Origin of the sequence: Luteimonas sp. MJ250 (genome assembly GCF_039548455.1) — a bacterium.
In the GTDB taxonomy this organism is placed as follows: Bacteria; Pseudomonadota; Gammaproteobacteria; order Xanthomonadales; family Xanthomonadaceae; genus Luteimonas.
Genome location: NZ_JBCLVB010000014.1, coordinates 1 through 56,020, shown reverse-complemented (window position 1 = coordinate 56,020; position 56,020 = coordinate 1). Strand labels below are relative to the sequence as shown.

General features: G+C 69.9%; 49 protein-coding genes, 1 tRNA gene and 1 pseudogene. 23 read left to right on the top strand and 28 right to left on the bottom strand.

Features of this window, described 5'->3' with window-relative positions; translation table 11 throughout:
• Positions 1–83 precede the first annotated feature (83 nt).
• Entirely contained in the window at positions 84–1,640 is a 1,557-nt protein-coding gene (locus WCE37_RS11410) for a hypothetical protein (protein ID WP_343279481.1), read from the top strand.
• Here the strand turns inward: WCE37_RS11410 and WCE37_RS11405 are convergent.
• The 5 genes from WCE37_RS11405 to WCE37_RS11385 are packed head-to-tail and all read right to left on the bottom strand — an operon-like array spanning position 1,637 to position 7,761.
• The gene (locus WCE37_RS11405; RefSeq protein WP_343279480.1) at positions 1,637–3,874 is read right to left on the bottom strand and encodes a hypothetical protein; all 2,238 of its coding nucleotides are present in this window, start codon (positions 3,872–3,874) and stop codon (positions 1,637–1,639) included. The genes WCE37_RS11410 and WCE37_RS11405 overlap by 4 nt on opposite strands.
• A 9-nt stretch (positions 3,875–3,883) precedes the next feature.
• Positions 3,884–5,017, bottom strand: coding sequence for a dTDP-4-amino-4,6-dideoxygalactose transaminase (gene rffA / locus WCE37_RS11400; RefSeq protein ID WP_343279479.1), 1,134 nt, complete (start codon positions 5,015–5,017; stop codon positions 3,884–3,886).
• Entirely contained in the window at positions 5,014–5,781 is a 768-nt protein-coding gene (locus tag WCE37_RS11395) for a class I SAM-dependent methyltransferase (RefSeq protein WP_343279478.1), read from the bottom strand. The genes rffA and WCE37_RS11395 overlap by 4 nt, the downstream gene beginning before the upstream one ends.
• Entirely contained in the window at positions 5,778–6,812 is a 1,035-nt protein-coding gene (locus WCE37_RS11390) for a GNAT family N-acetyltransferase (RefSeq protein WP_343279477.1), read from the bottom strand. The genes WCE37_RS11395 and WCE37_RS11390 overlap by 4 nt, the downstream gene beginning before the upstream one ends.
• Positions 6,805–7,761, bottom strand: coding sequence for a glycosyltransferase family 2 protein (locus WCE37_RS11385; RefSeq protein WP_343279476.1), 957 nt, complete (start codon positions 7,759–7,761; stop codon positions 6,805–6,807). Before WCE37_RS11385 ends, WCE37_RS11390 begins: the two co-directional genes overlap by 8 nt.
• A 95-nt stretch (positions 7,762–7,856) precedes the next feature.
• On the opposite strand from WCE37_RS11385, the gene WCE37_RS11380 reads away from it, so the two are divergent.
• The gene (locus WCE37_RS11380; protein WP_343279475.1) at positions 7,857–9,368 is read left to right on the top strand and encodes a hypothetical protein; all 1,512 of its coding nucleotides are present in this window, start codon (positions 7,857–7,859) and stop codon (positions 9,366–9,368) included.
• A gap of 2 nt (positions 9,369–9,370) precedes the next feature.
• Here the strand turns inward: WCE37_RS11380 and WCE37_RS11375 are convergent, their stop codons facing one another.
• The 5 genes from WCE37_RS11375 to WCE37_RS11355 form a co-directional block, all read right to left on the bottom strand.
• Entirely contained in the window at positions 9,371–11,032 is a 1,662-nt protein-coding gene (locus WCE37_RS11375) for an electron transfer flavoprotein-ubiquinone oxidoreductase (RefSeq protein WP_343279474.1), read from the bottom strand.
• A 76-nt stretch (positions 11,033–11,108) separates the two neighbouring features.
• On the bottom strand, positions 11,109–11,750 hold the full coding sequence (locus WCE37_RS11370) for an ABC-type transport auxiliary lipoprotein family protein (RefSeq protein ID WP_343279473.1): 642 nt from the start codon (positions 11,748–11,750) through the stop codon (positions 11,109–11,111).
• Positions 11,747–12,673, bottom strand: a complete 927-nt coding sequence (locus tag WCE37_RS11365; RefSeq protein ID WP_343279472.1) for an MlaD family protein — start codon at positions 12,671–12,673, stop codon at positions 11,747–11,749. The genes WCE37_RS11370 and WCE37_RS11365 overlap by 4 nt, the downstream gene beginning before the upstream one ends.
• Positions 12,674–12,676: 3 nt before the next feature.
• Positions 12,677–13,471 (bottom strand): ATP-binding cassette domain-containing protein, encoded by a 795-nt coding sequence (locus WCE37_RS11360; RefSeq protein WP_343279471.1) that lies wholly within the window; start codon positions 13,469–13,471, stop codon positions 12,677–12,679.
• A complete protein-coding gene (locus WCE37_RS11355) occupies positions 13,468–14,577 on the bottom strand; it encodes an ABC transporter permease (RefSeq protein ID WP_343279470.1) in 1,110 nt (369 codons plus the stop codon). Before WCE37_RS11355 ends, WCE37_RS11360 begins: the two co-directional genes overlap by 4 nt.
• An 82-nt stretch (positions 14,578–14,659) precedes the next feature.
• On the opposite strand from WCE37_RS11355, the gene WCE37_RS11350 reads away from it, so the two are divergent.
• On the top strand, positions 14,660–15,904 hold the full coding sequence (locus tag WCE37_RS11350) for a threonine/serine exporter family protein (protein ID WP_343279469.1): 1,245 nt from the start codon (positions 14,660–14,662) through the stop codon (positions 15,902–15,904).
• Positions 15,905–16,011: 107 nt separating this feature from the next.
• Here the strand turns inward: WCE37_RS11350 and WCE37_RS11345 are convergent, their stop codons facing one another.
• From WCE37_RS11345 to WCE37_RS11330, 4 genes are all read right to left on the bottom strand, one after another.
• The gene (locus tag WCE37_RS11345; protein ID WP_343255006.1) at positions 16,012–16,383 is read right to left on the bottom strand and encodes an H-NS histone family protein; all 372 of its coding nucleotides are present in this window, start codon (positions 16,381–16,383) and stop codon (positions 16,012–16,014) included.
• 158 nt (positions 16,384–16,541) lie between these two features.
• The gene (locus WCE37_RS11340; protein WP_343279468.1) at positions 16,542–18,266 is read right to left on the bottom strand and encodes a proline--tRNA ligase; all 1,725 of its coding nucleotides are present in this window, start codon (positions 18,264–18,266) and stop codon (positions 16,542–16,544) included.
• A gap of 87 nt (positions 18,267–18,353) precedes the next feature.
• Positions 18,354–18,632 carry a DUF4124 domain-containing protein gene (locus WCE37_RS11335; protein WP_343279467.1) on the bottom strand — a complete coding sequence of 93 codons (279 nt, stop codon included), beginning with the start codon at positions 18,630–18,632 and terminating at the stop codon, positions 18,354–18,356.
• A gap of 23 nt (positions 18,633–18,655) precedes the next feature.
• Complete coding sequence (locus WCE37_RS11330; RefSeq protein ID WP_343255004.1) at positions 18,656–19,042, bottom strand: DUF4124 domain-containing protein; 387 nt, start codon at positions 19,040–19,042, stop codon at positions 18,656–18,658.
• Between the two features lie 134 nt (positions 19,043–19,176).
• Here WCE37_RS11330 and pssA point away from each other — a divergent pair, with 134 nt between their 5' ends.
• From pssA to rimI, 3 genes are read left to right on the top strand one after another with little or no spacing between them, the layout of a single operon-like run.
• Entirely contained in the window at positions 19,177–19,950 is a 774-nt protein-coding gene (gene pssA, locus WCE37_RS11325; RefSeq protein WP_343279466.1) for a CDP-diacylglycerol--serine O-phosphatidyltransferase, read from the top strand.
• Positions 19,951–19,955: 5 nt separating this feature from the next.
• Complete coding sequence (locus tag WCE37_RS11320) at positions 19,956–20,222, top strand: hypothetical protein (protein WP_343255074.1); 267 nt, start codon at positions 19,956–19,958, stop codon at positions 20,220–20,222.
• The gene (gene rimI / locus WCE37_RS11315; RefSeq protein ID WP_343255002.1) at positions 20,219–20,704 is read left to right on the top strand and encodes a ribosomal protein S18-alanine N-acetyltransferase; all 486 of its coding nucleotides are present in this window, start codon (positions 20,219–20,221) and stop codon (positions 20,702–20,704) included. The genes WCE37_RS11320 and rimI overlap by 4 nt, the downstream gene beginning before the upstream one ends.
• A 609-nt stretch (positions 20,705–21,313) precedes the next feature.
• Here rimI and WCE37_RS11310 read toward each other — a convergent pair.
• The 3 genes from WCE37_RS11310 to WCE37_RS11300 all read right to left on the bottom strand — a co-directional run bounded on the left by WCE37_RS11310 (position 21,314) and on the right by WCE37_RS11300 (position 26,199).
• Positions 21,314–24,157 (bottom strand): valine--tRNA ligase, encoded by a 2,844-nt coding sequence (locus tag WCE37_RS11310; RefSeq protein WP_343279465.1) that lies wholly within the window; start codon positions 24,155–24,157, stop codon positions 21,314–21,316.
• 43 nt (positions 24,158–24,200) lie between these two features.
• On the bottom strand, positions 24,201–24,641 hold the full coding sequence (locus WCE37_RS11305; RefSeq protein WP_343279464.1) for a DNA polymerase III subunit chi: 441 nt from the start codon (positions 24,639–24,641) through the stop codon (positions 24,201–24,203).
• A gap of 73 nt (positions 24,642–24,714) precedes the next feature.
• A complete protein-coding gene (locus tag WCE37_RS11300) occupies positions 24,715–26,199 on the bottom strand; it encodes a leucyl aminopeptidase (protein WP_343279463.1) in 1,485 nt (494 codons plus the stop codon).
• Between the two features lie 142 nt (positions 26,200–26,341).
• On the opposite strand from WCE37_RS11300, the gene lptF reads away from it, so the two are divergent.
• The 5 genes from lptF to WCE37_RS11275 all read left to right on the top strand — a co-directional run bounded on the left by lptF (position 26,342) and on the right by WCE37_RS11275 (position 32,641).
• Positions 26,342–27,439, top strand: coding sequence for an LPS export ABC transporter permease LptF (lptF, locus tag WCE37_RS11295; RefSeq protein ID WP_343279462.1), 1,098 nt, complete (start codon positions 26,342–26,344; stop codon positions 27,437–27,439).
• Positions 27,436–28,545, top strand: coding sequence for an LPS export ABC transporter permease LptG (gene lptG / locus WCE37_RS11290; protein ID WP_343279461.1), 1,110 nt, complete (start codon positions 27,436–27,438; stop codon positions 28,543–28,545). Before lptF ends, lptG begins: the two co-directional genes overlap by 4 nt.
• A 106-nt stretch (positions 28,546–28,651) precedes the next feature.
• Positions 28,652–29,827 carry a phosphoglycerate kinase gene (locus WCE37_RS11285; protein WP_343279460.1) on the top strand — a complete coding sequence of 392 codons (1,176 nt, stop codon included), beginning with the start codon at positions 28,652–28,654 and terminating at the stop codon, positions 29,825–29,827.
• Positions 29,828–29,947: 120 nt separating this feature from the next.
• Positions 29,948–31,414 (top strand): pyruvate kinase, encoded by a 1,467-nt coding sequence (gene pyk, locus WCE37_RS11280; RefSeq protein WP_343279459.1) that lies wholly within the window; start codon positions 29,948–29,950, stop codon positions 31,412–31,414.
• Between the two features lie 219 nt (positions 31,415–31,633).
• Complete coding sequence (locus tag WCE37_RS11275) at positions 31,634–32,641, top strand: class I fructose-bisphosphate aldolase (protein WP_343279458.1); 1,008 nt, start codon at positions 31,634–31,636, stop codon at positions 32,639–32,641.
• Positions 32,642–32,781: 140 nt separating this feature from the next.
• Here the strand turns inward: WCE37_RS11275 and cysK are convergent, their stop codons facing one another.
• Positions 32,782–33,738, bottom strand: a complete 957-nt coding sequence (gene cysK / locus WCE37_RS11270) for a cysteine synthase A (RefSeq protein WP_343279457.1) — start codon at positions 33,736–33,738, stop codon at positions 32,782–32,784.
• Positions 33,739–33,931: 193 nt separating this feature from the next.
• Here cysK and WCE37_RS11265 point away from each other — a divergent pair, with 193 nt between their 5' ends.
• The 4 genes and pseudogenes from WCE37_RS11265 to WCE37_RS11250 all read left to right on the top strand — a co-directional run.
• Positions 33,932–35,047 (top strand): efflux RND transporter periplasmic adaptor subunit, encoded by a 1,116-nt coding sequence (locus WCE37_RS11265; RefSeq protein WP_343254990.1) that lies wholly within the window; start codon positions 33,932–33,934, stop codon positions 35,045–35,047.
• Between the two features lie 3 nt (positions 35,048–35,050).
• On the top strand, positions 35,051–38,194 hold the full coding sequence (locus WCE37_RS11260) for an efflux RND transporter permease subunit (protein WP_343279456.1): 3,144 nt from the start codon (positions 35,051–35,053) through the stop codon (positions 38,192–38,194).
• A 120-nt stretch (positions 38,195–38,314) separates the two neighbouring features.
• Complete coding sequence (locus WCE37_RS11255; RefSeq protein WP_343279455.1) at positions 38,315–39,754, top strand: alanine/glycine:cation symporter family protein; 1,440 nt, start codon at positions 38,315–38,317, stop codon at positions 39,752–39,754.
• Positions 39,755–39,779: 25 nt separating this feature from the next.
• Positions 39,780–40,499, top strand: a pseudogene (locus tag WCE37_RS11250) (TrmH family RNA methyltransferase); the annotation flags it as partial.
• A 27-nt stretch (positions 40,500–40,526) separates the two neighbouring features.
• On the opposite strand, the gene WCE37_RS11245 reads toward WCE37_RS11250, so the two are convergent.
• The 4 genes from WCE37_RS11245 to WCE37_RS11230 form a co-directional block, all read right to left on the bottom strand.
• Complete coding sequence (locus WCE37_RS11245; protein WP_343279657.1) at positions 40,527–41,951, bottom strand: M28 family peptidase; 1,425 nt, start codon at positions 41,949–41,951, stop codon at positions 40,527–40,529.
• A 137-nt stretch (positions 41,952–42,088) separates the two neighbouring features.
• Positions 42,089–42,499 (bottom strand): large-conductance mechanosensitive channel protein MscL, encoded by a 411-nt coding sequence (mscL, locus tag WCE37_RS11240; RefSeq protein ID WP_343256123.1) that lies wholly within the window; start codon positions 42,497–42,499, stop codon positions 42,089–42,091.
• A 34-nt stretch (positions 42,500–42,533) separates the two neighbouring features.
• Positions 42,534–43,250, bottom strand: a complete 717-nt coding sequence (locus WCE37_RS11235; RefSeq protein WP_343256122.1) for a fumarylacetoacetate hydrolase family protein — start codon at positions 43,248–43,250, stop codon at positions 42,534–42,536.
• 31 nt (positions 43,251–43,281) lie between these two features.
• A complete protein-coding gene (locus tag WCE37_RS11230) occupies positions 43,282–43,578 on the bottom strand; it encodes a hypothetical protein (RefSeq protein WP_343279454.1) in 297 nt (98 codons plus the stop codon).
• 50 nt (positions 43,579–43,628) lie between these two features.
• Here WCE37_RS11230 and WCE37_RS11225 point away from each other — a divergent pair, with 50 nt between their 5' ends.
• Positions 43,629–44,009 (top strand): Rieske 2Fe-2S domain-containing protein, encoded by a 381-nt coding sequence (locus WCE37_RS11225; protein ID WP_343279453.1) that lies wholly within the window; start codon positions 43,629–43,631, stop codon positions 44,007–44,009.
• Positions 44,010–44,020: 11 nt separating this feature from the next.
• On the opposite strand, the gene WCE37_RS11220 is transcribed toward WCE37_RS11225, so the two are convergent.
• From WCE37_RS11220 to thiS, 4 genes are all read right to left on the bottom strand, one after another.
• Positions 44,021–45,862: an SLC13 family permease gene (locus WCE37_RS11220; protein WP_343256119.1), complete on the bottom strand. Its 1,842-nt coding sequence runs from the start codon at positions 45,860–45,862 to the stop codon at positions 44,021–44,023.
• Positions 45,863–45,871: 9 nt separating this feature from the next.
• Positions 45,872–46,657: a tRNA (guanosine(46)-N7)-methyltransferase TrmB gene (trmB, locus tag WCE37_RS11215; RefSeq protein ID WP_343279452.1), complete on the bottom strand. Its 786-nt coding sequence runs from the start codon at positions 46,655–46,657 to the stop codon at positions 45,872–45,874.
• Positions 46,658–46,784: 127 nt separating this feature from the next.
• On the bottom strand, positions 46,785–47,582 hold the full coding sequence (locus tag WCE37_RS11210; RefSeq protein WP_343279451.1) for a thiazole synthase: 798 nt from the start codon (positions 47,580–47,582) through the stop codon (positions 46,785–46,787).
• A gap of 28 nt (positions 47,583–47,610) precedes the next feature.
• Complete coding sequence (gene thiS / locus WCE37_RS11205; protein ID WP_343279450.1) at positions 47,611–47,811, bottom strand: sulfur carrier protein ThiS; 201 nt, start codon at positions 47,809–47,811, stop codon at positions 47,611–47,613.
• Between the two features lie 149 nt (positions 47,812–47,960).
• Between thiS and WCE37_RS11200 the strand changes: the two genes are divergently transcribed.
• From WCE37_RS11200 to WCE37_RS11170, 7 genes are all read left to right on the top strand, one after another.
• Positions 47,961–49,808 carry an autotransporter domain-containing protein gene (locus WCE37_RS11200; protein ID WP_343279449.1) on the top strand — a complete coding sequence of 616 codons (1,848 nt, stop codon included), beginning with the start codon at positions 47,961–47,963 and terminating at the stop codon, positions 49,806–49,808.
• Positions 49,809–49,907: 99 nt separating this feature from the next.
• Positions 49,908–49,981, top strand: a tRNA-Gly gene (locus WCE37_RS11195).
• Positions 49,982–50,089: 108 nt separating this feature from the next.
• Positions 50,090–50,467 carry a DUF6746 family protein gene (locus WCE37_RS11190; protein ID WP_343279448.1) on the top strand — a complete coding sequence of 126 codons (378 nt, stop codon included), beginning with the start codon at positions 50,090–50,092 and terminating at the stop codon, positions 50,465–50,467.
• Between the two features lie 36 nt (positions 50,468–50,503).
• Positions 50,504–51,445: a 30S ribosomal protein S6--L-glutamate ligase gene (gene rimK, locus WCE37_RS11185; protein ID WP_343279447.1), complete on the top strand. Its 942-nt coding sequence runs from the start codon at positions 50,504–50,506 to the stop codon at positions 51,443–51,445.
• 325 nt (positions 51,446–51,770) lie between these two features.
• On the top strand, positions 51,771–52,232 hold the full coding sequence (locus WCE37_RS11180) for a hypothetical protein (RefSeq protein ID WP_343279446.1): 462 nt from the start codon (positions 51,771–51,773) through the stop codon (positions 52,230–52,232).
• A gap of 9 nt (positions 52,233–52,241) precedes the next feature.
• Entirely contained in the window at positions 52,242–52,925 is a 684-nt protein-coding gene (locus tag WCE37_RS11175) for a response regulator transcription factor (protein WP_343256111.1), read from the top strand.
• On the top strand, positions 52,912–54,255 hold the full coding sequence (locus WCE37_RS11170; protein WP_343279445.1) for a HAMP domain-containing sensor histidine kinase: 1,344 nt from the start codon (positions 52,912–52,914) through the stop codon (positions 54,253–54,255). Before WCE37_RS11175 ends, WCE37_RS11170 begins: the two co-directional genes overlap by 14 nt.
• A gap of 40 nt (positions 54,256–54,295) precedes the next feature.
• Here WCE37_RS11170 and WCE37_RS11165 read toward each other — a convergent pair whose 3' ends face one another.
• Positions 54,296–55,213: a branched-chain amino acid transaminase gene (locus WCE37_RS11165; RefSeq protein ID WP_343256109.1), complete on the bottom strand. Its 918-nt coding sequence runs from the start codon at positions 55,211–55,213 to the stop codon at positions 54,296–54,298.
• Between the two features lie 59 nt (positions 55,214–55,272).
• Positions 55,273–55,848 carry a DUF4124 domain-containing protein gene (locus WCE37_RS11160; protein WP_343279444.1) on the bottom strand — a complete coding sequence of 192 codons (576 nt, stop codon included), beginning with the start codon at positions 55,846–55,848 and terminating at the stop codon, positions 55,273–55,275.
• Positions 55,849–56,020 lie beyond the last annotated feature (172 nt).

Here is a 56,020-nt window from a genome sequence, read left to right as displayed (position 1 = left end):
GATGCCCCCGGGGCCAGCACGGCCAGGGTCACGACCAGGTTGCAAGCTATGATCCGCCGGGGCCGGCCGACGGCGAGGACACGATGCGACAGGGGAAGGTGGACATCGGCACGCATGCCGCGCAGGGCCTGCACGCGGGCTGGCTGCTGCTGGTGCTGGCCGCGGCGTACTTGGCGTTCGCATTCGGACTGACGCCCAACAGCCCGTTCCCCTACTACCCCGACGACTTCTCCTTCTTGGCCGGCTCGCTTGCCGACATGGGCTGGAACTGGAAGCGCCCGGTGTCGACCAACATCATTTTCCTGGCGGCGGCCTGCGGCCAGGTGGCGAGCTACGTGATCCTTGCCGCGTCCACCGTGATGGTCGCGTGGCTGGTGCTGCTGCTCCTGCGCGAGGTGTTCGGCGTCGGCATCGGCATGCTGCCGGCAGCGGTGTGCGGCGTGGTGCTGTTCAGCCATGCCGGCGCCTTCGAGCACGGCAAGTACCTCGGGCTGATGACCAACCTCGTGTCGCACGGCTTCGGTCTGGCCAGCCTGTTGCTGCTGTGGCGCGGCTGGCGTGGCGGCAGGCTGTGGCCCTGCCTGCTCGCCGCGCTGGCCTATCTGGCCAGTGCGTTCGCCAAGGAGGACTTCCTGCTGCCTCCGCTGCTGCTGCTGGTCCTGCTGTGGACGCTGGATCGCGACGCGGGCGACGCGGGCAACGCGGGCGAGGCGGGCAACGTGCGACGGGGCCGCCTGGCAGTGCGCGCGCGGTTGGTGCTGTCGCTGCTGTTCGTCGCGATCACCTGCGGCTCGATGGCCTGGAGCGCATACGATCGCAATCCCTTCGTCGCCGGGCTGTTCTCGCCGGACACCAGCAGCGCGTCGTACGCGGTGGAGCTGGCTCCGGCGGCGCTGCTGGGTGCGCTGCGCAAGCTGTTCATCGGTTACACCGGTGTGGCCACGCTGCTGTCGGCCGCTGCGTGCGCGGCGCTGTGCCTCGTCCCGGCCCTGAGGCTGCGGGTGCTCTGGTTCGCCGCTACCGTGCTGGCGCTGGCGCTGCCGTACGCGCTGATTCCAAACAACATGCCCGGGTATCGCGCCTATGCGTGGCTGCCGTGGATGGCGGCGATGCTTGCGGTCGCGCTGGGGTATTGGCAGTGGTCGCGGGCCGGCAGACGCCGGCATGGCCGTGCCGTGCCCTTCGTGGCCGCGCTCCTGGTCGCGCTGCTGGCGGCATGGGCCCACCACGATGCACGCCTTTCGCTTGCCCAGCGCTATGCGGCGGGCGAATCCGTCAACAGGCGCATGCTCGAACTGCTCGAATCGGTTCGTGCGGAGCTCGGGGATGCGGCGCTTGTCGGGCTGCATGGCTTCGAAGGGCCTTCGCCCTGGTGCGGCAATGGCACCCTGTTCCTGCACCGCAAGCGCGGCTTCGACCAGCGCTGGGTGGTGTTCGCGCCGGGGCCCACGCCCTGCTACCAGAATCCTGTCGAGGGTGGCAGGGCGCGCCACGACCTGCGGCTTTCGGTTGCGCCGCCTCTGCAGGCCTGTGCGATGGAAGGACTGCCCGTGCTCGCGTTTGAGCCCGACGGCAACGGCCGGCTGGTGACCGCGCGCGAGATCTGCGCGGCGGCGCGCGGGCCAGGCGCCGCGCGCTAGTCCGCCGGCACGCGGCCGGCGCCTCCCAGCAGCCGCGCAGGGCGCTCGATGCGCACTGAATGAAGACCGGCGCCGGGTATGGCGATCGCGGACTGGTAGCCGTTGACGCGAAACATCGCCACCGGCCGGCCGTCGAGGGTGGCGTGCCAGCGGGCGGCGGGGTCCTCGTTGAGGATCAACAGGCCCTGGCCCGGGACCTGGACCGTCGCCTCCACCAGCGTGCGGTCGTTCCGGCTGATCGTGACTTCGCCGTCCCGTCGTCCGTTGCCGGCATGTGCATCCGCGTCGAATCCAGCGGGCAGGTCGCCGGCACGGACCATCGCGCGCAGTGGTGACGCGCTGCCCAGGCGCCGTAGCTCCGCGATCGGCGAGTCCACAACCTCGACGCCCGAGGACAGGAAAAACAGCCGCGGCAGTGCCTGCGGATCGGTACGCAGCACCAGGCCCGGGCGCAGCAATTCATCGCCCGGCCGCGCACCATCTTCCGGCCAGAGCGACCAGCGGACGCCGAACAGCGCCGACACGGCGGGATTGGCCTGTGAAAGCAGCTGGTATTTGGTGTATTCCGCGGGGCCGATGCCACCGTGGATCGAACGGAAGCCATGCACGGTCCAGGCATGCGTGAGCAGGTGGGCGTTCTCGACGCCGGAGCCCAGGAGGAAGCGGTATTGGTCCAGTCCGCCAAGCCGCGACGCGAGGGCTGCGGCATCGGCATGCGCTTGGACGCGGTCGGGATGGAACAGCATCGCGTCGTGGTACGCGAACGCGATGTTGTGCCGGAATGGTGCCCAGACGGTGGCGAAGAACAGCAGCGAGCAGGCGAACACGAACGGGACCTGGCCGCCACGGCGGCCACGCATGCACCAGGCCAGCGCGCCGAACGCCAGCAGCAGGGCCACCAAGGCGCCGAGCCGGTAGGCCGTGCCGGAGGCCACGATGGCTGCCCCCGCGGCCGCCAGGGCCAGCGCCGCGAGCCAGGCCCAGCCGTCGCGTGCGGGCGCGGGCGGGGCGCGCTCGCGCAGGGACTGCAGGCCCAGTGCCGCCACCGGCAGCAGCAGCACTACGGCCAGGCAGGACCACCAGATGAGTTCTCGCACCAGGTTGGCCAGCGGCAGCGTCGCTAGCAGTGGCGCCAGCGGCGCGAAGCAGGATGCCACCGCAAACAGGCCGCAGACGAGCATCGCGCGTGCGCAGCGGATGGCGGGCGTTGCCGGCAGGTGGCGAGCGAACACGCACAGCGCCGCCACCATCACCGCGGCGCCGAGATAGGCATTGCCGATGCCGCGCCGGTACTCGAACGACAGCAGCAGGTTGGCGTCGGAGGGGGCCAGCGCGTGGTGCCGCAGCGCGGCCACGGGTACCGGCTGGTGGCCGATGACGTGGCCCCCGGCCTCGCCCAGCCAGCGGATGGAGCGACCGTGGAAGGCCAGGATTTCGGACAGGTAGGGCCAGCTGGCGGCGAACACGACCGCCGCCGCCGCCGCGATCCAGGCGCTGGTCGCGGCCAGCGCGCGCAGCGCCCTGGCGTCGCGCGCGGCTGCCGCCTGTGCGCCCACCAGCACCCATGTCCAGCCCGAGGCCCAGGCCGCGAGCACCAGGTTCTGCGCCGGATGCGCGTACACCAGCAGGATGGCGGCCAGCGCCAGCAGCAGCGCCACCGGTGCCTGCCGGCGCCAGCCCGATCCCCGGTACAGGCGGACCTGCGCCGCCAGCAGCCAGGGGACCCACGCCATGCCGGCGATGATGTGGGGCCAGCCGGCGGCGGCGCGCACCGCCGGGAACCAGGGGATCGCCAGCGCCACCACCACGGCCGGCACCGGGCGAACGCCCAGCGCCCGGGCCAGCGCGTACGTACCTGCGCCAAGCAGCGCGAGGTGCAGCATGATGATGAAGTTGAGCCGGTCGAGGGTCGCCTCCGGCGAGGCATCCGCGCCCGCCCAGTTGAAGTACAGCGGGTAGAGCATGTGGTAGTTCGGGTTCGACCAGTTCGACTCGCCGGCACGCACACGCTCGGTATACATCGCCGCGAGCAGGCCTTCCTCCTCGATGGCGTGGCTGGCTTCGTTGAAGAACGCCAGCAGCATGTCGGCCTGGTCGGGGCCGCGGGCAAGCGTCTGGCCGGCGTAGTGCACGCGCGCGATCGCGAACACCGCCAGCGCGACCAGCGCCAGGACCAGGATTTCGCGCAGCCAAGCGCGCTTGCGGGTCGATGGGGCAACCCCGGGCGGCGCCATCACCACGGGTCAGCCCAGCATGCGCAGGGCGCGGTCGGCGGCTTCCAGCACGCGGTCCATGTGTGGATCCAGGCCGATCCACATTGGCAACCGGAAGAGCCGCGCGGCGATGTCGTCGGTGACTTCGAGCCCGCCGTGCGCCCGGCCGAGGCGCGCGCCCGCGGGAGACGAGTGCAGCGGTACGTAGTGGAACACCGAGAGCACGCCGACGGCGCGCAGCGACTCCAGGATCCGGCCGCGCGCCGCGGCGTCGGGCGCCAGCAGGTAGTACATGTGCGCGTTGTGCTCGCAGTGCTCGGGCACCACGGGGCGGCGTACGCGCCCGGCGCGCTCGTGCGAATCGGCCCAGTCGTGGTAGCGCCGCCACAGCGCGAGGCGGCCATCGGTGAGCTCGCGGGCGTGGTCGAGCTGGGCGGCAAGGAAGGCGGCGGTGACCTCGCCGGGAAGATAGGACGAACCGAGGCCGCACCAGGTGTATTTGTCGACTTCGCCACGGCGGAACCGGCCGCGGTTGGTGCCCTTCTCGCGGATGATCTCGGCGCGCGCGGCCAGCGCCGGGTCGTTGACGAGAAGCGCGCCGCCCTCGCCGCACATCACGTTCTTGGTTTCGTGGAAGCTGAAGGTACCGAGCGCCCCCAGGCTTCCCAGCGGCCGGCCGCGATAGCGCGACATCAGCGCCTGGGCTGCATCCTCCACCACCAGCAGGCCGTGGCGCGCGGCGATGTCGAGGATGGCGTCCATCTCGCAGGCCACTCCGGCGTAGTGCACCACGCAGATCGCGCGCGTGCGCGCCGTCACCGCGGCTTCGACCAGGGTTTCATCGAGGTTGAGCGTGTCTTCGCGCACGTCGACGAATACCGGCGTCGCGCCACGGAGCGCGAAGGCGTTGGCGGTGGAGACGAAGGTGTAGGACGGCATGATCACTTCGTCGCCCGGACCGACATCGGCCAGCAGCGCGGACATCTCCAGCGCGGCCGTGCAGGAATGGGTCAGCAGCGCCCGTGCCGCGCCGGTCTCGCGCTCCAGCCACGCGTGGCAGCGACGGGTGAAGGCGCCATCGCCGGACAGGTGGCCGGCGGAGTGCGCCGCGGCGATGTTGGCGAGCTCGTCGCCGGTCATGCAGGGGCGGTTGAACGGGATCATCGGGGTCCTCCGCGGCGTGCGACCACCACCCGGCTGCCGCCCGCCGGGAAGCGCAGACCGATGGCATGAAGGGCTTCTTCTGCGCGCATCACGCACTCGAAGGCGGCATCCAGCGGGCGCGGCAGGGCGAGTTCGGCCAATGCATCGTGCTCCGCGTCCGCGCGCTGCGGGCGCAGCCGGGAAAGCGCCATCAGCGGAAGCAGCAGCGCGGTGAAGCTGCTGCTCCACGCGGGTTCGAAGCCGGTCTCGCGCAGCTTGCCCTCGAGTTCGCCGCGGGCGTAACGACGCACGTGGTGCGCGGCATCGTCCTGCCTGCTCCACAGCCACGGGTGCTGCGGAACGCTGAGGACCACGATGCCGCCGGGCCGAAGCGCCTGGCGCAGGCTGCGCAGCGCAAGCAGGTCGTCGTCGATGTGTTCGAGAACGTCGTAGGCGCCGATGGCATCGAAGGCCGCGGTGAAGGGCAGGGCGCGGGCATCCAGGCGCAGCAGCCCGGCCCGCGGCACGCGCTGGCCCGCGAACTGCAGGCTGCCGGGAAGGTACTCGCTGCCCGTGACCTGCCATCCCGGGAAGCGGGCGGCCACCGCCGAGAGCACGAAGCCGGTGCCGCAGCCCACCTCCAGGTAGTCGCGCACGCTGCCACCGTGGCGGTCCAGCAGCCGCAGCAGCAGGCGGTTGCGCGCCCGGAACCAGAAGTTGCCGGCCTCAAGCGCGGCCAGCCTGGGAAAGTACGCGGTATCGAAACCACCGCCGCGTGTGCTCATCCTGCCGCGCACCAGGCCTGGGAGAACGCACAGGCGCGACCATGCTCGTCGTGCAGCCAAGCGTTCGCCCGCACGGTGCCCTCGGTCGACGGCCAGCCTGCGCGCACGGTGAGCACATGGCCGCTTGCGGGACTGATGCCTGCCAACTGCAGGGTCGACTGCGAAACCGGCACCAGCGCTGCGCCTGCGGCCTGCGACGCGAGCGCCGCGAACTCCGCCCCGGACAGCTGTCCGTCCGTAGCCGTGGCCGCCGCGCCCGGCGCATAGCGCCGCGTGGCCACGGGTCGAGCCGCGGCGCCAAGCATGGCGTTGACGTGCAGCGTGTCGAAGGCGGCATACAGGTGGAAGCCCTCGCGACCCCACACCTTCTGCACCGCGAAGTTGTCGACCTTGGTGGACATGCGCATCTCGCGGAAACCAAGCCGCTGGTAGTGGGCCTGCGTGTGGCGGATCAGGTCGGAGAACAGGCCGCCGCCGGATTCAGAGCCCAGGACCCCATAGATGCTGCCGTTCGCGATACCGGCCTGCGGGTCCGCCTCGCAGCTGGCGAATGCGATGGCGCGGCCGTCGCGACGCGCGATCCAGGTGCTGGTGCGTCCGTCGCTGCGGTGGCGCATCGCCCACTCGCGATAGCCGGCCAGCGCGAGCGGGCGCGCGAACAGCGGATTGGCGAGGTAGTGGCTGGCATAGTCGCGAAAGCTGTCCTCGACCAGGATGCCCAGGGTTTCGTCGTCATCCTCGGAGGCGAGCGAAATCGTGACGTCGCGGTTCATCACCGGCCGTGGCATGCAGCCGGTGAGGTCGAGCGTGTAATAGACCAGCACGCCGGCATCGATGACGTCGAAGCCGTGCGCCACCAGCGCGCGGACAGGGGCGGAAGTGCCCACCGGCAGGCGGTAGATGGCAACGTCGGCGGTGCTGTCGAGCAGTTCGGCAAGCGGGGCGCCGTCGAGCCGCGCGGCACGCCAGACCTCCAGGCCGAAGCGCGCGCTGTCGAGCGCCGAACGCGCGAGCGTGGACTGCTCAAGCATCGCCGGGCTGCGGCGGGTTGAGCTCGCGCTCCACCACGAACGCGGGGCGACGCTTGCCGTCCTTGAACACCTGGCCCACGTACATGCCCACCACGCCCACGCAGAACATCAGGATGCCGCACAGCAGCCAGATCGACGCGATGATGCTGGTGTAGCCGGCGACGCCGGTGCGGCCGCTGGCCCAGAAGTAGACTGCTGCCAGCACCACGCCGAACGCGAACAGCGACACCGCCATGCCCGCCTTCACCACAAGGCGCAGCGGCTTGTCCGAATGCGAGAGCGCCACGCCCAGGGCAAGTCGCGCGGCCTTGCGCAGGCTGTAGGCACTGCGCCCGTGCCCGCGTGCGGCATGGGCGACGGGAACCGATTCCGAAGGCAGGCCGGTCCAGCGCACCATCAGCGGAAAGCAGCGGTCGCTCTCGGGCATGGACAGCAGCAGCTCGACCACGCGGCGCGAATACACGCCGAAATTGGCCACGCGGTGGTCCTGGGGGACGCCGGTCAGCCACGCGAGGACACGGTAGAAGCACCATGAGCTGAGGCGTTTGCCGATTCCGTCGCGTCGCGCGCTGCGCTGGGCATGGATGACGTCGGTGCCGGCGCGCGCGCGCGCCAGCAGCGCCGGGATCTCCTCGGGCTGGTCCTGCAGGTCGCAGTCCATGACCACCACATGCGCGCCGCGCGCATGTTCAAGGCCGGCATAGATCGCGGCGTGCTGGCCGAAGTTGCGCGACAGGCGCAGGCCGCGCACTTCGGGATGCAGGCGTGCGAGTTCATCGATCCGCTGCCATGCATCGTCCGGACTGCCGTCGTCGACCAGCAGGATCTCGAGATGCTCGGATGCGGCAAACGCGCGCTTGCTGCGTTCCACCAGTTCCTCCAGGCAGCCTGCGCAACCGTAGACGGGTGAGACGATGCTGAGCGTCGGCTGGCGGAAGGGTTCGGGCATGCCTGCAATAGTGCCGCAACGCGGGAGCCTTGGACATGCCCGGGTCGTGGCGCGCCGCTATACTCCCGGGCCGAAGGACGCATGACGCGAAAATCATGGCGCCGAGTCCAGCTCCCGTTTCCCGGCCAGGCCGGATCCTGTGCGCGCTGCCCTGGATGCTCGCACTGGCGATGCTTGTAAACGCGTTCGCGTTCGCCGGCCGGATGGCGAACCCGCTGGTGTATTCGGACAACTGGACCTTCATCGACACCTTCCTGCGCGTGGCGCTGGAAGAGGGCGCGGGCTTCGGCGATTTCCTGGTCAAGCGCGCCGGCGTCGACCATGCCCAACCCCTCAACAAGCTGTTGATGCTGGCCAATGCGCGCTGGTTCGGCCTGGATTTCCGGCTCGAGTCCTGGTTCGGCCTGGCCTGCGCGGCAGGCGGCTGGCTGCTGCTGTGCGCGATCGTGCTCCGGGACCGGCGCCAGGCCGCGACGCATGCCATGGGTCCTTGCGCCGCAGCGCTGCTGCTGGCCGCCATCGTCGCCGTCCAGGTGTCGCCGGCCACGGCGGATGTCTACGTCTACCCCATGGTCACCATGGCGCACGCTTTCTATCTGCTGTGCTTCGCGACGCTCGCGGCCGCGTGGCTTGCCTACCGCGACCGCACCGCCTGGCCGATGCTGCTGGCGGCGGCGGCCGCAGGCATCGTCGGCGACGACTCGGCGGTGCTGCTGGTCGCGGCGGTCGCGCCGGCGCTGCTTTTCGCGGGTGCGCGGGAAGGGCGCATGCGCGACGCGATACGGGTCGTCGTCCTCATGGCGCTGGTGCTGCTTGTGTGCCGCGGCATCTACATGGCATTCGGCGAAATCAGGGGCACCACCAATCCTGACTTCAACGTCGGCCTGGCCGAGCGCGTGACAGGCCTGGCCGCGCAATGGCGGGATGCCTGGCAGTGGCTGGTGACTCCGCTCACCATGGGCCTGGTGCCTGCGGCAACGCTGCGCACGGCGTTCGGCGACGGATGGGAGGCGGCGCGCATCGCGCTGGCGGTGCTGGTGGCCATCGCACACGGCTGGTTCTGGTGGCGGGCGCTACGCCTGCGCCCCGGCGCCACCTGGTTCGTCGCGGTGGCGCTGATGCTGCTGTTCTACGCCATGGTTGCCGGAATACTCTACGGCCGGGTGTTCGTGCGCGGCGCGGAATTCCTGGAGCAGGGACGCTACGCGGTTTTCTACCAGCTCGGCATCGTGGCGCTGCTGCTGATGGCGCTGGCGCCCGGCGCCCTGCGCAGCGTGCGCGGTGCCGCGGTCGCCGCCTGCGTGGCGCTGCTGTTGCTCGCGGCCCAGGCGGCGCTGGCGGTCCATGCCTGGGAGCGACTGCCCGGATATCGCGCGGCCTATGTGGTGATGGCGCGCGACATGGCGGCGGTGGCCCGCGATCCCCGCACGCCGCCGGATCCATGCGCGGTCGGCATTGATATCTGCGTTCGCCCCGAGGCGACGCGCATCGCGCTGATGGCGATGCTGGTGGAGCATCGCCTGAACCTGTTTTCGCCGCGGTTCCGCGCCAGCCACCCGGACCTGGCCGAGGCCGCCGGCCCGCGCCAGGCAGAGCCAGCGCGCTGAGCTCAGAGGTTCTGGTAGTTCGGCCCCGAGCCACCCTCCGGCGTCACCCAGGTGATGATCTCGTAGGGATCCTTGATGTCGCAGGTCTTGCAGTGCACGCAGTTGGCGGCGTTGATCTGCAGCCGCTTGCCGGTGCCCGCGGGGCCGTCGGGATCGTCCACGATCTCGTACACGCCGGCCGGGCAGAAGCGAGTGCAGGGATTCCCGTACTCCACCGTGCATCGGGTCACGCAGACTTCGGTGTCGTGCACCAGCAGGTGCACCGGCTGGTCCTCGTCGTGCTCGGTGGCGGCGAAGTAGACGCCGGCCAGGCGGTCGCGCGGTGCCAGTTCGCGCTGTCCCCAGTCGCGTTCGGGCTGCACGCGGGTGCCGAGCTTGTCGAGCGATGACCAGTCCGGGGTGACCTTGAGCGTCCACGGCGTATGGCCACCGACGGCGGTCTCCAGCGCGGCGTTGGCGAGCCCGAACCAGAGCCCTTTCTTGAAGCCGGGCTTGATGTTGCGCACCGCGCGCAGCTCGCGCACGGCGTCGGAGTCGCGCAGCCTGGCGTCATAACCTTCCGGCGCCAGCTCGCCTGCGGCCAGGTGTTCGGCGGCCAGCATGCCGCTGCGGATCGCCTGGTGGGTGCCCTTGATCTTGGGCACGTTGAGGAGTCCTGCGGTGTCGCCGATCAGCAATGCGCCCGGCATCTCGACCTTCGGCAGCGACTGCCAGCCTCCGGTGACGATGGCGCGCGCGCCGGCGGAGAGGATATTGCCGCCCTCGAGCAGCGGCTTCACCGTGGGATGGTTCTTCCATTGCTGGAAGGCTTCCCATGGCTTGAAATCGGGGTCGCTGTAGTCGAGGCCGCTGACGTAGCCCAGCGCGACCTGGTCGTTGTCCAGGTGGTACAGGAAGCTGCCGCCGTAGGTCTTGCTGTCGGCAGGCCAACCGAGCGAATGCACGATCTTCCCCGGCGTCGCACGCCCGGCGGGCAGCTGCCAGAGCTCCTTGATGCCGATCGAATAGACCTGCGGATCGCTGTCGGCATCGAGCCTGAAGCGCTTCACCAGGCGCTTGGTCAGGTGGCCGCGTGCGCCCTCGGCAAGCACGGTGACCTTGGCGTGGATGTCGATGCCGGCGGTATAGCCGGGCTTCTCCGAGCCGTCGCGGGCGACGCCCATGTCGCCGATGCGGACGCCGATCACCGTGCCATCGTCGGCATGCAGGGTTTGCGCTGCGGCAAAGCCCGGGTAGATCTCCACGCCCAGGGCTTCCGCCTGCGGCGCGAGCCAGGCGCACATGGCCCCCAGGCTGACGATGAAGTTGCCGTGGTTGCGCATGCCCGGTGGCACGATCGGGAACCTGCGGCCACCATCCTTGGTCAGGTACCAGAGCTCGTCATCGGTGGCCGGAATGCAGACCGGTGGCGGGTTGTCGCGCCAGCCGGGGAGCAGTGCGTCCAGCGGGCCGGGCTCGATCACCGCGCCCGACAGGATGTGGGCGCCGATGGTGCTCGACTTCTCGATCACGCAGACCGAGATGTCCGGGTTGACCTGCTTGAGCCGGATCGCGAAGGCCAGGCCAGCGGGGCCGGCGCCGACGGTGACGACGTCGTACTCCATGACGTCGCGCTCGGGCTCGCGCACCTCGACGGTGGCGTTGGGATCTGCTTGCGGATTCATGCGGGCGGCCCGTGTGGTGATGCACGGATTGTCGCGGCTGTGCGCGCAGGCGGCAAACCCGGGCCTGTAGCTGCTCCTACCGGGGGAGCTGGTTTGCGTGGGCTTCGCCGGCTTCCAGGGTCCAGGCGGCGACGTCGCGGCCCAGGGCCTCCAGTGCGCGGGTGTAGGCTTCGGCCACGCTGGCCACGTCGGTGGCGGCGGCGGGCTCGGCAATGGTGAAGGTACGGGCTGCGGTGATGCCCTGCGCGCGCGCATGCAGCAGCTTTGCGTGCAGTTCGATGGTCGCGCTGGGAACGGCGCGGCCGGCATAGTCGGCCTCGAAGCGGCGCAGGTCCAGCAGCAGCCGGTAGTCGGGGGCGATGCCGCTGCCGCGGCGTGCGACGCCGGGGGCGTGCCCGGAATCTTCCAGCGTGCGCAGGATCACTTCCTCGACCATGTCCGAAGGCGCGCGCGCCCAGCTGGCGCCGCCGTACACCTGGAGCTCGCCCGGCGTGGGCCGCACCGCGATGCGGAAGGTGTCGACGGTGCGCGCCGCCGTTGGCGGATTGATTGAAAGCTGCCAGTCCACGCGTGGCCACGACGGGTCGGCCGCGACCCGCGGGTCGGGCGCGAAGATCGCGCCGCGTTCGCGCTCGCCGCCGCCGAGGATGGAGCAGGCGCCCAGTGCCAGCGCCGCGGCAACGATGGCGCCGCGGGCAAGGAGGGTGGTCGGCTTCATTCGGGTTCGAACTCCTTCGGTGCGTCGCGGCCAAGCAGGTAGCGCGCGGGGTTGGAATCGAAGCGGTCGCTGATCCGGCGCAGGTCGCGCACCAGCGAGCGCAGCTCGCCGAGCGTGGGTCCGAGCTGGGCCAGGCCGTCGTTGGCAAAGCTGTTGATGGCGTTGCGGTTCTCGCCCAGGATCGCGTCGGCGCTGCCGGCGGCGGAGTCGATCCGCGCCAGCGTGGACTCCAGGCGCGTGACCATCCCCGGCAGCTTCTGCACCAGCTCGCGGTCGATGCCGTTCATGGCGCGATTGGAGGTTTCCACCGCCTCGACAAGCTTCTCGCTGGCCACGCGGGTGTTGGTGATCAGCGCGGCCAGGTCTTCGCGCTGGCCGGCGACCGCGCCGGTCATGCCTTCGATGTGCTCGAGCGTGTTGGCGATGCGCTCCACGTTCTCCTCGCTCAGCACCTGGTCCAGGCGCGCCACCAGGCGGTTGGCGGTGTCGGCGATGTTCTGCAGCGCCGAGGCCTCGGTCAGGATCACCGGGACGTCATCCTTGTCCTGCGGCAACAGCCGCGGTGCTTCCGGGCTGCCGCCGGTGAGCTGGATGAAGGGCGCGCTGGTGAGCCCGGCGATCGACATCTTGGCGCGCGTGTCGACCTTCACCGGAACCTCGGCATTGACCCGGATCCGCGCCACCACGCGGCGGGGATCCTGCGGCGCCAGCGAAAGCGAGTCCACCGTGCCCACCGCGATGCCGTTGTACTGCACCGTGCCGCCTTCGGTCAGGCCCGTGACCGGCTCGTCGAACACGACGTGGTAGGCCTGCCAGTTGCGGTCGCTGGAATATTTCGCCGCCCACAGCCCGAACAGCAGCATGGCCACCGCCACCGCCAGGGTGAAGGCGCCGATGAGGACGTAGTTGGCCTTGGTTTCCATCGATCAGGGCTCCACGGCGGCGCGTTGGCCCGCCTCTCGTGCCGCGCGGCCGCGGGGGCCATTGAAGTATTCCTGCACCCAGGGGTGGTCGAGGCGTTCGATGTCCCCGATTTTGCCGGTGGCCACCACTTTGCGGTCGGCGATCACCGCGACGCGGTCGCAAATAGCGTACAGCGTGTCCAGGTCGTGGGTGATGATGAACACCGTCAGCCCGAGCGCCTGGCGCAGGGTGAGGATCAGATTGTCGAAGGCCGCGGCGCCGATCGGGTCGAGCCCCGCGGTGGGTTCATCCAGGAACAGCAGCGGCGGGTCCAGCGCCAGCGCCCGCGCCAGCCCGGCGCGCTTGCGCATGCCGCCGGAGAGCTGGGAGGGCAGCTTGTCGATCGCGTCCGCCGGCAGTCCCGAGAGCTTGACCTTGAGCAGGGCCAGCTCGCGGCGCAGGCCGTCGGCCAGCCCGGGATGGTGCTCCTTCAGCGGCACCTCGACGTTCTCGCCCACGCTCAGCGAAGAGAACAGCGCGCCATCCTGGAACAGCACGCCGGTGTTGCGTTCGATATGCAGCCGGCTGGTGGCGTTGTCGGCGCGGGCATCGACACCGAGCACTTCGATCGTGCCGGCGTTGGGCGTGCGCAGAGCGATGATCGAACGCATCAGCACCGATTTTCCGCTGCCCGAACCGCCGACCACGCCGATGATCTCGCCCTGGCGCACGTCCAGGTCGAGGCCGTCATGCACCACCTGCGCACCGAAGCGGTTGACCAGTCCGCGCACGCGGACGATGGCGTCGTCGGCGCTCACCAGCCCACCTGCATGAACCAGATCGCGGCTGCCGCATCGAGCAGGATCACCAGAGAGATCGTCTGCACCACGCTGGACGTGGTGCGCTCGCCCAGCGACTGTGCGGTGCCCTCCACCTGCAGGCCCTCGAGGCAGCCGATCAGTCCGATCACCAGCGCGAACACCGGCGCCTTCGCCATGCCGACGAAGAAGTGCCGCAGCTCGATGGTGTCCTGCAGCCGCACGATGAAGGCCTGCGGCGGGATGCCGACCTCGAACGCGGCCACCGCCATGCCGCCCAGCAGGCCGGAGACCATGGCGATGAAGGTCAGCAGCGGCAGCATCAGCAGCAGCGCGAGCAGCCGCGGGATCACCAGCAGCTCGATCGGGTCCAGGCCGAGGGCGCGGATCGCATCGACCTCCTCGCGGCTGACCATGACCCCGATCTGCGCGGTGAACGCGCTGGCGGTGCGGCCGGCCAGCAGGATCGCGGTCAGCAGCACGCCGAATTCGCGCAGGAAGGCGAAGCCGACCAGCTCCACCACGAACATCGAGGCGCCGAAGTCGGCCAGGATGGTGGCGCCGAGGAAGGCGATCACCGCGCCGACCATGAACGAGAGCAGCGCGACCAGCGGCATCGCGTCCAGCCCCACCTGCTCCATGTGGTGCACGGTGGACGTGAGGCGCAGGCGCCGCGGCTGGCGCACGATGCGCCCGATCTTGGCCAGGCTTTCGCCGAAGAAGCTCACCAGCGCCACGATCTCGCGGCCGTTGTGATGCATGGTTTCGCCCAGGCGCGCGAGCGCCGCCGCGACGCCGTACTCGCGACGCTTCTTCGGGCGGTCGTCGGCCACGTCCTCGATCGCGGCGACCAGGGCCAGGTGGTCCTCGCGGAATCCCAGCGCATCGTCCGCCAGGCCGCGCCGGTGCGCGAAGCGCAGCAGCAGCAGCACGCCCATGGTGTCGAGGCGCTCGATGCCGGTGGCATCCACGGTCACCGCGCCGTCGGGCGCGCCACCCAGTGCCGCGGATACCGCCCCGGCATTGTCGAGCGTCCAGCCGCCCGACAGGCGCAGGGTGTCGCCCTCGAGGGCGAGCGTCGGTGGGCTGGCGGTAGCGGCGGGCATCGGGCGGACAGGCTGATCGTCGGTAAGGACTGCACGCGAGGATACCGAACACGAAGCGCTGCGCGCGTGCCATCCTTTGCACATGTCACGCCCGATCCCCCAGGAAGCCTACGCTCCCCGCATCGCCTTCATGGTCGAACTGGCCGAGCACCTGCATGCCTATGGCACTACCGGCCCGCGCCTGGAAGCGTCGCTGGAGATGGTGGCGGAGAAGCTCGGCCTGGAGTGCGAGCCATGGACCAACCCCACCGGCATGGTGCTGTCCTTCAGTGACCCGATGCGTCCGCCCGGCGACAGCGACACCACGCGCGTGATCCGGATGCCGCCCGGCGAGAACGACCTCGGCCGGCTCTGCGACGTCGACTCCATCGTCGAGGACGTGGTTGCCGGCAACGTGGGCCTGGGCGAGGGGCACGCCGCGCTGCGCGCCCTGGACCGGCCGCTGAGCGGGCGCCAGAACCTGATGCAGGTGCTGGGATTCGGCATGGTCGCCACCGGCGTTGGCGGCCTGCTGCGCCTGCCGTGGCTGGATATCGCCACCACGGCGATGGTCGGCCTGGTCATCGGGCTGCTGCAGGTGGCCGCGCGCACGCGGCCTCGGCTGCGCGAAGCCGGCGATGCGATCAGCGCGATGGTGGCCGCGTCGATCACCATCCTGGTGGCGGCCTACGTGGCGCCGCTCAACCTCAATACCGTGATCATTTCAGCGCTGATCGTGCTGATGCCGGGCCTGGCGCTGACCAACGCCGTCAATGAACTGACCAGCCAGCACCTGATGTCCGGCACTGCGCGCTTTTCCGGCGCGGTGGCGACGATGCTGATGCTCACCGTGGGCACCATGGTGGCGCTGGGGGCCGCGGGCATGGTTGGCATCGAACCGCAGGTGCGCGCCTGGCGGCCGCAGCCGGACTGGGTGGAATGGTGCGCGCTGGGGCTGGCCTCGTTCGCGTTCGCGGTGCTGTTCCGCGCCAAGAGCCGCGACTACCTGCTGGTGGCCGCTGCCGCAGCCACCGGCTACCTGGTGTCGCGTTTTGCCGGGCAGGCCTGGGGCAGCGAGGTCGGGATCTTCATCTCGGCGCTGGTGATCACCGCCGCGGGCAACGGCTATGCGCACTGGGCCGGGCGCCCGGGCGCCGTGGTGCGGGTGCCGGGCATCATCCTGATGGTGCCCGGCAGCTCCAGCGTGCGCGCGCTGATCACGTCGGTGCAGCAGCAGGACCTGGTCGTCGGCCAGACCGCGGCGCTGGCGGTGGTCAACATCCTGCTGGCGATTCTGGCCGGGCTGATCTTCGGCAACCTGCTGCTGCCGGCGCGGCGGAGCCTGTAAGGGGACACTCCCGCGCGTTGCCCGCATCTGCCCTTTGGGCATCTTCCCCCGCCTGCGGGGGACGTCCCCGCGCAGCGGGGGGATCGGGGCAGCCTCGCGGGAAACCCTCACTTCGCGATCAGGAAATCCTCGCGCGTCTTCCCCTGTGCCACCTGCTCGGCCAGCCAGCGCGGCTGCTTGCCGCGGCCGGTCCAGGTCTGCTCCGGCTGGGCCGGATTGCGGTACTTCGGCGCCACCTTGATGCCGGTCTTGCGCGGCGTGCGGGTCGACTTCGCCGCGCGCGTGCCGGCGGCGGCCGCGCCGGATGCGGTTCCGAACAGTTCCTCGATCGTGTAGCCCTCGGCGGTCGCGGCAGCCTTCAGGCGCGCACGAACGGTGGTGATCGGCTTGCGCTTCTTGAGCGTGGTCTTGCGCTTCTTCGCCTTGTTGATCAGCGAGTCGAGTTCCTTCGCCGAGAGGGTGTTCAGGTCGATTGCCATGCTGTCTCCGATTATCTTGCGGGGCGGTGCCGGGATGCGGCGAATCAATGATCATAATCGGCGCGACGTCGCGCGGCCATTATTTCGCGTGGCTGTGTTGATAATCCGGGGAATGCCCGCGCGCAGGTCCGCGATGATTCTGTCGGGAGTTCGGGGCCTCAGGGTGCCAGGCGGGCCAGCAGCGCGTCGCGGTCCAGGTTTTCCGACTCCGCCGAGCTGCGCGCGCGGTATTCGAAGGTGCCGGCCTCCAGGCCGCGCGCGGAAACCACCACGCGGTGCGGGATGCCGATCAGCTCCATGTCGGCGAACATCGGGCCCGGGCGCAGGCCGCGATCGTCCAGCACCACGTCGACGCCCTTGGCCGCGAGTTCGTCGTGCAGCGCGGCGGCGGCCTCGGCCACGGCCGGGTCGTTCTTCGGATTGATGATGCACACCGCGACCGTCCACGGCGCCATCGCCGCGGGCCACAGGATCCCGGCCGCATCGTGGTTCTGCTCGATCGCCGCGGCGACGATGCGCGACACGCCGATGCCGTAGCAGCCCATCATCGGCACCGCGGCCTTGCCGGCCGCGTCAAGCACGGTGCAGCCCATGTCGCGGGCGTACCTGTCGCCGAGCTGGAAGATATGGCCGACCTCGATGCCGCGCATGATGCGCAGGGTGCCGCCGTCCTCGGCGCGATCGCCTTCAACCACGCTGCGGATGTCGGCGACAAGGTCCGGCTCGGGCAGGTCGCGGCCCCAGTTCACCCCGGCGATATGCAGGCCGGGGCGATTGGCGCCAACCACGAAGTCGGCCATCGCCGCGACCTCGACGTCGGCGACCACGCGCACGGGCTTCGCCGGCGCCACCGGGCCCAGGAAGCCGGGCTCGCAGCCGAGGTGCTCCAGGATTTCGGCTTCGGTCGCCATGCGGTAGTCGCCCAGGCCGGCGACCTTGGCCAGCTTGATCTCGTTGGCCTCATGGTCGCCGCGCACCAGCGCCAGCACGAACTGGTCCCGGCCCTCGGCATCGTGGCCCATCAGCGCGACCGACTTCACCGTGTGCGCCAGCGCGATGCCCATCAGCTCCGCCACGGCCTCGCAGGTCTTCTGCGTCGGGGTATCGATGTCGCGCATCGTCGTGGTCGCGGCGGGCCGCGGGCCGGGCGCTGATGCGCGCGCGGTCTCGACGTTGGCGGCATAGCCTGCGGCGTCGTCGCGGCCGGTGTCGGACCAGGCGATCAGGTCTTCGCCGGAATCGGCCAGCACGTGGAATTCCTGCGAGGCGTCGCCGCCGATCGCGCCGGTATCGGCCAGCACCGCGCGGAAGCGCAGTCCCAGGCGGGTGAATATGCGCGTGTAGGCCGCGTGCATCTTCGCGTACGAAGCCGCCATGCCCTCGGCGTCGACGTCGAAGGAATAGGCGTCCTTCATCAGGAACTCGCGCGCGCGCATCACCCCGAAGCGCGGGCGGATCTCGTCGCGGAACTTGGCCTGCACCTGGTAGAAGGTCACCGGCAGCTGCTTGTAGCTGGCCAGCTCCTGGCGCGCGAAATCGGTGATGACTTCCTCGTGCGTTGGGCCGTAGGCGTACTCGGCGTCCTTGCGGTCGCGGATCTTCAGAAGCTGGCCGCCGAATTTCTCCCAGCGCCCGGTTTCCTCCCACAGCTCGCGCGGCTGGATCGAGGGCATCAGCATCTCGATCGCGCCGGCGGCGTCCATTTCCTCGCGCACCACGGCCTCGACCCGGCGCAGCACGCGCAGGCCCAGCGGCGACCAGGTGTAGATGCCGGCGGCAAGCTTGCGGATCATCCCCGCCTTGAGCATCAGCCTGTGGCTGGTGAGCTCGGCTTCGGCCGGGGTTTCCTTTTCGGTGTGGAGGTGGAACTGCGACAGGCGCATCGGCGGCATCATCGGTGTGGTGGCTTGGCCGCTGATTGTGCCATGCAGCACGCGCGTCGCTGCCACCCGTGCCCGTCGCCGCCGGGCCTACTGCCTGCGGCCGTCGACCTCGATGCCGTCACGGGGCTGGATATCGACCTTCTCGTAGCGCCGGCCGCGCGGCGGCGGCTCCTGGGTCACCTGCACCACGCCGGCGTCGTCGGTCCAGCGGTACAGCACCGGGCGTGCGGCCTCGTAGCTGGCCGCCGCCGCCTGGTCGGCGCGTTCGCGTCGCGCCTCGGCGGCTTCGGGCGCCTCGCGCGCGAACCACCAGGCCACCGCGATCCCGGCGGCGAGGCCGGCGACGATGGCCCAGCGGGTCTGCATGTCCGTGCGCGCGCCCGGGAAGGTCAGGGCGTGCAGTAAGCCTTGATCGCGGCCTGGGCCAGCTCCAGCTGGCTGGCGCGCTGGTCGGCGTCGAGCACGGTGTCGGGCTTGCCGTCGCCGTCGGTGTCCTGCATGACGTTGCCTTCGCCCGCGAGTGCGCTGATGTTGGCGCGCGCCGCGGTGCAGTTGGAGTTCTCCGCCGCGGCAACCGGTTCGGACGACGCGGTCGGCGCCGCGGTGCCCGACGAGGTGATCAGGCGGTGTTCGTAGCTGCCCTTGTCCGGTGGCGTCTGCGAGTAGTGGGTGACGCCGTTGGCGTCCTTCCACTGGAAGACCTCGCCGGCGGTCTGCTGGGCGAAAACCGGGCTGGCGGCGATCACCAGGATGGCGCCGAGGACGATGCGGTGCATGTGGAACTCCTGCCTTGGGGGGCGATGACCCGCGATTGCAGCACCGGGGCGTCGCCGGCGCAAGCGTAGGCATGCGGTTGTGTGACCGGGCGGCGCGCCGCGGCAGGGGCCGTGGCGGCGGTACACTTGCGGCCATGGACCCGAAACCCCTGCCGCCGCGCCGCGCCCGCGGCATCTACCTGCTGCCGAACCTGTTCACCACGGGCGGTCTGTTCGCGGGCTTTTTCGCGATCATCGCCGCGTCGCAGGGGCGGATCGAGGCGGCCTGCATCGCGATTTTCGTGTCCGCGATCCTCGACGGCCTGGACGGCCGGGTGGCGCGCCTGACCAATACCCAGAGCGACTTCGGCATGCAGTACGACTCGCTCGCGGACCTGGTGAGCTTCGGCATGGCCCCGGCGCTGGTGATGTACCACTGGTCGCTGGTGGCGATGAAGCTCGACGGCAGCACCCTGGGCAAGGTCGGCTGGCTGGCGGCGTTCCTGTACGCGGCCTGCGCCGCATTGCGCCTGGCGCGCTTCAACAGCCAGGTGGGGACGGTCGACAAGCGCTGGTTCATCGGCCTGGCCAGCCCTGCCGCCGCGGGCATCGTGGCGAGTTCGGTGTGGACCATGCACAGCCTTGATCTGAGCGGTGAGTCGATGCGCTACGTCGCGCTGGCAGTGACGGTGCTGAGCGGCCTGTTGATGGTCAGCATGTTCCGCTACACCAGTTTCAAGGGCAGCGGCAGCGGGCCCGGTGCCGACCGGGTGCCGTTCTTCTCGACGCTGTTGATCGTGGCGGCGCTGATCGCGCTGTGGATCGACCCGCCGAAAACGCTGCTCACGGTGCTCGGCCTCTATGCGCTGTCGGGCCCGGTGATGTGGCTGTGGCGCCTGCGCGGCCGCCGCGGCGCGCGCGTGGAGTGAAGGCGGTGGCATGGGATCCCTGGCAGCGCGACGTGCTGGAGGCCCTCGGCCACCAGGTCTACGCGCGCGCGCCGCGGGCGGAAGACCTGGTGCCTGAAGATCCGCTGGCCCATGCGCTGCTGCGTGCGGCCGGGCGCGGGCCCGGTTCCGAAGGCGCCGCCGAGCTGCTGCGCAGCCTGCCGCCGCTGGCCGCCCTGCGTGCCGATCCCGCAGCCAAGCGCGCGCTGTGGCCGCGGCTGCGTGCGCTGCGCCGCGGGGCCTTGCCGGGATGAGCGCGGTGGTGGTGGCCGACGCGGTGCAGCGTCCGGTCATGCGGCCGATGCGCATCGAAGACCTCGATGCGGTGATGGTGGTCGAGCTCCGTGCCTATCCGTATCCGTGGTCGATCGGCATCTTCCGCGACTGCCTGTTTGCGGGCTATCCGGCCTGGGTGCTGCTTGAAGGCGGGGCCTTCATCGGCCACGGCGTGCTGAGCGTGGCCGCCGACGAGGCCCACGTGCTCAATATCTGCATCGACCCGGCGCGCCAGGGGCGCGGCCATGGCCGCTGGCTGCTGCGCGCGATGGTGGAGGCCGCGCGCGGGCGCGGCGCCTGCCGGGTGTTCCTGGAGGTGCGACCGTCGAATCCGGCGGCCATCGCCCTGTACGAAGACGAAGGCTTCAACGAAATCGGCCGGCGCCCGCGCTATTACCCGGCCGACAAGGGTCGGCGCGAGGATGCGATCGTGATGGCCAGGGAGTTGTTGGCGGACTGAGGGGCTTGCGCTCTGTCGGGGCTTGCGCTTCGTTGGGGCTTGCGCTCCGTTGGGGCTTGCGCCGCCCGCCGCGGACGCAGGGGGGATGCCCAGCCGGAATATGCGCATCCTGCTCCCAGTTCCGGCCGCCGGCCATCCATGGCCGGCTCTGGGCATCCCCCCTGCATCCACGGCGGGCCCGAACCTTTTGTGCGGTCGTGGACGGAGGCAATGTCAACGCAGACGTCGCGGTCGGGGACGAAGGCAACGTCGAGTCGATGTCGAAACCGGCTGGATCGTCAACGGACCAAGCGGACCCGCCATGGCCACGGCTACGCCCACGAGCACGAACACGAGTACGGGCGCGTGCGCGCCCGCTCCTGATCTCCGTCCCGAAGCAGGAAAACGCCACGGCCCGTCCCGCGTGCAGGGGGTGTGCGGAGAGCCGGCCATGGATGGCCGGCGCCCGGCCGCTGGGAGCAGGACGCGGAGACGGCCGGCGCAGCACACCCCCTGTGCGCGGGACGGGCAGCGCAGACCACAACGGAGCGCCGTCGATCCCCCACGCGTATCAATGCCCGCAGCTGCACGGCAAGCACCGGGAAAACCGCCGTGCGTGGGCGCGCCCTGTCAGAGGCGGGCGCGCTGGGCGCTGAGGGCGTCGTGCTGGGCGGTCCAGTCGGCCAGGCGGGTGCGCTCCTGTTCGACCACGGCGGCGGGGGCGTTGGCGACGAAGGTGTCGCTGGCAAGCTTGCCCTTCGATTTGGCCAGCTCGCTCGCGACGCGCTTGAGCTCCTTGTCCAGGCGCGTGCGTTCGGCGTCGAGGTCGACCAGGCCTTCCAGCGGCACGAACAGCTTCAGCTCGCCGACCAGCGCGGCGGCGGCCGGCGGCGGGTCGCCGCTGATCGACTCGATGCCTTCGATCCGGGTAAGGAAGCCGAGCTGCGAAGAGAATCGCGCGAGGCGGTCGGCGTCCGCACTGTTGCCGCCCGACACCAGCAAGCGAACCGGCTTGCCCGGCGACACGCCCAGCTCGCTGCGGATGCGGCGCAGGGCCGAGACCATGGCCTTGAGCCATTCGACGTTCGCGGCGGCTGCAGCATGGTCCTGGCCGGCGAAGTCAGACGCCCGCGGGTAGGCGCGCGTCATGATGCTGCCGCCTTCGATGCCCAGGCGCGGCGCGACCTGCTGCCACAGCTCCTCGGTGACGAAAGGCGTGAGCGGGTGCAGCAGGCTGAGCAGGCGTTCGAGCACGTGCAGCAGGGTGTGGCGGGTGCTCGCGGCCGCGGCGGCATCGCTGCCGTTGAGGGCCGGTTTGGCCAGTTCGACGAACCAGTCGCAGTACTCGTGCCAGGCGAACTCGTACAGGCACTGCGACAGCAGGTCGAAGCGGTAGCTGGCGAAGTGCGCCTCGGCCTCGGCGGAGACGGCGGCAAGGCGCGACAGGATCCACTTTTCGGGGGCGGTCACGGGCTGCGGCGCGCCCGTGGGCAGGCCGGCGTCGCCGGTGTTCATCAGCACGAAGCGGGTGGCGTTCCAGAGCTTGTTGCAGAAATTCTTGTAGCCCTCGGCGCGGGCCAGGTCGAACTTGATGTCGCGGCCGGGGCCGGCGAGCGCGGCCATGGTGAAGCGCAGCGCATCGGCGCCGAACGCGGAAATCCCTTCGGGGAATTCCTTGCGCGTGGCCCTGGCGATCTTCTCCGCCATCTTCGGCTGCATCAGCCCGGCGGTGCGCTTGGCCACCAGGTCGTCCAGCGCGATGCCGTCGATGATGTCGATCGGGTCGAGGATGTTGCCCTTCGACTTCGACATCTTCTGGCCGTCCTTGTCGCGCACCAGGCCGGTCATGTAGACGTCGTGGAAGGGCGCGCGCCCGGTCAGCCGGTCGGTCAGCATGACCATGCGCGCGACCCAGAAGAAGATGATGTCGAAGCCGGTGACCAGCACGCTCGACGGCACGAAGTCGTCGAAGCCGCGCTCGCGCATGGCCTCGGCGTCCGGCCAGCCCATGGTGCTCATCGGCCAGATGCCGGACGAGAACCAGGTCTCGAGCACGTCGTCGTCCTGGCGCAGCGCCACGTCGGCGCCGAGGCCGCTGCGCGCGCGCGCGTCGGCTTCGTCGCGACCGACGTGGGCGTTGCCGGCCTCGTCGTACCACGCCGGGATGCGGTGGCCCCACCAGAGCTGGCGGCTGATGCACCAGTCCTGGATGTTCTCCATCCAGTGGCGGTAGGTGTTGATCCAGTTGGGCGGCACGAAGCGGATGTCGGGTTCGCCGCCGTCGCGGCCCTCGAAGCGCTCGAGCCCGCGCGCGGCCAGCGTGTCCATGCGCACGAACCACTGGTCGGTGAGGTAGGGCTCGATGGCCTGGCCGGTGCGGTCGCCGCGCGGCACCTGCAGCTTGTGCGGCTTCGTCTCGAGCAGCAGGCCGAGGGCTTCGAGATCCTCGAGCACCGCCTTGCGCGCGACGTAGCGGTCCATGCCGCGGTACTTCTCCGGCGCGTTGGCATTGACCGCGGCGTCGGGCGTGAACAGGTTGATCATCGGCAGGCCGTGGCGCTGGCCGACCGCGTAGTCGTTGAAATCGTGCGCCGGCGTGACCTTGACCACGCCGGTGCCGAAGGCGCGATCCACGTACGCGTCGGCGATCACCGGCACCTTGCGCCCGGTCAGCGGCAGGGTGACCGTCTTGCCGATGAGGCCCGCGTAGCGCGCGTCATCCGGGTGCACCATCACCGCGGTGTCGCCTAGCATGGTTTCCGGGCGCGTGGTGGCGACGATCAGATAGTCGCGGCGTTCGCGCAGGGTTTCGTTGCCGTCGGCGTCGTGTTCGACGTGCTCGTAGCCGGCACCGTCGCCGAGCGGATAGGCGATCGACCACAGGAAGCCGTCTTCCTCCTCGTTGAGCACTTCAAGATCGGAGATCGCGGTCTTCAGCACCGGATCCCAGTTGACCAGGCGCTGGCCGCGATAGATGAGCCCCTGCGCGTGCAGCTGCAGGAAGGCCTCGACCACGGCCGCCGACGGCGCCGGGTCCATCGTGAACACCTTGCGCGTCCAGTCGCCCGAGGTGCCCATGCGGCGCATCTGGCGCTCGATGGTGTCGCCGGACTGGCCCTTCCACTCCCACACCTTGTCGATGAAGGCCTCGCGCCCGAGCGAATCGCGGGTGTCGCTGCTGCCGCTGGCGGCGAGGTTGCGCGACACCACCATTTCGGTGGCGATGCCGGCGTGGTCGCTGCCCATCTGCCACAGCGTGCGGAAGCCGCGCATGCGGTGGTAGCGCACCAGCGCGTCCTGCAGCGTGTGCTGGAACGCGTGCCCCATGTGCAGGGTGCCGGTGACGTTGGGCGGCGGCAGCAGGATGCTGTAGGCCGGGCCGTCGCCGGCAGGCGCGAACGCGCCGCTGGACTCCCACTGCGCATAGAGGCGGGATTCGAAGGACTTGGGGTCGTAGCCGGTGGCGAGGGTCATCGGAGGGCTCGGAGTCGGGGCAGGGCGGGGACGGGCCCCGGCGTCACATGTCGAATTTTTTCAGGTCGAAGCCGCGCGCCTTGTACTGGGTCCAGCGCGCACGCAGCGGGCCGCGCGCGGATTCGTCGGCCGGCACCACTTCCAGCACGCGCTCGAAGGCGCCCTCGACCGGCGCGTCGCGCAGGTTGAGCACCAGGGGACGCAGCGGCACGTCGGCTTCGGGCGGGGCGATGAGTACGTCCGCCTCCTCCTCGGCGCCTTCTTCCTCGTCCTCGAAGCCGGCACCGGCGATCTGGTGCGGCACGTAGGCGTCGGGGTCGAACGACCAAAGCAGGTCGTCGAGCTGCTCGGCCTGGGCCATGTCGCGGGCCAGCACCAGCATCGGCTGGCCGGCGGCCAGGGCTTTCTTGGCCAGCTCGCAGACCAGCAACAGGGGCTGGTCGCGGAAGCGGGGCTTGGCAATCAGGTAGAAGTCGGCGCGCATGCTCGGTCCCGGGTCAAAAGCCGGGCCGGGACCGGCTTTTCGCGTGCGAAAGCCGGTCCCGGCCGCGTGCGTCTTACTTGGCGGCGGCCTGGTCCAGCAGCCACTGCGACAGCAGGCCGACCGGGCGGCCGGTGGCCAGCCCGCTCTTGCCGCTGTGGCTGGCGCTGCCGGCGATGTCGAGGTGCGCCCAGCGCTGGCCCTCGGTGAAGCGCGACAGGAAGCAGCCCGCGGTCACCGCGCCGGCCCAGCGGCCGCCGATGTTGTAGACGTCGGCGAAGCTGGAATCGAGCATCGTCTGGTACTCGTCCCACAGCGGCAGGCGCCAGGCGCGATCGAACACTTCTTCGCCCGCGGCCAGCAGCTCCTGGCCGAGGTCGTCGTGCTTGGTCATGAGGCCGGTGGCGAAGCTGCCCAGGGCGACCATGCAGGCGCCGGTGAGCGTGGCCACGTCGACCAGGGCCTGCGGCTTGAAGCGCTCGGCGTAGGTCAGCGCGTCGCACAGGATCAGGCGGCCCTCCGCGTCGGTGTTGCCGACTTCGATGGTCTTGCCGGACATGCTGGTGATGACGTCCGACGGGCGGTAGGCGTTGCCGTCGATGGCGTTCTCGACCGCCGGCACCACCACGATCAGGTTCACCGCGAGGTCCATGCCGGCCGCGGCCACGAACGTGCCCAGCACCGAGCCGGCGCCAAGCATGTCGTACTTCATTTCCTCGATGCCGCCCTGGGTCTTCAGGTTGACGCCGCCGGTATCGAAGGTGATGCCCTTGCCGACCAGCACGTAGGGCCTGGCGTCGCCGCCGTTGTTCCACTTCAGGACGATCAGCCTGGGCGCGTTGGCCGAGCCGCGGGCGACCGCCAGCAGCGAGCCCATGCCGAGCTTTTCCATGTCTTCGCGCTCGAGCACCTCGCAGGAGGCCTTGTCGAACTTCGCGGCGAATTCCTGCGCCTGGCTGGCGAGGTAGGCCGGGTTGCAGATGTTCGGCGGCAGGTGGCCGAGCTCGCGGGTGAACTCGACGCCGGCAGCGATCGCCTGGCCCTGGGCCAGCGCGGCAGCGTCATTGCCTGCGATATCGAGGCGCTCGAGGCCCTTCTCGTCGCGCTTCTTGTTCTTCTCGCCCAGGGTCGCGGTATAGCGATAGGCGGCATGGCCGGCGGCGATGGCGGCCTGGCGGATGGCCCAGGCGGAGTCGCGGCCGGACACCTCGACCTCGGACAGCGTCAGCAGCGCCGAACGCACCGGACCGGTGCGGAGCGCGCGCACGGCGTCGGCCACGGCCTTCAGGTACTGCGGCACCGCGAACTTGGCCGATTCGCCCAGGCCCACCACCAGCACGCGCGGCGCAGCCACGCCGGGAACGTCGTGCAGGAGCGAGGTGCGGCCGGTGGCGCCGCTGATGTCGCCGCGGGCGGCAAGGGCCGACAGGCGGCCGCCGCTGGCCTCGTCAAGGGCGCGGGCAGCGGGCGTCAGGGTCTTGTCGGCGTAGGCGCCGACCACGATGCAGTCGACGGCGGCCGTGGCCGGGGAGGCGCTGTTCAGGGCTAGTTTGAGGGTCATGGGGTCCTGTACTGGGGTTTGGCGTGAAGTGTTCCTTACAATCCGCAGTCCAGAATGCGGCGATGCGCCGCGGCGCCAGCATGCTGGCGCGGCCTGACGGTGTATGGACGAACCCCCGATTCTAATGCAAGGCCGCATACGGATGCCGAAGCTCGACAGCTACCTGTTCCGCGAATTCGCCCAATCCACGTTCGCGGCGCTGGTGGTGCTGATGATCGTGAGCCTGGGCGGCGTGTTCGCCGACGTGCTCGGCGACATCGCCCGCGGCCGCGTCCCGGCGGGGCTGATGCTGTCCCAGCTGGGCCTGCAGGTGCTCAACTACCTGCCCCTGATCCTGCCCTTGGGGCTGATGCTGGGCCTGCTGCTGGCCGTGGGCCGGCTGTACCGGGACTCGGAAATGCCGGTGCTGGTGGCCACCGGCGTCGGCCCGCGGCGGCTGCTGCGGCCGCTGATGATGCTGGTGCTGCCGGTGGTGGCCTTCATCGGCGCCTGTTCGCTGTGGCTGGGTCCCTGGGCCAACGACTACTCCCAGCGCATGGTCGCCGAAGGCAATCGCAACCTGCTGCTGGCCGGGCTCGAGGCCGGGCGCTTCGTCGAGCTGCCCGGCGGCAGCGGCGTGGTCTACGTGGGCGCGATGTCCGGCGAGGGTTCGGCCCTGGGCCGGGTGTTCATCTACCGCCAGGACGAGGAGCGCATGGACGTCACCACCGCGCGCAACGGCCGGCTGGCCGTCGACGGTGCCGAGCGCTACCTGGACCTGGGCGAGGGATTCCGCGTCGAGGGCCCGCTGGCCGAGGGGCTGGACTTCCGGATGATGCGTTACGCGCGCAACGAGATGCGCCTGCCCGACGCTGAAACCCGGTCGGCTGACGAGGATCCCGAATACGACAGCACCATCGCCCTCCTCGGCGACCCGCGCCCAGAAGCGCGGGCCCAGCTGCATTCGCGCATCGCGCCGCCACTGCTGGCGCTGGCCTTCGCCCTGCTGGCGGTGCCGCTGGCGCGCAGCCCGCCGCGACAGGCCCGCTACGGGCGCATCGCACTCGGATTCCTGGCCTATGTGGTCGGCATCAACCTGATGTTGCTGGGCACCAAGTGGCTGGCCGACGGCAAGATCCCGCTGCAGCTGGGGCTGTGGTGGCTGGTGTTGCCGCTGCTGGGCTTCGGCACCTGGCTGTATTTCCGTGACGGCCACGTCGGCGTGCCGCGCCGCGCCCGCGGCGCGGGGGCAGCGCGATGATGCCGTTTCCGAAGATCCACGACCTCCACGTGGCCCGCGTGGTGGCGGTGACCGTGCTGCTGGTGTGGGCGGTGCTGGTCGGGCTGGACGCCGTGCTGGCGGCAGTCGACGAGATCGACAACATGGGCGAGGGCGAGTACGGCTTCGTCAGCGTGCTGACCTACGTCGCCTACAGCCTGCCCCGGCGCGCCTACACCATGTTCCCGACGGCCGCGGTGATCGGCACCTTGATGGGCCTGGGCCAGCTGGCGGCATCGTCCGAGCTCACCGCGCTGCGTGCACTGGGCGTGTCGCGGCGCCGGCTGAGCATTTCGGTGGCGGTGCCGCTGGCGCTGCTGACCGGGGTGATGATGCTCAGCGGCGAGACCCTGGGCCCCGGCGCGCAGCGCGCCGCCGATGCGATGAAAGCGGCCGCGCGTTCCAGCGACATGATCGTGGCGCAGTACTCGGGGCTGTGGGCGCGCGAAGGCAACACCTTCCTCAATGCCCGCGACGGGCGCGAGCGCAGCGAGGGCGACCAGGCCTGGCTCGAGCTCAACGACGTGCGCCTGTTCGAGTTCGACAATGACGGCCGGCTCGAGTCGGTCGCCCAGGTCGGCACCGCCGAACACCGCAGCGGCGGCTGGCTGCTGCGTGACGTGCGCCGGGTGACCTTCGAGGAGCGTGCGGTGACCGAAGTCCGCGTCGACGAGGAGCGATGGGAGTCGCAGCTGGATGCGGTGGCGCTGGCGGCCAGCGCCGGCGGTGCCTTCCGCCCGCGCTACATGTCCGCGCGTGACCTGGCCCAGGGCATCGACTACCGCCATCGCAACCGGCTGGATGCCAGCGAGTTCGAAGAGCACTACTGGGGGCGCTGGTTCTACCCGGTCAACGTGCTTGCGCTGTGCCTGGCCGCGATGCCGTTCGCGTTCGGTTCGCTGCGCAGCGGCGGGCTCGGGCGCCGGCTGTTCATCGGCGTGGTGTTCGCCTTGATGTTCTGGATGCTGCAGAACCAGGTGGCCAAGCTGGCGGCGGTCTACGGCTTCGACTACCGGCTTGCCTATGCGATACCGCCGCTGCTGATGCTGACGGTGTCGTGGCTGCTGTTCCGGCGGCGCAGCGGCTGATCCGTCCTTCGCGCGAGCCCGGTGCCGCAAGTGCTTGGGACGGGTTTGAATCCCGCACCGCACACGCCGACAATGGCGCCCCCTTGACACCCGGCGGCCACTTCCCATGTCCATCCTTCGCATGACCGACCTCGACCTTGCCGGCAAGCGCGTGCTGGTCCGCCAGGACCTCAACGTGCCGGTGGCCGACGGCCGGGTGACCTCCGACCAGCGCATCCTCGCGTCACTGCCGACCCTGCGCGCGCTGCTCGACGCGGGCGCCGCGGTGATGGTGATGTCGCATCTGGGCCGTCCGACCGAAGGCAGCTGGAGCGAGGCCGATTCGCTGGCGCCGGTGGCGGCGCGGCTGTCGGAGCTCCTTGGCCGCGACGTGCCGCTGGTGCGGGATTACCTCGACGGCGTCGAGGTCGCCCCCGGCCAGCTGGTGCTGCTGGAAAACTGCCGCATGAACGCCGGCGAGAAGGCCGACGACGACGCGCTTTCCAAGCGTTACGCCGCGCTGTGCGACGTCTTCGTCATGGACGCGTTCGGCACCGCGCACCGCGCCCAGGCGTCCACGCACGGCGTGATCCGGCAGGCGGCGCAGGCCGCGGGCGGTCCGCTGTTGATGGCCGAGATCGACGCCCTGGGCAAGGCGCTGAAGGAGCCCGCGCGACCGCTGCTGGCGATCGTGGCCGGTTCCAAGGTCTCGACCAAGCTCGAGCTGCTGTCGTCGCTGGTCGGCAAGGTCGACCAGCTGATCGTCGGCGGCGGCATCGCCAATACCTTCATCGCCGCCATGGGGCACGGTGTCGGCAGCTCGCTGCACGAAGCCGACCTCATCGACACCGCGAAGCGGATCATGGCCGACGCCCGCGCCCGCGGCGCCGACATCCCGGTGCCGACCGACGTGGTGGTGGCGCCGGCCTTCGCCGCCGACGCGCCGGCGACGGTCAAGGCGGTCGACGCCATTGCCGAGGGCGAGATGGTGCTCGACATCGGACCGGGGACCGCCGCGCGTTATGCGGAGATGATCGCGTCGGCCGGCACCGTGGTCTGGAACGGCCCGGTGGGCGTGTTCGAGTTCGATGCCTTCGGCAAGGGCACCGAAACCCTGGCGCGCGCGATCGCCGCGTCCAGGGCGTTCTCGATCGCGGGTGGCGGCGACACCCTGGCCGCGGTCGACAAGTACGGCATCGCCGACGGCGTGTCCTACATTTCCACCGGGGGTGGCGCCTTCCTCGAGTTCCTCGAGGGCAAGGCGCTGCCGGCGGTCGTGGCGCTGGAGCAGCGCGGCGGCTGACCCGGGCGCGCGCGGAAGCGCGGTCCGGTGGATCGGCCGGCCGAAGCCGGGCATGCCGATCGCCATGTCGCTCGGCTAGCATTGGGGCCCGTTCCGCAATCGCCCAGCGCAAGGCCCAGCATGTCCGAATACCGCCGTGGTACCCGCATCCTGGCGACCCTGGGTCCCGCAAGCGACGCGCCGGGCGTGCTCGACGCGCTCGTGCGCGCCGGCGTCAACGCGGTGCGGCTGAACTTCTCCCACGGTGTGCCGGCCGACCACGTGCGGCGCGCGCAGGAGGTCCGCGAGGCCGCGGCGCGGGCCGGGGTCGAGGTCGGCATCCTCGCCGACCTGCCGGGCCCCAAGATCCGCATCGACCGCTTCGAGGGTGGCCGCGTGCAGCTGGTCGCGGGCGAGCGCTTCGAGCTGTATGCCCGCGAGAACGCGCCCCCGGGGGGCGCCGGCGGAGTGGGCGTCAGCTACCTCGGGCTGCCTGGTGACGTGGGCGAGGGCGACGTGCTGCTGCTCGATGACGGCATGGTGCAGCTGCGCGTGCTGTCGGTCGAAGGCGACACCATCGCCACCACGGTGCTCAACGACGGCGTGCTCTCCGATCGCAAGGGCTTGAACAAGCAGGGCGGCGGCCTGTCCCTGGGTGCGATCACCGGACACGACCGCGAGCTGATCAAGGTCGCGGCCGACATCGGCGTCGATTTCATCGCGGTGTCCTTCTGCCGCACTGCCGACGACATGCACGAGGCGCGCCGGGTCGCGCACAGCCACGGCTGCGATGCCGCGCTGGTCTCGAAAATCGAGCGCGCCGAGGCGATCGAAAACCTGGGCGCGATCATCGACGCCAGCGACGTGGTCATGGTCGCGCGCGGGGATCTTGGCGTGGAGATCGGCGATGCCGAGCTTCCGGGCATCCAGAAGAAGATCATCCGCGAAACCCTGGCCCGCAACCGGGTGGTGATCACCGCCACCCAGATGCTGCAGTCGATGGTCGAAAGCCCGATGCCGACACGCGCCGAGGTGCTCGATGTCGCCAACGCGGTGATCGACGGCACCGATGCGGTGATGCTGTCGGCCGAAACCGCCGCCGGTGCGTATCCGGTGGCGGCGGTGGAGGCGATGAGCCGGATCTGCGTCGGCGCCGAGAGGCAGTTCGAGCACGACACCGATTTCGAGGCGGCCCAGCGCGGGCTGCAGCGCGCCGACCAGGCGATCGCGATGGGCGCCATGTTCCTCAGCGAGCACATCGGCGTGGCCGCGATCGTGGCCATGACCGAATCCGGCGGCACCGCGCGATTCCTGTCGCGCTTCCGTTCCAGCGCGCCGATCTATGCATTCTCGCGCCATCCCGGCGCGCGCCGGCGCATGAGCCTGATGCGTGACGTGTTCGCGGTGGCCCATGACAGTCGCGGCCAGGGTGCGCGCGAGGCCGCGCGCGACGCCGTGGGCCTGCTGGTGGCCGCCGGCCTGCTGTCGTCCGGCGACCGCGTCGTGTTCACCAGCGGCGAAACCATGGAAACCCACGGCGCGACCAATACCCTGCGCCTGCTGCAGGTCGGTGAAGACGGCGGCGCGCAAGGCCTCGGGACACTCTGAAGGAGACCGCCGGCCTCTTTCGTGGAAGAGGCCCTTGTTGAGCGGTCCGTGCGCGAGCAGTCCCTGTGCGAGCGGCCCTTGTGGGAGCGGCTATAGCCGCGATCGGGATCAATCGCGGCTATAGCCGCTCCCACAGGATCCCCGAGGGATCCCCGAGGCCCCCGGCGGGGCCGAACGGCTATACTGGGCGGCCATGTCGCCCGCCCGGAGTTCCCGAGAATGAGCATCGAACAGCTTGCCGAAACCGCCCTCGCCATGGTTGCCCCGGGCAAGGGGATCATCGCCATCGACGAGTCCTCCGGCACGATCGCCAAGCGCTTCGCCGGCGTCGGCATCGAGAACACCGAAGAGAACCGCCGCGCCTACCGCGAGCTGCTGCTGACCACGCCCAACCTGTCGGAGTACATCAGCGGCGCGATCCTGTTCGACGAGACCCTGCGCCAGAAGACGAAGGACGGCGTGCCCTTCGCCCAGTACATGGCCGAGAACGGCATGATCCCGGGCATCAAGGTCGACAAGGGCACCCACGCCCTGGCCGGTTTCCCGGGTGAAGTCGTGACCGAGGGCCTCGACGGCCTGCGCGCGCGCCTGGAGGAGTACTACAAGCTCGGCGCCCGCTTCGCCAAGTGGCGCGCGGTGATCAACATCGGCGACGACGTGCCGTCGGGCACCTGCATCGAGGCCAACGCCCACGCCCTGGCGCGCTATGCCGCGCTTTGCCAGGAGCAGGGCCTGGTGCCGATGGTCGAGCCGGAAGTGCTGATCGACGGCAACCACGACATCGAGACCTGCTACGAAGTCAGCGAGGTCACCCTGCGCGCGCTGTTCGACGCCCTGTACAACCAGAACGTGGCCCTCGAAGGCACGATCCTGAAGGCCTCGATGGTGCTGCCGGGCAAGGACAGCGGCGAGCTGGCGCCGGTGGAAGAGGTCGCCGAGGCCACCCTGATGTGCCTGAAGTCGGCGGTGCCGGCGATCCTTCCGGGCATCGTGTTCCTGTCCGGTGGCCAGTCCGACGAGGACGCCACCGCGCACCTGGACGCGATGAACCGCATGGGTCCGAACCCGTGGCCGCTGTCGTTCTCCTACGGCCGCGCCATGCAGTCGGCCGCGCTGAAGCTGTGGTCGCAGGACCTGGTCGGCAACTACGACAAGGCGCAGGCCACCGTGTACGAGCGTGCCAAGGCCAACGGCCTGGCGGCGCTGGGGCAGTGGTCGCGCGGCTGATCGCTGTGGGAGCGGCTACAGCCGCGATGCCTTCAGCAGCATGAAAAGGGCGGCCCGCAGGGTCGCCCTTTTTTCATGTCTTGCTGTCCCGTGCTCCACAGGAATCGCGGCTGTAACCGCTCCCACGGGGGTGGGCCGGATCAGGGCAAGCCGGCCAGCCAGTCGTCGTCGCTGCCCTCGGCGACGCCTTCGAACAGCGGGGTCGAGAAGTAGCGCTCGCCGGTATCCGGCAGCATCGCCAGGATCACCGCGCCTTCGTCGGCGCCCTTCGCCACGTCCAATGCCGCGGCCACGGTCGCCCCGGCCGAGATGCCGGCGAAAATTCCTTCCTCCGCCGCCAGCCTTCGCGCGGTGGCGATCGCCACGTCGTCGGCCACGGACAGCACGCGGTCTGCGGCGTCGCGGTTGAGCACCTCGGGAATGAAGTCCGGGGTCCAGCCCTGGATCTTGTGGGGGGTGAAGTCGGCGCCCTGGAGCATGGCGGCCACGGCCGGCTCCGCGGCCACGACTTCGACTCCGGGCCGGGCCAGCTTGAGCATTTCGCCCACCCCGGTGAGGGTCCCACCCGTGCCCCAGCCGCTGACGAAATGGTCCAGGCGGCGGCCGGCGAAGTCCTGCAGGATTTCCGCGGCCGTGGTGTTGCGGTGGTATGCCGGGTTGGCCGGGTTGGCGAACTGGTCGGCCAGGAACCAGCCGTGCTCTTCGGCCAGCTCCCTGGCCTTGCGCACCATGCCGGTGCCGCGCTCCGCGGCCGGGGTCAGGATCACCTTGGCGCCATAGGCGCGCATCAGCTTGCGGCGTTCGACCGAGAAGCTTTCGGCCATGGTGGCCACGAACTTGTAGCCGCGCGCGGCGCAGACCATCGCCAGGGCCACGCCGGTATTGCCGGAGGTGGCTTCGACCACGGTGTCGCCCGGCTTCAGCAGCCCGCGCTGTTCTGCGTCGAGGATGATCGCAAGCGCGAGCCGGTCCTTGACCGAGCCGCCGGGGTTGAAGGATTCGACCTTCACATACAGCGTCACGCCGTCGGGCGCGATGCGATTCAGGCGCACCACCGGCGTGCCGCCGATGGTGTCGAGGATGTTTTCGTGGATCATGGCGTCGTCCTGGGTGCGTGGGAGGGACGTGTCCCCGGGTTTGTCCGCGAGGCAGGACCAGAGTGCGCCGTAACGCACGAGGGCGCCACCGGTTGACCGGAACGGCGCATCCCGCGCACGGGCCTCATGGCATACGTCGCCGACACACCGGGTCGATAGAATGCACGGCTTCCCTTTGCCGCCGTTGCCCACGATGTCCGACGCCCCCATTTTTCGCTCCGGCCCCAAGGCCTGTTGCGCCATCCTGCTCGCCCTGGCCCTCGTGGCCTGCGGAGCCGGGGGCGAGGCAGAGAGCCAGGGCGCTGGCCCGCCGGCGGTGGTGGTGACGACCGCGGTGGTGTCCACGCAGCCTTTCAACGACCGCATCCGCGCGTTGGGCACGGTGAAGGCGCGCGAAGCGGTGGAGGTCACCGCCAAGGTCAGTGAAACCGTCGACCGGGTGCATTTCGAAAGCGGCGACGTGGTGGCCGCAGGCGCACCCCTGGTCACGCTCAGCGGCGAGCAGCAGCAGGCCGCGCTGGCCGCTGCCCGCGCCACCGCGGAAGAGGCGGACCGCATGCTGAAGCGCCAGCAGGAACTCGCCGCGCAACAGCTGATCGCGCGCGCCACGCTCGACACCCAGCGTGCCACCCGCGACAGCGCGCTGGCCCAGGTGCGCCAGATCCAGGCCAATCTCAGCGACCGGGTGGTCCGCGCACCCTTCGCCGGCGTGCTTGGCGTGCGCCAGGTCAGCCCCGGCGCCCTGATCACGCCCGGCACCGTGATCGCGACCCTCGACGACCTGTCATCGGTCTACGTGGATTTCCCCGTGCCCGAGGCCCACCTGTCGCACGTGGCCAGCGGCCAGCGCATCACCGGCACCAGCACCGCCTGGCGCGGCCGCGGCTTCGAGGGCGTGGTCAGCAACGTCGGTTCGCGCGTGGATGCGACCAGCCGCGCCTTCAGCGTGCGCGCCGATTTCGAGAATCCCGAACACCTGCTGCGCCCCGGCATGCTGATGCAGATCGAGCTGGAGCGCACCGAGCGCGAGGCGCTGCTGATACCCGAGATCGCCGTGGTCCAGGTGGGCCGCGAGTCCTTCGTCTACCGGGTGCGCCCCGACGCCACCGTCGAGCAGGTCGCCGTCATGATCGGCTCGCGCGCCGGCGGCATGGCCGAGATCGTCTCCGGACTCGAGCCCGGCGAGCGCATCGTCGTCGACGGCACCGGCAAGCTGCGCGACGGCAGCGCGATCGTCGAAGCCGGGCGCGGCGAAGTGGATGCCGGCGAAGTGGATACCAGCGAAACCGGCGGATCGGGCGAGGGCTGAGCCATGATGCTGTCCGACCTTTCCATCCGCCGCCCGGTGTTCGCCACGGTGATGAGCCTGTTGCTGATGGTCATCGGCGTGATGGCGTTCTCGCGCCTGACCCTGCGCGAGCTGCCGGCGATCGATCCGCCGATCGTCTCGGTGGACGTCAACTATCCCGGCGCGTCCGCGGCGGTGGTCGAGACACGCATCACCCAGGTGCTGGAGGACGCCCTTTCGGGCATCGAAGGCATCGAGATCATCCAGTCGCGCAGCCGCAACGGGCGCTCGTCGGTGACCCTGGAGTTCACGCTGAACCGTGACATCGAGGCCGCGGCCAACGACGTCCGCGATGCCATCAGCGGCGTCGCCGACCGCATGCCCGACGAGGCCGATCCGCCCGAGGTCGAGAAGGCCGACAGCGATTCCGACACCATCATCTGGCTCAACATGAGCTCGGCGACGATGGACACGCTGGAGCTGTCCGATTACGCCGACCGCTACATCGTCGACCGCCTGTCGAGCCTGGACGGCGTTGCCCAGGTGCGGATCGGCGGCCGCCAGCGCTATGCGATGCGCGTGTGGCTGGACAGCGCGGCGATGGCCGCGCGCGGCATCACTCCCAACGACATCGAGTCCGCGCTGCGCGCCGAGAACGTCGAGCTGCCCGCCGGCCGCATCGAGTCCGGCAGCCGCGACTTCACGCTCCGCGTCGAGCGCAGCTACGTCGAGCCGCAGGACTTCGCCGCGATGCCGCTGCGCAAGGGCGACGACGGATACGTGGTGCGCCTGGGCGACGTGGCCGAGATCGAGCTGTCCTCCGCCGAGCGGCGCGCGTACTACCACAGCAACGGACAGCCCAATATCGGCCTGGGCATCGTCAAGACCTCGACCGCCAACGCGCTGGACGTGACCCGCTCGGCGCGCGCGGCGGCGGTGGAGATCCAGAAGTCGCTGCCCGAGGGCACGAACATCTTCGTCGCCTACGACGATACGGTGTTCATCGAGGAATCGATCAAGCGCGTCTACTGGACCCTGATCGAGGCGATGGCGCTGGTGCTGGTGGTGATCTGGCTGTTCCTGGGCAGCTTCCGCGCGGCGCTGATCCCGGCGGTGACGGTGCCGGTCTGCCTGCTGGCGGCGTTCATCCCGCTGCTGCTGTTCGGCTACTCGATCAACCTGCTCACCCTCCTGGCCCTGGTGCTGGCGATCGGCCTGGTGGTGGACGACGCCATCGTGGTGCTGGAGAACATCCAGCGCCGCGTGGACCTGGGCGAGCCGCGGCTGGTGGCCGCGCAGCGCGGCACCAAGCAGGTGGCGTTCGCGGTGATCGCGACCACCACGGTGCTGGTGGCGGTGTTCCTGCCGGTGGGCTTCATGGAAGGCAACACCGGGCGCCTGTTCCGCGAGCTGTCGGTGGCGCTGGCCGGCGCGGTCGCGCTGTCGGCCTTCGTCGCGCTGACGCTGACGCCGATGATGGCCTCCAAGATGGTGCGTCCGCACAGCGAGGAAAAGTCTAACCCGGTCAACCGCTGGTTCAACGCGCGCCTGGCTGCGGTGACCGGGGGCTACGGGCGCACGCTGGCATGGATGGCGGACCAGCGGCCGCGCCGCGTGCTTGCGGGGATGCTGCTGGTGATGCTGGCCTGTCTGGCCGGCTCCTGGGGCCTGTCGCGGGTCGTGCCTTCGGAGCTTGCGCCGGCCGAGGACCGCGGCTCGTTCTTCGTCTCCATCGTCGGACCCGAGGGCGCGGGCTTCGACTACACCGTGCAGCAGGTGCAGGAGGTCGAGAAGGTGTTCGCCAGGCGCGTGGCGGAGGAGGGCAGCGCGATCCGCCGCTACAACACCCGCGCGCCGGGCGGTTGGGGCGCAAGCGAGGAGATGCATACCGGCAACGTGATCGTATTCCTCGAGGACTGGGACAAGCGCGAGCAGAGCACGGCCGATGTCGCCGATTCGCTGCGCTCCGAACTCGGTACCTTGAGCGGCGTGCAGGCGCAGCCGAGAGTGGGTGGCGGCCTCGTGGGCAGCCGCGGGCAACCGATCCAGATGGTGCTCGGCGGGCCGGAGTACGAGGAAATCTCGGGCTGGCGCGACCTGGTGATGCAGCGCATGGAGTCGCATCCGGGCTTCTTCTCGGTCGATTCCGATTACAAGGAAACGCGGCCGCAGATGCGCGTGAACATCGACCGCGTGCGCGCCGCGGACCTCGGCGTAAGCGTCACCGACATCGGCCGCGCGCTGGAAACGATGATGGGCGGCCGCCGTGTCACCACCTTCGTGCAGGAAGGCGAGGAGTACGACGTGCTGGTGCAGGCCGGCCGCGCCGGCCGCGCCGAGCCCGCCGACCTGGCCGCGATCGAAGTCCGTGCGCGCAGCGGCGAGCTGGTGCCGCTGTCCAACCTGGTGACGCTGTCGGAGCTCGCCGAGGCTGGCAGCCTCAACCGCTTCAACCGGATGCGTGCAATCACCATCACCGCCGGCCTTGCGCCGGGCTATCCGATGGGCGATGCCCTGGCCTTCCTCGAAGACGTCGTCCGCACCGAGCTTCCCGACTACGCCCAGGTGGACTGGAAGGGTGAGTCGCGCGAGTTCACCAAGGCCGGCGGCGCGGTGCTGCTGACCTTCACCCTGGCGCTGCTGGTGGTCTACCTGGTGATGGCGGCGCAGTTCGAAAGCTTCGTGCATCCCTTCGTGATCATGTTGACGGTTCCGCTGGCCGTGCTGGGCGCGCTGCTCGGGCTGGCGATGACCGGCGGCACCATCAACCTCTTCAGCCAGATCGGCGTAGTGATGTTGATCGGCCTGGCCGCGAAGAACGGCATCCTGATCGTCGAGTTCGCCAACCAGCTGCGCGACGAGGGGCGCAATATCGCCCAGGCCATCGTCGAATCGGCGACCGTGCGCCTGCGCCCGATCCTGATGACCGCGATCGCCACCGCGGCCGGTGCCCTGCCGCTGGTGCTGGCAGGCGGCCCCGGTTCGGCCAGCCGCGCCACCATCGGCGTGGTGATCATCGCGGGCGTGGCGTTTTCAACCCTGCTGTCGCTGTTCGTGGTGCCGGCCCTGTACACCCTGTTCGCCCCGTTCACGAGCTCGCCGGAAGCGGTGGCACAGGAGCTCGAGAAGCAGCAGCGCGAAGTGCCGAGCGTCGGCGGACACGCCTGAGCCACCGGCCGCGTTCGCGCGGCCGGTTCGCATTTGCCCGCCGATCGTGGAGAATCGGGCCGGTTCCGGCCAGGGTGAACATGGCGCCGGTGCACTGCGATCCACCACCGGAGCCAGCACTTGGACGACCTTCTCAACACTTTGAACGGCCTGATCTGGAGCAAGGCGCTGATCGCGCTGTGCCTGGGTGCGGGGCTGTATTTCTCGATCCGCACCCGCTTCATGCAGCTGCGCAACGTGCCGGAGATGGTCCGCCTGCTGCTGTCGGGCAAGTCCTCGGAAGCCGGCGTGTCCTCGTTCCAGGCGCTGGCGATTTCGCTGTCGGGGCGCGTGGGCATCGGCAACATCGCCGGCGTCGCCACCGCCATCGCCTTCGGCGGCCCGGGCGCGGTGTTCTGGATGTGGGTGATGGCCTTCCTGGGCGCTTCGACCGCGTACGTCGAATCGACGCTGGCGCAGATCTACAAGGAAAAGGACGACGAAGGCCGCTATCGCGGCGGCCCGGCCTATTACATCGAGAAAGCGATGGGCCAGAAGTGGTACGCGTGGCTGTTCGCGGTCGTCACCATCGTCGCCACCGGGTTCTTCCTGCCCGGCGTGCAGGCCAATGGCATCGCATCGGGCATGGAGAATGCCTTCGGCATGGCGCCTGCCGTCACCGCCACCGGCGTTGTGATCGCGCTGGGCTTCATCATCTTCGGCGGCGTCAAGCGCATCGCGCGCTTCGCCGAGCTGGCTGTGCCGTTCATGGCGTTGGCCTACATGCTGGTTGCCTTCGTGATCCTTGTGCTCAACGTCGAGCAGGTGCCGGAGATGCTGGTGCTGATCTTCCGCAGCGCCTTCGGCATGGAGGCCGGCTTCGGCGCCATGCTTGGTCTTGCGGTGGAGTGGGGCGTGAAGCGCGGCATCTACTCCAACGAAGCCGGGCAGGGCACCGGCCCGCACGCCGCCGCCGCGGCCGAGGTCTCGCACCCGGCCAAGCAGGGTTACGTGCAGGCGTTCTCGGTCTACGTCGATACGCTGCTGGTGTGTTCGGCCACGGCCTTCATGATCCTGTCCACCGGCATGTACAACGTCGGCATGCCCGACGGCGCGATGCTGGTCGAGGCGCTGCCCGGCATCGAGGCCGGCCCGGGCTTCGCGCAGGCGGCGGTCGAGTCGGTGCTGCCCGGCTACGGCGCCGGCTTCGTGGCGCTGGCGCTGCTGTTCTTCGCCTTCACCACCATCGTCGCCTACTACTACATGGCGGAAACCAACATCGCCTACATCAACCGCAAGGTGCACCGGCCCTGGATGACCCTGGTGCTGCGCGTGTTCATCCTGCTGGCGGTGATCGTGGGCGCGGTGCGCTCGGCGGGCGCGGCCTGGACGCTGGGCGACATCGGCGTGGGACTGATGGCCTGGCTCAACATCGTCGCCATCCTGATCCTGCAGAAGCCGGCGCTGGTGGCGCTGCGCGATTACGAACGACAGAAGAAGGAAGGCCTGGACCCGACCTTCGATCCGGAGTCGCTGGGCATCCGCAACGCCGCCTTCTGGGCAGGCAGGAAGAAGGACTGAGATGGCGAAGGCCGGTGGCAATGACGAGGTCCGCCTGCATGGCCTGAACGCCGTGCAGGCGGTATTTGCGCGCCGCCCGGTGGCGATCCGCAAGCTGTACCTGGCCGAGGCGCTGATTCCGCGCCTGCAGCCGCTGCTGAAGTGGTGCGTGGCCAACCGCGTTGGCTACCGGGTGGTGGAAGAGGACGACCTGCGCAAGCTCGCTGCCAGCAGCCACCACGAGGGCGTGGTCGCCGACGTGCTGCGCGAAGCGCCGGTCGCGCTGACCACGTGGCTGCAGGACCTCGGCGAAGGCGCGGTCTGCGCGCTGTGGCTGGACGGCGTCGGCAACCCGCACAACCTGGGCGCGATCCTGCGTTCGGCGGCGAACTTCGGCGCGACCGTGATGCTGCCCAAGCACTCGCCGCTGCAGCTTTCAGGCGCCGCCGCGCGCGTGGCCGAGGGCGGTGCGGAAGCCGTGCCGCTGGTGCGCCTGGGGCGCGAGGACAACGCCATCGCCCAGCTGCGCGGCGCCGGCTTCACGCTGGCGGCGACCGTGGTCCGCGGCGGCGGCGACGTGTTCGCGACCGACCTGCCGCCACGGCTGGTCTATGTGCTGGGCGCCGAGGGCGAGGGCATGTCCGAGGCGCTGGCCGACGCCTGCGACCTGCGCGTCTCCATCCCCGGCACCGGCGCCGTCGAAAGCCTCAACGTCTCGGCCGCGACCGCGGTGCTGCTCGCCCGCTGGTGGCAGGCGCGCGGCTGATTCCGCGGCAAGAAAAGCCCTACGCCGTCACGGCCCCGCGACCGGCGCACTGCCGAAGTCGCCTTCCGCATCCGCGGCCAGGTATGCGAACACGGCGTAGGCGGCCGCGTTCTGGGCCAGCGCGGCCGGGTCGATCTTGTCCAGGGTGTCGTCCGGCGTGTGGTGCAGGTCGAAGTAATCGGTGCCGTCCTGGCCGAGCCAGGCCCAGGTGGCGCCGGCGCGGGAGATGCCGATCACATCCGGGCCGGGGCCGCCCTCGTCGGAGCGTTCGATGCCCAGCGGTGCGAGCGCCTCGGCAATGCGGGCCTCCGCGGCCTGCGCGTGCGCGGGCGCGCCGGTGTTGAAGCCGTAGATGCGGCCGGCGCCGAAGTCGCTCTCGGCGACCAGCTGGTGGCGCGCGACGTCGGCGCCGTGCTTCTCCGCGTAGGCGAAGCCGCCGTGCAGTCCCTGTTCCTCGTTGGCAAAGGCGACCACGCGGATGCTGCGCGCCGGGCGCCGCTCCATCGACGCGATGTGCACCGCCGCCGCCATGGTGATGCCGACGCCGGCGGCGTCGTCGACCGCCCCGGTGCCGAGATCCCAGGAGTCGAGGTGGGCGCCGATCAGCACCACCTCGTCCGGGCGGCTGGCGCCGGTCATCTCGCCGATCACGTTCTGCGAGGTGTACTCGCCGTCCCAGCCGCAGTCCAGGGCCAGGCTGATGCGCACGGGGCCGCGCTTGAGCAGGCGCGTGAGCTGGTCGGCGTCGGGCACCGACAGCGCCGCGGCCGGCACCGGCTCCAGGCCCTCGTCGAAGCGGGTGATGCCGGTGTGCGGGTTGCGATGCGAGTCGGTGCCGGCCGAACGCATGACAAAGCCGATGGCGCCAGCGCGGATCGCTTCCGACGGACCGCGGCTGCGCACGCGCGAACCCGGGCCGTAGCCGCTGCCGTCGCGGGCGCGCTCCATCGCATAGTCGACAAACGCGATCTTGCCCGCCAGTGATCCCGCCGGGGCTGCTTCCAGCTCCGCCAGGCCGGGAAAGCGCACGATCTCGCCTTCGACCGTGCCGCCGGGGCTGCCGCCGAGCGCGGTCAGGGCCAGCGGCTGCGCATTGGCGCCCAGCACGGCGGCGTGCTCGCCGCGGCGCACCCACTTCGGGAAGCTCACCGGTTCCGTCCAGACGCGGTCGAAGCCGAGTTCGGCGAACTTCGCCTTCGCCCATTCCACCGCGCGCGCGTCGGCCTCGCTGCCGGCCAGGCGCGGGCCGATCTCGGTGGTCAGGGACTCGGTGATGTCCCAGGCGAGCGGGCTCGCCAGCGCGGTTTGGCGCAGCTGGCCGGCAATCGCCATGGACGCATCGGAGATCCGGGTTGCGGCCGTGGTCACGGCCGCGACTGCGGTCGCATTGGCGGACGTGCCGTTGGCGGTGACAGCGCCAGACGTCGGGGAGGCGCCCGCGGCCGGAAACATGGCTGCGGCAATCGCCGCGGTGAGCACTATCGGGACCAGGCGCATGACGCTCCGCTGCATGAAAGACGAAGCCGCGAGCTTAGCAAGCCGCGGCTTCGTGTCGATGTGCGTGAAGTCCTGCCCTGCGGGCGGGCGCGCTAGCGCTTCAAGGAATCGCGGATCTCGCGCAGCAGCACCACTTCCTCGGCGGGGGCCTCGGGTGCGGCCGGCGCTTCGGGCTTGCGGTTGAGGCGGTTGATCGCCCTGACCACCATGAAGATCGCGAAGGCGACGATCACGAACTGGATCAGCGCATTGATGAACTCGCCGTAGCCGATCACCACCGCCGGCACCACTTCGCCGGCGGCGTCCACGGTTTCGGCCTTCAGGGTGAGGGCAAGGTCGGAGAAGTCGACGCCACCGATCAGCAGGCCGATCGGCGGCATGATCACGTTGTCCACCAGGGCGGTCACGATCTTGCCGAACGCGGCGCCGATGACCACGCCAACCGCGAGGTCGACGACGCTGCCGCGCATCGCGAATTCCTTGAACTCACTCATCATGCCCATCGCGTTCTCCATGTCCCGCCGGTAGTGGCGACGCTCAGGTTACACGGGCCTCGGCGATCCGGCAGCGGAGCACGATGGCGTCGTCCAGGCGGGCCTCGCATTGGTCGCCCGGCAGCAGCGCGGCCACGCCGGCCGGGGTGCCCATGAACACCAGGTCGCCGGCGCGCAGGGCATAGAGCTTCGACAGCTCGTGCAGGATGTCGGGCACGTCCCAGATCAGATCCGACAGCGGTGCGGCCTGGCGCTCGACGCCGTTCACGGCCAGCGACAGGCGTCGCGGTGCCAGTTCGCCGAGTTCGGCGGCCGGTACCAGTTCGCTCAGGGGTGCCGACTCGTCAAAGCCCTTGCCGGTGTCCCAGGGCAGGCCGGCCTTCTTGGCCGCGGCCTGCAGGTCGCGGCGGGTGAGGTCGAGGCCGACGCCGTAGCCGAATACCAGCGCCGCGGCGGTGGCGGGATCCAGCACGCCATCGGGCGCATCGCGACCGAGCGCCACCACCAGCTCCACCTCGTGGTGCAGGTCGGCGGTGGCGGGCGGGTAATGGACGACGTCGGCGGTCGTGATGGCGTCCGTCGGTTTGGAGAAGAACACCGGGCTGCCGCGCTCCGCCTTCGAGGCCGGCGCCTGCGCGCCCATCTCGCGGGCGTGGTCGGCGAAGTTGCGGCCCACGCAGTACACGCGGCGCACGGGGAAGCGGCCGCCGCCGCGCACGGGCACGCGGACCTGCGCCGGCGCGGGAATCACGTCGGTCATGAATGGCTCCAGGAAGGGCGCGCGCGGGCGCTCAGTAGGGCAGGGTGTGCGCCGGCTTGTCGACAACGCGGTACTCGGCGTCGACCACGGTACCCACGCGTGCCTGCGGCTTGCCGCGACGGCTGAAGAGGCGCCGGACCAGGCCCACCGCGAGCATCGCCGTGCCGACCACCACGCCAAGCACCAGCAGCATGGCGAGCAGCGCCAGGCCAAGCAGGGCCACCGCCATGCGCAACAGCGGGTGCCGCGGCTTGCGCGGCGCGAACATGGCGCCGAGCTGGCTCGCATCGAAGCGGGCGTGGAAGGTGCGGAAACTGCTGTTGATCATGCGGTAATGCCAGAATGTGGGGAATCGATGATGACGTGAGTATCAGGCCCATGGCTCCGGAAAATGTAAGTGAAGTGTTAACCACCGGTGAAAACGCGCCGCTGTTGACGCTCGACGCGCTGGCGGCCGGTGGCTTCGCGGAAGCCGAGGCGGTGGTCGATGGCGCTGCGGAATCGGTGATCCTGCATCGCGATGCCGCTGGCGGCGTGCGTGCCTGGCTGAACATCTGTCCGCATGCCGGGCGACGCCTGGACTGGGCGCCGGGACGCTTCCTGGAATCGAAGGAAGGGCTGCTGGTGTGCGCCGTGCACGGTGCCAGCTTCGAGACCGTTGGCGGCGTCTGCGAAGCCGGCCCCTGCCGCGGCGACGCCCTGCGCGCGGTGCCGGTGGAAGTGCGTGACGGCGCCGTCTGGCTGGCCGATGCTCCCTGACACCGGGCCGCTCAGAAGATCAGGTTCACCAGAGTGACCACCACCGCCAGGTAGCCGGCCGAAAGCGGTGCGCCCACCCGCCAGAGGTCGCGCGCGGAGTAGTCGCCGGGGCCGGTCACCATCGACACCACCGGGTTGGATGCGGTCACCAGGTTGTTCGAAGCCGACAGCGCCACGATCAGCGCGAACGCGGTCGGGTCGCCTCCTGCCGCCAGCGCCAGGTTGATCGCCAGCGGCACCATCACGATCGTCGCGCCGACGTGGCTGATGACCAGTGAAAACACCGAGGTGAGCGCGGCCACGGTGAACTGGATCACCCATACCGGCAGCCCGCTGGGCAGTTCTTCAATCGTGTGGCCTGCGATCCAGGCCGCCGCGCCGCTGGTGTCCATGGCCCAGCCCAGCGGGATCAGGCAGGCCATCAGGAACACCGTCTTCCAGCTGATCGCCGAATAGGCCTCGTCCATCTTCAGCACGCCGCAGACCAGCATGCCGGCGACGCCGGTCATCAGCGCGATCGAGGTCGGCAGGTCCGAGCCCAGGGCCACCAGGATCGTGACCGCGAAGATCGCCATCGCGATCTTGAACTTGTGCGGCCGCTGCTCGCCCTTGGGATAGTCGGTGACCACCACGAAATCGCGGTTGGCGGCGGTCTTGGCCAGGTCCTGCCAGATGCTGTGCAGCACCAGCATGTCGCCGGCGCGCAGCGGCAGGTTGCGGATGCCCTCGCGCAGCACCTCCTTGTCGCGGTTCACCGCCAGCAGGCTGATGCCGTAGTTCTTGCGCATCGCCAGCTCGGCCTGTGTCTTGCCGATGAACTTCGAGGTCGGTGGCACCACGGCTTCGGAAATGCCGGCGCGGCTGGGATTGAACAGGTCGCCGAACTCGCGCAGCCGGCTCGACATGCGCAGCATGTTGTTCTGCGCGAAATCCACCACCTGCTGCCGCGGGCCCATCGCGCCGATCACGCTGCCGACCCAGATGCGGGCATCCGCGGGCGGCGCCAGGCGCGAGTCGTTGCCGGTCTTCAGCGCCAGCAGCAGCGGCGCGCCATGCAGGCTTTCGGCCTCGCCCAGGGCCATGCCGACCAGCGGGCTGTCGGCGCTGACGGTGAGTTCGAACACATCGCCATCGATGCCGTAGGCGCGGGCGAAATAGCTCTGAGTGCGCGCCGGCGTCACGCTGCCGTCGTTCTCGCCAGCGCCGCCCAGCAGCCTGTCGCCGAAGAAGTGGAAGTAGGCCAGGACGATCACAAGCAGGGTCAGCCCGATCGGCAAGGGCGCGAACATCGGCAGCGGTTCGAGCGTGGCCACGCCGGACGGCAGGTTGGCGTTGGCCGCGACCAGCAGGTCGTTGAGCAGGATCAACGGGGAGTTGCCGACCATGGTCAGCGAGCCGCCCATGATGATCGCGACGCAGATCGGCAGCAGGAAGCGCGACAGCCGAAGGCCGGTGCGCGAGGCCAGGCGCGAGGCGACCGGAAGGTACAGCGCCATCACCGACGGGTTCTGCATGAACGACGAGTTGAGGCCGGCGATCGCGGAGGTGTAGAGCAGCAGCCGCCTCTCCGCGCCCTTCGACCGCCGAAGCAGCCAGGCAGCGAGGCGGTTGAGCGCGCCGGTGCGGTCCAGGCCCATGCCCAGGATCATGGTCGCGATGATGCTGATCACCGCATTCGACGAAAAGCCGTTGAAGATGTCCTCGGGCGCGACCAGGCCGGTCAGGCCCAGCACCACCAGCACGACCAGCGCAACGAGGTCGGCGCGCACGCGTTCGAACAGGAACAGCCCCATCACCATCGCCACCAGCCCGAGGACGAGCTTCATGTCGGTGGTGAGGGCCAGCGTCTCCATGTCCTGCGTCTAGTCCCCGGTCCTGCCGTGCGGCCTGCTTTCGTGGAGCGCCCCGTCGTGGGGCACCCTGTCATAGAGCAGGTCCCACACGCCGTGGCCGAGGCGCTGGCCACGGCTTTCGAAGTGCGTCTGCGGGCGCCACAGCGGCCGCGCCACGTGGCCGCGGACGCCGGCGCGGTTGCGCAGGCCCTCCGTGGCATCGAGCACGTCCCACATCTGTTCGGCATAGTCGTGCCAATCGGTGGCGAGGTGCAAGCGGCCATCGGGCGCGAGCTTGCGCACAAGCAATGCGGCGAACCCGGGATTCACCAGCCGGCGCTTGTTGTGGCGCTTCTTGTGCCAGGGATCGGGGAAGTAGATGCGGACTTCGTCGAGGCCTGCATCGGCGACCTCGTTCTCCAGCACTTCCACCGCGTCGTGGTGGTAGATGCGGACGTTGTCGCTGCCGTCTTCGGCGAGTGCGTTGAGCAGGCGACCGACCCCGGGCGCATGGACCTCGATGCCGATGTGGTCGCGGGCCGGGTCGTGCGCGGCCGAATGGCGCAGCGCCTCGCCGTTGCCGAAGCCGATTTCGAGGATCCGCGGCGCGCTGCGCCCGAAGGCGGCGTCGTAGTCGCGCGGCGTGCCGGCGTAGTCCAGCCCGAACCGCGGCCACTGGGCATCGAAGGCGCGCTGCTGCGCCGGCGTGAACCGGCCCTGGCGCAGCACGAAGCTGCGCACGCGGCGATTGCCGTCTTCGACCGTGAAGGGTTTTGGGGGTGCCTTGGAGCCGGGGCTGGAGAATGGATCCGTCATGCGGCCCCGCCGCATGCAACGGCGGCCCTGTGGGAACGGCTATGGCCGCGATCGACATCCTGGCCCTGGTGCCGGCGAAAGCCTGTCGCGGCTGTAGCCGCTCTTACGGGTGGAGCAGTCCTCTGCATCAGCCGACGAGGCCGTCGAGCGGGGACGAGGCGCTGGCGTAGCGCTTGCGCGGGATGCGGCCGGCGCGGAAGGCTGCGCGACCGGCCTCGACGGCAAGCTTCATCGCGTGCGCCATCAAGACCGGTTCGCGGGCGCCGGCAATGGCGGTGTTCATCAGCACGCCGTCACAGCCGAGCTCCATGGCGATGGCGGCATCCGACGCGGTGCCGACACCGGCGTCGACGATGATCGGCACCTTGGCGTTGTCGACGATCTCGAGCAGGCTCCATTTGTTCTGGATGCCCAGGCCGGAGCCGATCGGCGCCGCCAGCGGCATCACCGCCACGCAGCCGATCTCCTCCAGCTGCTTGGCCAGGATCGGGTCGTCGGAGGTGTAGACCATGACGTGGAAGCCATCCGCGACCAGCAGCTCGGCGGCCTTCAGCGTCTGCACCACGTCGGGGTACAGGGTCTTGCGGTCGCCCAACACTTCCAGCTTGACCAGCGAGCGGCCGTCCAGCAGCTCGCGGGCCAGGCGCAGGGTGCGCACCGCTTCCTCCGCGGTGTAGCAGCCGGCGGTGTTGGGCAGGATGGTGTAGCGGTCCGGAGGCAGCACGTCGAGCAGGTTCGGCTCGTTCGGATCCTGTCCGATATTCGTGCGGCGGATGGCCACGGTGACGATCTCGGCGCCCGCGGCCTCGGTGGCCAGGCGGGTCTCGTCGAGGTCCTTGAACTTGCCGGTGCCGGTGAGCAGGCGGGAGCGGAAGGGCGTGCCGGCGATGACGAGGGCGTCGCCGTGATTGTCTGGGCTGATCATTGCGCCATTATTGCGCAACCTTCGCCCTTCAGCCGCCCCCCAGCGCGTGCACGACCTCGATCCGGTCGCCGTCCTTCAGCGCGTGTTCGGCGTGCAGGCTGCGCGGGATGATGGTGCCGTTCACTTCCACCGCCACCTTGCGCCCGGCCAGCTCGCTGGATTCAAGCAGGGCGAGGACGGTGCAGGGGCCGGGCAGGGCCTGCGGCTCGCCGTTGAGGATGATGTCCATGGCGCCATTGTGGCCCGCCGGCAATCCGATTGCATGCCGGGTCCCGTCGATGCCGCAGTGCACTATTGAGCGGCGCGCCGCCGCCGTGGAAAGATGCCGGTTTCATGTCAGGCGCAGGCGTCCTGATACCGCCCGCCAAGGAATCCAAGATGCCGAAGAAGCCCCGCACCCTCCGTCGCACCCTGCTGACTGCCGCGCTCGCGCTGGCCGCGCTGCCCGTGGTCGCCGCCGCCAACGAGCAGCCGTTCTCGCAGACGGTGTTCTTCGGCGACAGCCTGACCGATGCCGGTTACTTCCGGCCGCTGCTGCCGCCGGGCGTGCAGGCGGTCACCGGCCAGTTCACCACCAATCCGGGACTGGTCTGGTCGCAGTGGCTCGCGCAGCACTACGGCACCGACGCCTCGCCCAACGGCAACGGCCAGTCCGGCGACAACTACGCTGCCGGTGGCTCCCGCAACGGCGTCGACGTCAACGGTGCGCTCGGCTTCACTCCGTCGCTGGCGACCCAGGCCACGGCCTACCTCGCCGCCAACGGCGGCCGCGCCGATCCAGATGCCCTGTACACGGTCTGGGGCGGCGCAAACGACCTGTTCGCAGTCGCCGCCGACCCGGCCAATGCCCAGGCGATCATCGGTGGCGCGGTGGCCGCGCAGGTCGGGATCATCGGCAGCCTGCAGGCGGCCGGCGCGCGCTACGTGCTGGTGCCCAACATTCCCGACCTCGGCCTGACCCCGGCGCAGATCGCCCAGGGCCCGGGCGCGCAGGCGCAGGCCACCGCGCTTTCGACCATGTACAACGAGGCCCTGTTCGGCGCGCTGGCGGCCAACGGCCTGAGCGTGATCCCGGTCGATGCCTTCAGCTTCCTGCGCGAGGTTGCGGCCAATCCGGCGATGTTCGGGATCAGCAACGTCACCGGAACCGCCTGCATGCCGCAGATCACCGCGCAGTCGCTGACCTGCAACCCGACCAGCCTGGTCAGCCCGGATGCGCCGCAGACCTATCTGTTCGCGGACGGCGTGCATCCCGCCAGCGGCGCGCACCGCGCCCTGGCTGACCTGGCCATGGCCGCGATCGAAGGCCCGCGGCAAATGGCGGTGCTGCCGCACTCGGCCGCAGGCACCGGCCGCAACCGTGCCGCGCGCTTGGACGCGCAGATCGCCGGCCGCGGCGATGCGTCCGGTTCTCGCTGGTGGGCCGACCTGCGCGGGGACTTCCAGCGCTACGCCCACGGCGACCACTACGATGGCGCCGGCCCGGCATTGACGGTCGGCGTGGACTGGGGCAGCGACAGCCTGGTCTATGGCGGCTTCATCGGTTACGGCGCGCAGGCCAACGACTGGGGCAGGCGCCGTGGCGAATGGGACCAGTCCGAGATTTCGGTCGGTGGCTACCTGGGCTGGAAGAGCGACGCCGGCGGCTGGTTCAATGGCCAGCTCAGCTACACCAGCCTCGACTTCGACATCGAACGCCAGGTGACCCTGGGCCCGGCGCTGCGTACGCATTCCGGTTCCACTGACGGCAGCAACCTCGGCCTGGCCGTGCAGGGTGGCTGGGAGTTCGGCGACGGCGCGCTGCGCCACGGCCCGGTGCTGGGCGTGGTCATGCAGCAGATCGAGATCGACGGCTTCAACGAGAGCGACCCGGGCCTGTCGACCTCGCTGGGCTACCTCGACCAGGAGTTCGATTCCACGGTCGGCAGCGCCGGCTGGCAGCTTGCCTACGAGATCCACGACCACCTGCAGCCCTACGCGCGGCTGACCGTCGACCGCGAATTCGAGGACGAGGCCGGCCAGGCCTTCGCACGCTCGCAGTCGATCGCCGGCTCGTTGCCCTATGCCGTGCCCGGCGTCGAGTACGACCAGTCCTGGGTGACCCTGACCTTCGGCGCGCGCACGCAGCTGTTCGGCCTGGACGCCAACATCGGCGCCAGCGTCAACAGCGGCGAGAAGCGCGGCAAGCACGCAATGGTGTTCGCCAGCGTCGGCGCAGGCTTCTGAGTTCCGGCCCGCCGCGCGGCCAGTCCGCGCCGCGGGCCGATCAGGTGCGCATGCGCGCGTTGCCAAGGGCCGCGACCGGGCCCTAGACTTGTGCCAGATGCGGGTGTAGCTCAATGGCAGAGCAGAAGCTTCCCAAGCTTACGACGAGGGTTCGATTCCCTTCACCCGCTCCACTTGCCTTCCCGGCCCATGGAACTCCGCAGGCAACCGGTGGTCGCCGACGTGATGCATCTGGTAATGGGATTCATTATCATCTGCTGTCCCCACGTCCCGGAGTCACCATGAAGAACCTGTCCCTGCTGTTTGCCGCCCCCCTGCTTGCGCTGGGCCTTTGCAGCACCGCGCATGCGGACGAGCGCCCCGACCATTTCAAAGGCGAGGCCTCGGCCACGCTTGACCAGGCGCTGGCCAACTTCAAGAACTACAACGCACAGCTGGCGGCGGTCCTGGCGGAGGACGATCTGCGGCCGGAGCACACGGCGAAGATCCACGAGCTGACCTACACCCTCGAGAACGCGCTGGAGAAGATCTCGTCCGAGCTCGATGATCTGGCCGAAACGCTGGAAGCCGTGCACGTGTCGTCCGAGCGCTACGAGGTCGACACGGTCAGGGCCCGGGGGCAGGAGTACCTCGACACCGCGGCGAAGATCGCCCGGTAAAGCCGTCCTCCACGGCCACGTCCAGGCGCCACGTCGATGAAGCTCGCCATCCTGTCGCGCAACGGCAAACTGTATTCGACCCGGCGCCTGGTCGAGGCCGCGCGCCAGCGCGGGCACAGCGCCCGGGTGCTGGATCCGCTGCGCTGTTACATGCGCATCGGCAAGGAGGGTTTCGCGCTGCGCTACAAGGCGCAGTCGCTGGCCGGCTACAGCGCCGTGATCCCGCGCATCGGTGCTTCGATCAACCGTTACGGCAACGCCGTGCTGCACCAGTTCGAACTGATGGGCTGCCATACGCCCAATCCGTCGGCGGCGATCATGGCCGCGCGCGACAAGCTGCGCTGCCACCAGCTGCTGGCAGCGCAGGGCATCGACATGCCGGTCACCGTGTTCGGCGACAACCCCGACGACACCGACGACCTGCTGGCGATGCTCGGCGAGCCGCCGCACGTGATCAAGCTCACCGAAGGCACCCAGGGGCGCGGGGTGATGCTGACCGAGAAAGCTTCGGCCTCGCGCGGGGTGGTCGATGCCCTGCGCGGCCTGTACGCGACCTTCCTGCTGCAGGAGTTCATCGCCGAGGCTGGTGGCGCGGATATCCGTTGCCTGGTGGTGGGCGACGAAGTGGTGGCGGCGATGCGGCGGCATGCGCCCGAGGGAGATTTCCGCGCCAACCTGCATCGCGGTGGCAGGGCCGAGGGGGTTGCGGTGGATGCGGACGTGGCAGCGGTGGCCGTGCGCGCGGCGAAGGTGCTGGGCCTGGGCGTGGCGGGGGTCGACCTGGTGTCATCCGCGCGGGGGGCGCTGGTGCTGGAAGTCAATGCCTCGCCCGGCCTGGAAGGCATCGAGTGTTCCACCGGTGTCGATGTTGCCGGAAAAATCATAGAATTCGTCGCGGCGGCGGCCACCGGGGCGGGAATGGCCCCGCGCACGCGCGCAAGACGAACTGCCCCGAAACGAAATTTGACGGGAATTTAACGACCCCTTAATCAATCCGCGAGTAGCGTGGTTCACGAGGAACGTGTTCGCGTGCTTCGGAACTCTCCAGTCGTCAGCTGTGGATTGTGGTCAATCGGGTCAATACCTATTTGGGCCCGGGCGAAATTTTCGCCCGGGCCATTTTGTGGCTGGCGTGTTGAATGCTTGCAATTGTGCAAGGCTGGGCAGGCAGGCAGAATCAAGCGCCATGCAGTCGCATGCCACGGCGCAGTCCACACCGGCGCTGTCCACACCAATTCCATCAGGTCACCGCGGGGTCACAAAAATGTACAGGCATTTGATGTTGGTCCTTTTAGCTTTGCTCATGTCGGCCCCGGCCGTTGCCAATACCGGTGCGGCAGGCGAAACCTTCCAGCCCGGCAAGGGGCTGGACCTGAGCAGCTCGTTCACTGCGCAGCGCGACGCCATCTTCAAGGCCCTGGACGACGGCGAGACCTACAGTGAGATCGCCGCGGAGGACGCCCAGGTCGTCAGGTCGTCGCTGGCACGTATCACCAGCCTGCTGGGCAGCAGTACCGCGAGCGTGGACCAGCTTCCGCATGACGCCAGGATCCAGGTGTTCAACGAGCAGGAGCGGATCAACACCCTGCTGGTGCGCGCCCATGCGGACAGCCGCATGGTCTGCAGGCGTGAGAAGGCGACCGGTTCGAACATGTCCACCAACGTCTGCATGACCGTGGGCGACCGTCGTCGCGCCAGGGACTCAGCCAAGGACTTCCTGAGGTACAACCCAAGGGCCATGGGCGACAATCCCAACGGCATGTAAGGGGCTCCAGTGCGCATTCTCGTCATCGAAGACAACCAGGACATCGCCGCCAACATCGGCGACTACCTTGAAGACCGGGGTCATACGGTCGATTTTGCCGCGGACGGAGTTACCGGCCTGCACCTTGCCGTGGTCCATGATTTCGACGCGGTGGTGCTCGACCTCAACCTGCCCGGGATGGATGGCCTGGAAGTCTGCCGCAAGCTGCGCAACGAGGCCCGCAAGCAGACGCCGGTGCTGATGCTGACGGCCCGCGACAGCCTCGACAGCAAGCTCGCCGGGTTCGACTCCGGCGCCGACGACTACCTGATCAAGCCGTTCGCGCTGCAGGAAGTGGAGGTCCGGCTCAACGCCCTGGCGCGTCGTGGCAAGGGCGTGCAGACGCGCGTGCTCGAGGTCGGGGACCTCGAGTACAACCTCGACACCCTCGAGGTGCGCCGCGGCGGCAAGCTGGTGCAGCTCAATCCCACCGCGCTCAAGATCCTGCAGTCGCTGATGGAGGCCTCGCCGGCGGTGGTCACCCGCCAGGAGCTGGAAACCCGGGTCTGGGGCGAGGAACTGCCGGATTCCGACAGCCTGCGCGTACACATCCACGGCCTGCGCGCGGTGATCGACAAGCCTTTCCCCACGCAGCTGGTGCAGACCCGCCACGGCATCGGCTACCGGATCGCCGTGCCCGATGTCCCAAGCTGAGGGCGACGCGCCTGCGCCGAAAGGATTCGGCCGCAGGCGATACCGCCGGCGGCTGCGCAGCCGGATCATCCTCTCGTTCGTCCTGCTCGGGCTTGGCCTGACCGCGATGTTCGCGATCGCGGCCGTATTCGTCGGCGCGGTGGTGGAGGACCAGACGGTCGGCAGCGTGCTCAAGCACAACGTCGACGAGTACGCCGAGCGCTTCTACCAGGATCGCAGCGCCGAGTGGGCGCCGCTGAGCAGCGTGCGCGCGATCGTCTATGGCCCCGGGCGGCTGCACAACGTGCCGCCGGATTGGGCCGAGCTCGAGACCGGCGTCTACAACATCACCGGCGAGGAGGACGGCGAACCGTTCGTCTACCGGCTGGTGGTGAAGAAGGACGCGGAGTACTGGTTCTTCCTTGCCCAGGACATGACCAATACCGCCGAGGTGCGCGCCAGGATCAAGCTGATCCTGATCGCCGCGGTGGTCCTGTTCACCGTGCTGGCCGGCGTGATCGGCTGGTGGTCGGCATCGCGGGTGATGCGGCCGGTGTCGGAGCTGGCGAACCTCCTCGGTGCGTCGGGCGACAGCGCACGCCCCGGCGCATTGGCGCCGCACTTCCCCGACGACGAGGTCGGCGAGCTGGCGACCGCGCTCGACGACTACGCCGCACGCCTCACCGAGGTGGTGCAGCGCGACCGGGAGTTCAACGCCGACGTCAGCCACGAGCTGCGCACGCCGCTGGCGGTGGTCAAGGGCGCGGTGGAGCTGCTGCTGTCGCGCCCCGGCCTCGACGAGAAGACGCTGGCACGGCTGCAGCGCATCCAGCGTGCCGAACAGCAGTGCACCGACCTGATCAGCGCGCTGCTGCTGCTCTCGCGCGCCGAGCGCGGACACGGCAGCACCGATGTCTGCCGCGTCGCCGAGCAGCTGCTGGAGGCGCATCGTTCGCAGCTCGGCGGCAAGCCGCTGGAGCTTCGCCTGGAAGGCGAGGCCGGGCGGCTGATGGTGGACGCGCCGGAGGCTGCGGTGTCGGTTGCGCTGGGCAACCTGATCGGCAATGCCGTGAAGTACACCATGGCCGGCACGATCGTGGTCCGCCTGCACGACAACGCCGTCGACGTGATCGATTCCGGCCCGGGCCTCAGCGCGGAGGACGCCGCGCACCTGTTCGAGCGCGGCTACCGCGGCAGCCACGCGGAGCACACCCACGGCGGCGGCATCGGCCTGTCGATCGTGCGCCGCCTGTGCCGGCTCTACGACTGGCAGGTGCGCGTGGTGCCGGGCGCCGAGCGCGGCGTGGTCGCCACGCTGTACTTCGATGCCGGCGACACGGCCTCCGGCTGATTCCCGCCGGGCCGCCGCCCGCGCCCGGCGCCATCGACGCCTATGAGGCCAGCGGTTCCAGCCAGCCGCGGGTATCCGGCGTGCGGCCTTCGAACAGGCCGAAGAACAGCTCCTGCAGGCGCAGGGTCACCGGGCCGGCGCGTCCGGCGCCGACCTGGCGGCCATCGACCGAACGGATCGGCGTGATCTCGGCGGCAGTGCCGCACATGAACAGCTCGTCGCACAGGTAGAGGTATTCGCGCGGCAGGTCGCGCTCGACCACGGCGATGCCGGCGTCCTTCGCCAGCTGGATGATCGAATCGCGGGTGATGCCGTTGAGCAGCGCGGCGCTCACCGGCGGTGTGTGCAGGACGCCATCGAAGACCAGGAACAGGTTCTCGCCCGCGCCTTCGCTGAGCAGGCCGGTCGACGCCAGGGCGATGCCCTCGCCGAAGCCCAGGCGCCGTGCCTCGCGCGCCACCAGCTGCCCCGACAGATAGTTGCCGCCGGCCTTGGCGCCGGCGGGAATGGTATTGGGCGCGAAGCGCTGCCAGCTGGAGACACAGGCGTCGATGCCCTCCGTGAGCGCGCCCTCGCCGAGGTAGGGACCCATGTGCCAGCTCGCCACCGCGACGTCGATCGGCGTCTCCGCGCTGAGCCCGAAGCCGCCCAGGCCGCGCCACGCAACCGGCCGCAGGTAGGCCTGCTCCAGTGCGTTGCGGTGGACGACTTCGTGGCAGGCGGCGGTGAGTTCTTCCAGCGTGTACGGGATCACCATGTCGTAGATGCGCGCCGAGGCGAACAGGCGGCGAATATGGTCCTGCAGGCGGAAGATCGCGCCGCCGCCGGGCGTCCTGTAGGCGCGGATGCCCTCGAACACCGACGAGCCGTAGTGCAGCCCATGCGACATCACGTGGGTGTTCGCTTCCGCCCAGGGCTTGATGCCGCCGTTGTGCCAGATCCAGTCCGGGTACTGCATCGCGTTGCTCCGCCTTGTGGAACCGTCATTGTGGCGCAGGCGGTCGTGCCGTCGCGCGCTCAGAGCGCGATCCACCAGCAGTCCATGTGCCTGCGCAGCCGGAAGGTGGTGCTGGACGGGGTGATGCCGTCGGCCAGGACCTGGTCGATGCGCAGCGCGACCGGGCGCTGCGGAGGCTCGGGCGTCGCCGGCGGTGGCGGTGGCGCGGTCAGGGTCGCGGGTATGCCCCACGAGGACTGTCCGCTGGCTGCGACCACCGTCCGGGCCGGGCGAAGGGCAGTGACATTGAGCAGCGGGCGGCTGGCGATCGCGTCAAGCCGCTCGATCAGCGCATAGCCGCTGCGCGTGGAGGTGCCGGGCCAGTGGTAGCTGCGGGCCAGCCGGTTGGTGTCGCGGGCGTCGATGGCCGCAGTAACTTCGAACACGAGGTCGCGCACGCGGCGCGCGCAGCCGCCGCGATAGCGTGGCGCAGCGTTGGCGCCGCTGCCAGCCCCGCCCTCCGCCGCTGGCCGGTTCTCGATCGCGCCCAGCGAATCACAGCTGCGATCGGTGTACACGGTCCCGCCGTCGGGCGTGGTGCATTGCCGGATCTGGGCGTGGACGGGCGCGGGCATGGCCGCGACCATGGCGAGCATCGCCGTGGCCGATAGCAGTGCAGCGGCCCGGACGGGATGTCGCAGGTACGGCATCGGCCAAGGGTACAGCGGCACGGGGGGGGGGGGGGGGGGGGGGGGGGGGGGGGGGGGGGGGGGGGGGGGGAGGGGGGGGGGGGGGGGGGGGGGGGGGGGGGGGGGGGGGGGGGGGGGG

What these genes read in the sequence shown, in the direction of transcription:
- WCE37_RS11350 (WP_343279469.1), top strand. Translation starts at nt 14,660, where the DNA reads ATGTCACGCCCGATCCCCCAGGAAGCCTACGCTCCCCGCATCGCCTTC.
- WCE37_RS11265 (WP_343254990.1), top strand. Translation starts at nt 33,932, where the DNA reads ATGTCCGACGCCCCCATTTTTCGCTCCGGCCCCAAGGCCTGTTGCGCC.
- WCE37_RS11335 (WP_343279467.1), bottom strand. Translation starts at nt 18,632, where the DNA reads ATGCAGACCCGCTGGGCCATCGTCGCCGGCCTCGCCGCCGGGATCGCG.
- WCE37_RS11305 (WP_343279464.1), bottom strand. Translation starts at nt 24,641, where the DNA reads ATGCGCGCCGACTTCTACCTGATTGCCAAGCCCCGCTTCCGCGACCAG.
- WCE37_RS11410 (WP_343279481.1), top strand. Translation starts at nt 84, where the DNA reads ATGCGACAGGGGAAGGTGGACATCGGCACGCATGCCGCGCAGGGCCTG.
- rimK (WP_343279447.1), top strand. Translation starts at nt 50,504, where the DNA reads ATGAAGCTCGCCATCCTGTCGCGCAACGGCAAACTGTATTCGACCCGG.
- WCE37_RS11355 (WP_343279470.1), bottom strand. Translation starts at nt 14,577, where the DNA reads ATGCCCGCCGCTACCGCCAGCCCACCGACGCTCGCCCTCGAGGGCGAC.
- WCE37_RS11340 (WP_343279468.1), bottom strand. Translation starts at nt 18,266, where the DNA reads ATGCGCCTGTCGCAGTTCCACCTCCACACCGAAAAGGAAACCCCGGCC.
- WCE37_RS11210 (WP_343279451.1), bottom strand. Translation starts at nt 47,582, where the DNA reads ATGATCAGCCCAGACAATCACGGCGACGCCCTCGTCATCGCCGGCACG.
- WCE37_RS11330 (WP_343255004.1), bottom strand. Translation starts at nt 19,042, where the DNA reads ATGCACCGCATCGTCCTCGGCGCCATCCTGGTGATCGCCGCCAGCCCG.
- rffA (WP_343279479.1), bottom strand. Translation starts at nt 5,017, where the DNA reads ATGATCCCGTTCAACCGCCCCTGCATGACCGGCGACGAGCTCGCCAAC.
- WCE37_RS11225 (WP_343279453.1), top strand. Translation starts at nt 43,629, where the DNA reads ATGGCTCCGGAAAATGTAAGTGAAGTGTTAACCACCGGTGAAAACGCG.
- WCE37_RS11345 (WP_343255006.1), bottom strand. Translation starts at nt 16,383, where the DNA reads ATGGCAATCGACCTGAACACCCTCTCGGCGAAGGAACTCGACTCGCTG.
- lptG (WP_343279461.1), top strand. Translation starts at nt 27,436, where the DNA reads ATGATGCCGTTTCCGAAGATCCACGACCTCCACGTGGCCCGCGTGGTG.
- WCE37_RS11160 (WP_343279444.1), bottom strand. Translation starts at nt 55,848, where the DNA reads ATGCTCGCCATGGTCGCGGCCATGCCCGCGCCCGTCCACGCCCAGATC.
- WCE37_RS11405 (WP_343279480.1), bottom strand. Translation starts at nt 3,874, where the DNA reads ATGGCGCCGCCCGGGGTTGCCCCATCGACCCGCAAGCGCGCTTGGCTG.
- WCE37_RS11275 (WP_343279458.1), top strand. Translation starts at nt 31,634, where the DNA reads ATGAGCATCGAACAGCTTGCCGAAACCGCCCTCGCCATGGTTGCCCCG.
- WCE37_RS11235 (WP_343256122.1), bottom strand. Translation starts at nt 43,250, where the DNA reads ATGACCGACGTGATTCCCGCGCCGGCGCAGGTCCGCGTGCCCGTGCGC.
- WCE37_RS11180 (WP_343279446.1), top strand. Translation starts at nt 51,771, where the DNA reads ATGTCGGCCCCGGCCGTTGCCAATACCGGTGCGGCAGGCGAAACCTTC.
- mscL (WP_343256123.1), bottom strand. Translation starts at nt 42,499, where the DNA reads ATGGGCATGATGAGTGAGTTCAAGGAATTCGCGATGCGCGGCAGCGTC.
- WCE37_RS11365 (WP_343279472.1), bottom strand. Translation starts at nt 12,673, where the DNA reads ATGGAAACCAAGGCCAACTACGTCCTCATCGGCGCCTTCACCCTGGCG.
- WCE37_RS11245 (WP_343279657.1), bottom strand. Translation starts at nt 41,951, where the DNA reads ATGTTTCCGGCCGCGGGCGCCTCCCCGACGTCTGGCGCTGTCACCGCC.
- WCE37_RS11190 (WP_343279448.1), top strand. Translation starts at nt 50,090, where the DNA reads ATGAAGAACCTGTCCCTGCTGTTTGCCGCCCCCCTGCTTGCGCTGGGC.
- WCE37_RS11370 (WP_343279473.1), bottom strand. Translation starts at nt 11,750, where the DNA reads ATGAAGCCGACCACCCTCCTTGCCCGCGGCGCCATCGTTGCCGCGGCG.
- WCE37_RS11285 (WP_343279460.1), top strand. Translation starts at nt 28,652, where the DNA reads ATGTCCATCCTTCGCATGACCGACCTCGACCTTGCCGGCAAGCGCGTG.
- WCE37_RS11165 (WP_343256109.1), bottom strand. Translation starts at nt 55,213, where the DNA reads ATGCAGTACCCGGACTGGATCTGGCACAACGGCGGCATCAAGCCCTGG.
- pyk (WP_343279459.1), top strand. Translation starts at nt 29,948, where the DNA reads ATGTCCGAATACCGCCGTGGTACCCGCATCCTGGCGACCCTGGGTCCC.
- pssA (WP_343279466.1), top strand. Translation starts at nt 19,177, where the DNA reads ATGGACCCGAAACCCCTGCCGCCGCGCCGCGCCCGCGGCATCTACCTG.
- WCE37_RS11375 (WP_343279474.1), bottom strand. Translation starts at nt 11,032, where the DNA reads ATGAATCCGCAAGCAGATCCCAACGCCACCGTCGAGGTGCGCGAGCCC.
- WCE37_RS11230 (WP_343279454.1), bottom strand. Translation starts at nt 43,578, where the DNA reads ATGATCAACAGCAGTTTCCGCACCTTCCACGCCCGCTTCGATGCGAGC.
- WCE37_RS11395 (WP_343279478.1), bottom strand. Translation starts at nt 5,781, where the DNA reads ATGAGCACACGCGGCGGTGGTTTCGATACCGCGTACTTTCCCAGGCTG.
- WCE37_RS11310 (WP_343279465.1), bottom strand. Translation starts at nt 24,157, where the DNA reads ATGACCCTCGCCACCGGCTACGACCCCAAGTCCTTCGAATCCCGCCTC.
- thiS (WP_343279450.1), bottom strand. Translation starts at nt 47,811, where the DNA reads ATGGACATCATCCTCAACGGCGAGCCGCAGGCCCTGCCCGGCCCCTGC.
- WCE37_RS11220 (WP_343256119.1), bottom strand. Translation starts at nt 45,862, where the DNA reads ATGGAGACGCTGGCCCTCACCACCGACATGAAGCTCGTCCTCGGGCTG.
- WCE37_RS11170 (WP_343279445.1), top strand. Translation starts at nt 52,912, where the DNA reads ATGTCCCAAGCTGAGGGCGACGCGCCTGCGCCGAAAGGATTCGGCCGC.
- WCE37_RS11385 (WP_343279476.1), bottom strand. Translation starts at nt 7,761, where the DNA reads ATGCCCGAACCCTTCCGCCAGCCGACGCTCAGCATCGTCTCACCCGTC.
- lptF (WP_343279462.1), top strand. Translation starts at nt 26,342, where the DNA reads ATGCCGAAGCTCGACAGCTACCTGTTCCGCGAATTCGCCCAATCCACG.
- WCE37_RS11390 (WP_343279477.1), bottom strand. Translation starts at nt 6,812, where the DNA reads ATGCTTGAGCAGTCCACGCTCGCGCGTTCGGCGCTCGACAGCGCGCGC.
- WCE37_RS11200 (WP_343279449.1), top strand. Translation starts at nt 47,961, where the DNA reads ATGCCGAAGAAGCCCCGCACCCTCCGTCGCACCCTGCTGACTGCCGCG.
- WCE37_RS11260 (WP_343279456.1), top strand. Translation starts at nt 35,051, where the DNA reads ATGATGCTGTCCGACCTTTCCATCCGCCGCCCGGTGTTCGCCACGGTG.
- WCE37_RS11300 (WP_343279463.1), bottom strand. Translation starts at nt 26,199, where the DNA reads ATGACCCTCAAACTAGCCCTGAACAGCGCCTCCCCGGCCACGGCCGCC.
- trmB (WP_343279452.1), bottom strand. Translation starts at nt 46,657, where the DNA reads ATGACGGATCCATTCTCCAGCCCCGGCTCCAAGGCACCCCCAAAACCC.
- WCE37_RS11380 (WP_343279475.1), top strand. Translation starts at nt 7,857, where the DNA reads ATGGCGCCGAGTCCAGCTCCCGTTTCCCGGCCAGGCCGGATCCTGTGC.
- cysK (WP_343279457.1), bottom strand. Translation starts at nt 33,738, where the DNA reads ATGATCCACGAAAACATCCTCGACACCATCGGCGGCACGCCGGTGGTG.
- rimI (WP_343255002.1), top strand. Translation starts at nt 20,219, where the DNA reads ATGAGCGCGGTGGTGGTGGCCGACGCGGTGCAGCGTCCGGTCATGCGG.